This is a genomic window from Microbacterium sp. K24 (assembly GCF_004794465.1).
GTDB lineage: Bacteria > Actinomycetota > Actinomycetes > Actinomycetales > Microbacteriaceae > Microbacterium.
In genome coordinates this window covers 1-57296 of the sequence record NZ_SSDJ01000093.1, presented here as the reverse complement: position 1 = coordinate 57296, position 57296 = coordinate 1, and the positions used below count along the sequence as shown (strand labels likewise).

50 protein-coding genes are annotated in these 57296 nt (G+C 70.0%); 28 read left to right on the top strand and 22 right to left on the bottom strand.

Annotation, left to right across the window (positions count from 1 at the left end):
- Positions 1 to 109 precede the first annotated feature (109 nt).
- Genes DW306_RS08265 through DW306_RS08255 form a run of 3 tightly spaced genes read right to left on the bottom strand, consistent with a single transcriptional unit; the run spans position 110 to position 3566 of the window.
- The gene (locus tag DW306_RS08265) at positions 110 to 694 is read right to left on the bottom strand and encodes a hypothetical protein (protein WP_240747120.1); all 585 of its coding nucleotides are present in this window, start codon (positions 692 to 694) and stop codon (positions 110 to 112) included.
- A 2-nt stretch (positions 695 to 696) separates the two neighbouring features.
- Complete coding sequence (locus DW306_RS08260; protein ID WP_136055135.1) at positions 697 to 1659, bottom strand: glycosyltransferase; 963 nt, start codon at positions 1657 to 1659, stop codon at positions 697 to 699.
- Positions 1656 to 3566 (bottom strand): glycosyltransferase, encoded by a 1911-nt coding sequence (locus tag DW306_RS08255; protein ID WP_136055134.1) that lies wholly within the window; start codon positions 3564 to 3566, stop codon positions 1656 to 1658. The genes DW306_RS08260 and DW306_RS08255 overlap by 4 nt, the downstream gene beginning before the upstream one ends.
- A gap of 149 nt (positions 3567 to 3715) precedes the next feature.
- Here DW306_RS08255 and galE point away from each other — a divergent pair, with 149 nt between their 5' ends.
- A complete protein-coding gene (gene galE, locus DW306_RS08250) occupies positions 3716 to 4705 on the top strand; it encodes a UDP-glucose 4-epimerase GalE (RefSeq protein WP_136055133.1) in 990 nt (329 codons plus the stop codon).
- A 16-nt stretch (positions 4706 to 4721) separates the two neighbouring features.
- Here galE and DW306_RS08245 read toward each other — a convergent pair whose 3' ends face one another.
- Complete coding sequence (locus tag DW306_RS08245; protein WP_136055132.1) at positions 4722 to 6020, bottom strand: O-antigen ligase family protein; 1299 nt, start codon at positions 6018 to 6020, stop codon at positions 4722 to 4724.
- The gene (locus tag DW306_RS08240) at positions 6017 to 7432 is read right to left on the bottom strand and encodes an O-antigen ligase family protein (protein ID WP_136055131.1); all 1416 of its coding nucleotides are present in this window, start codon (positions 7430 to 7432) and stop codon (positions 6017 to 6019) included. The genes DW306_RS08245 and DW306_RS08240 overlap by 4 nt, the downstream gene beginning before the upstream one ends.
- Before the next feature lie 69 nt (positions 7433 to 7501).
- Between DW306_RS08240 and manA the strand changes: the two genes are divergently transcribed.
- The 4 genes from manA (at position 7502) to DW306_RS08220 (ending at position 13586) form a co-directional block, all read left to right on the top strand.
- On the top strand, positions 7502 to 8641 hold the full coding sequence (manA, locus tag DW306_RS08235; RefSeq protein WP_136055130.1) for a mannose-6-phosphate isomerase, class I: 1140 nt from the start codon (positions 7502 to 7504) through the stop codon (positions 8639 to 8641).
- Between the two features lie 126 nt (positions 8642 to 8767).
- Positions 8768 to 9085: a WhiB family transcriptional regulator gene (locus tag DW306_RS08230; protein ID WP_136055129.1), complete on the top strand. Its 318-nt coding sequence runs from the start codon at positions 8768 to 8770 to the stop codon at positions 9083 to 9085.
- Positions 9086 to 9174: 89 nt separating this feature from the next.
- The gene (locus tag DW306_RS08225) at positions 9175 to 12207 is read left to right on the top strand and encodes a glycosyltransferase (RefSeq protein WP_136055128.1); all 3033 of its coding nucleotides are present in this window, start codon (positions 9175 to 9177) and stop codon (positions 12205 to 12207) included.
- On the top strand, positions 12204 to 13586 hold the full coding sequence (locus DW306_RS08220) for a DUF5719 family protein (RefSeq protein WP_136055127.1): 1383 nt from the start codon (positions 12204 to 12206) through the stop codon (positions 13584 to 13586). The genes DW306_RS08225 and DW306_RS08220 overlap by 4 nt, the downstream gene beginning before the upstream one ends.
- A 9-nt stretch (positions 13587 to 13595) precedes the next feature.
- On the opposite strand, the gene DW306_RS08215 is transcribed toward DW306_RS08220, so the two are convergent.
- The gene (locus DW306_RS08215; protein WP_223625878.1) at positions 13596 to 14024 is read right to left on the bottom strand and encodes a hypothetical protein; all 429 of its coding nucleotides are present in this window, start codon (positions 14022 to 14024) and stop codon (positions 13596 to 13598) included.
- A gap of 77 nt (positions 14025 to 14101) precedes the next feature.
- Here DW306_RS08215 and DW306_RS08210 point away from each other — a divergent pair, with 77 nt between their 5' ends.
- From DW306_RS08210 to ahcY, 5 genes are all read left to right on the top strand, one after another.
- The gene (locus DW306_RS08210) at positions 14102 to 14308 is read left to right on the top strand and encodes a DUF3499 family protein (RefSeq protein ID WP_136055126.1); all 207 of its coding nucleotides are present in this window, start codon (positions 14102 to 14104) and stop codon (positions 14306 to 14308) included.
- Positions 14309 to 14416: 108 nt separating this feature from the next.
- A complete protein-coding gene (locus DW306_RS08205) occupies positions 14417 to 15343 on the top strand; it encodes a biotin/lipoyl-binding protein (RefSeq protein ID WP_136055125.1) in 927 nt (308 codons plus the stop codon).
- The gene (locus DW306_RS08200; RefSeq protein WP_136055124.1) at positions 15340 to 16092 is read left to right on the top strand and encodes an ABC transporter ATP-binding protein; all 753 of its coding nucleotides are present in this window, start codon (positions 15340 to 15342) and stop codon (positions 16090 to 16092) included. The genes DW306_RS08205 and DW306_RS08200 overlap by 4 nt, the downstream gene beginning before the upstream one ends.
- Positions 16089 to 17303, top strand: a complete 1215-nt coding sequence (locus DW306_RS08195; protein WP_136055123.1) for an ABC transporter permease — start codon at positions 16089 to 16091, stop codon at positions 17301 to 17303. Before DW306_RS08200 ends, DW306_RS08195 begins: the two co-directional genes overlap by 4 nt.
- Before the next feature lie 43 nt (positions 17304 to 17346).
- Positions 17347 to 18792, top strand: coding sequence for an adenosylhomocysteinase (ahcY, locus tag DW306_RS08190; protein ID WP_136055122.1), 1446 nt, complete (start codon positions 17347 to 17349; stop codon positions 18790 to 18792).
- A 30-nt stretch (positions 18793 to 18822) separates the two neighbouring features.
- Here the strand turns inward: ahcY and DW306_RS08185 are convergent, their stop codons facing one another.
- Positions 18823 to 19632 carry an RDD family protein gene (locus DW306_RS08185; protein ID WP_136055121.1) on the bottom strand — a complete coding sequence of 270 codons (810 nt, stop codon included), beginning with the start codon at positions 19630 to 19632 and terminating at the stop codon, positions 18823 to 18825.
- Between the two features lie 16 nt (positions 19633 to 19648).
- On the opposite strand from DW306_RS08185, the gene DW306_RS08180 reads away from it, so the two are divergent.
- Positions 19649 to 20641: a stage II sporulation protein M gene (locus tag DW306_RS08180; protein ID WP_136055174.1), complete on the top strand. Its 993-nt coding sequence runs from the start codon at positions 19649 to 19651 to the stop codon at positions 20639 to 20641.
- 28 nt (positions 20642 to 20669) lie between these two features.
- Here the strand turns inward: DW306_RS08180 and DW306_RS08175 are convergent, their stop codons facing one another.
- From DW306_RS08175 to DW306_RS21260, 5 genes are read right to left on the bottom strand one after another with little or no spacing between them, the layout of a single operon-like run.
- On the bottom strand, positions 20670 to 21977 hold the full coding sequence (locus DW306_RS08175; protein ID WP_136055120.1) for a DUF58 domain-containing protein: 1308 nt from the start codon (positions 21975 to 21977) through the stop codon (positions 20670 to 20672).
- Positions 21978 to 22901, bottom strand: coding sequence for a MoxR family ATPase (locus DW306_RS08170; protein ID WP_240747118.1), 924 nt, complete (start codon positions 22899 to 22901; stop codon positions 21978 to 21980).
- 44 nt (positions 22902 to 22945) lie between these two features.
- Positions 22946 to 24160, bottom strand: coding sequence for a DUF4350 domain-containing protein (locus DW306_RS08165; protein WP_136055118.1), 1215 nt, complete (start codon positions 24158 to 24160; stop codon positions 22946 to 22948).
- The gene (locus DW306_RS08160; RefSeq protein WP_136055117.1) at positions 24157 to 24798 is read right to left on the bottom strand and encodes a DUF4129 domain-containing protein; all 642 of its coding nucleotides are present in this window, start codon (positions 24796 to 24798) and stop codon (positions 24157 to 24159) included. Before DW306_RS08160 ends, DW306_RS08165 begins: the two co-directional genes overlap by 4 nt.
- Entirely contained in the window at positions 24795 to 26234 is a 1440-nt protein-coding gene (locus DW306_RS21260) for a glycerophosphoryl diester phosphodiesterase membrane domain-containing protein (protein WP_168429264.1), read from the bottom strand. Before DW306_RS21260 ends, DW306_RS08160 begins: the two co-directional genes overlap by 4 nt.
- Before the next feature lie 96 nt (positions 26235 to 26330).
- Between DW306_RS21260 and mtrA the strand changes: the two genes are divergently transcribed.
- From mtrA to raiA, 5 genes are all read left to right on the top strand, one after another.
- Positions 26331 to 27011 carry an MtrAB system response regulator MtrA gene (gene mtrA, locus DW306_RS08150; protein WP_136055116.1) on the top strand — a complete coding sequence of 227 codons (681 nt, stop codon included), beginning with the start codon at positions 26331 to 26333 and terminating at the stop codon, positions 27009 to 27011.
- A 7-nt stretch (positions 27012 to 27018) separates the two neighbouring features.
- Positions 27019 to 28701, top strand: a complete 1683-nt coding sequence (gene mtrB, locus DW306_RS08145) for an MtrAB system histidine kinase MtrB (RefSeq protein ID WP_136055115.1) — start codon at positions 27019 to 27021, stop codon at positions 28699 to 28701.
- A complete protein-coding gene (locus DW306_RS08140) occupies positions 28694 to 30412 on the top strand; it encodes an LpqB family beta-propeller domain-containing protein (protein ID WP_240747114.1) in 1719 nt (572 codons plus the stop codon). The genes mtrB and DW306_RS08140 overlap by 8 nt, the downstream gene beginning before the upstream one ends.
- A gap of 95 nt (positions 30413 to 30507) precedes the next feature.
- Entirely contained in the window at positions 30508 to 31152 is a 645-nt protein-coding gene (locus DW306_RS08135) for a phosphoribosyltransferase family protein (protein ID WP_136055114.1), read from the top strand.
- A gap of 135 nt (positions 31153 to 31287) precedes the next feature.
- Positions 31288 to 31944: a ribosome-associated translation inhibitor RaiA gene (gene raiA / locus DW306_RS08130; RefSeq protein WP_136055113.1), complete on the top strand. Its 657-nt coding sequence runs from the start codon at positions 31288 to 31290 to the stop codon at positions 31942 to 31944.
- A gap of 75 nt (positions 31945 to 32019) precedes the next feature.
- On the opposite strand, the gene DW306_RS08125 is transcribed toward raiA, so the two are convergent.
- A complete protein-coding gene (locus DW306_RS08125) occupies positions 32020 to 33357 on the bottom strand; it encodes a hypothetical protein (protein WP_136055112.1) in 1338 nt (445 codons plus the stop codon).
- A gap of 74 nt (positions 33358 to 33431) precedes the next feature.
- Positions 33432 to 34034, bottom strand: coding sequence for a PadR family transcriptional regulator (locus DW306_RS08120; RefSeq protein ID WP_136055111.1), 603 nt, complete (start codon positions 34032 to 34034; stop codon positions 33432 to 33434).
- A 188-nt stretch (positions 34035 to 34222) separates the two neighbouring features.
- Between DW306_RS08120 and secA the strand changes: the two genes are divergently transcribed.
- Together secA and DW306_RS08110 are read left to right on the top strand one after the other, a co-directional pair.
- Positions 34223 to 37033, top strand: coding sequence for a preprotein translocase subunit SecA (secA, locus tag DW306_RS08115; RefSeq protein ID WP_136055110.1), 2811 nt, complete (start codon positions 34223 to 34225; stop codon positions 37031 to 37033).
- Between the two features lie 70 nt (positions 37034 to 37103).
- Positions 37104 to 38330, top strand: coding sequence for a pyridoxal phosphate-dependent aminotransferase (locus DW306_RS08110; RefSeq protein ID WP_136055109.1), 1227 nt, complete (start codon positions 37104 to 37106; stop codon positions 38328 to 38330).
- Here DW306_RS08110 and DW306_RS08105 read toward each other — a convergent pair.
- Both DW306_RS08105 and DW306_RS08100 read right to left on the bottom strand, forming a co-directional pair.
- Positions 38254 to 39492, bottom strand: coding sequence for a P-loop NTPase (locus tag DW306_RS08105; protein WP_136055108.1), 1239 nt, complete (start codon positions 39490 to 39492; stop codon positions 38254 to 38256). The two genes, DW306_RS08110 and DW306_RS08105, sit on opposite strands and share 77 nt — an antisense overlap.
- Complete coding sequence (locus DW306_RS08100) at positions 39489 to 40109, bottom strand: SAF domain-containing protein (RefSeq protein ID WP_136055107.1); 621 nt, start codon at positions 40107 to 40109, stop codon at positions 39489 to 39491. Before DW306_RS08100 ends, DW306_RS08105 begins: the two co-directional genes overlap by 4 nt.
- A 97-nt stretch (positions 40110 to 40206) precedes the next feature.
- On the opposite strand from DW306_RS08100, the gene DW306_RS08095 reads away from it, so the two are divergent.
- Entirely contained in the window at positions 40207 to 40485 is a 279-nt protein-coding gene (locus DW306_RS08095) for a helix-turn-helix domain-containing protein (RefSeq protein ID WP_136055106.1), read from the top strand.
- On the opposite strand, the gene DW306_RS08090 is transcribed toward DW306_RS08095, so the two are convergent.
- A complete protein-coding gene (locus DW306_RS08090) occupies positions 40473 to 41084 on the bottom strand; it encodes a hypothetical protein (RefSeq protein ID WP_136055105.1) in 612 nt (203 codons plus the stop codon). The two genes, DW306_RS08095 and DW306_RS08090, sit on opposite strands and share 13 nt — an antisense overlap.
- Before the next feature lie 128 nt (positions 41085 to 41212).
- Between DW306_RS08090 and DW306_RS08085 the strand changes: the two genes are divergently transcribed.
- Together DW306_RS08085 and DW306_RS08080 are read left to right on the top strand one after the other, a co-directional pair.
- Complete coding sequence (locus DW306_RS08085) at positions 41213 to 41599, top strand: Rv3235 family protein (protein ID WP_136055172.1); 387 nt, start codon at positions 41213 to 41215, stop codon at positions 41597 to 41599.
- A gap of 24 nt (positions 41600 to 41623) precedes the next feature.
- The gene (locus DW306_RS08080) at positions 41624 to 43108 is read left to right on the top strand and encodes a PAS domain-containing sensor histidine kinase (protein WP_136055104.1); all 1485 of its coding nucleotides are present in this window, start codon (positions 41624 to 41626) and stop codon (positions 43106 to 43108) included.
- A gap of 62 nt (positions 43109 to 43170) precedes the next feature.
- On the opposite strand, the gene DW306_RS08075 is transcribed toward DW306_RS08080, so the two are convergent.
- Complete coding sequence (locus DW306_RS08075; protein WP_136055103.1) at positions 43171 to 43419, bottom strand: WhiB family transcriptional regulator; 249 nt, start codon at positions 43417 to 43419, stop codon at positions 43171 to 43173.
- Between the two features lie 235 nt (positions 43420 to 43654).
- Between DW306_RS08075 and DW306_RS08070 the strand changes: the two genes are divergently transcribed.
- Positions 43655 to 44041, top strand: coding sequence for a hypothetical protein (locus DW306_RS08070; protein WP_136055102.1), 387 nt, complete (start codon positions 43655 to 43657; stop codon positions 44039 to 44041).
- Positions 44042 to 44106: 65 nt separating this feature from the next.
- Here DW306_RS08070 and bcp read toward each other — a convergent pair whose 3' ends face one another.
- The 3 genes from bcp to aroA are packed head-to-tail and all read right to left on the bottom strand — an operon-like array spanning position 44107 to position 46980.
- Positions 44107 to 44580, bottom strand: coding sequence for a thioredoxin-dependent thiol peroxidase (gene bcp / locus DW306_RS08065; RefSeq protein ID WP_136055101.1), 474 nt, complete (start codon positions 44578 to 44580; stop codon positions 44107 to 44109).
- Positions 44581 to 44589: 9 nt separating this feature from the next.
- Positions 44590 to 45660: a ribosome small subunit-dependent GTPase A gene (rsgA, locus tag DW306_RS08060; RefSeq protein ID WP_136055100.1), complete on the bottom strand. Its 1071-nt coding sequence runs from the start codon at positions 45658 to 45660 to the stop codon at positions 44590 to 44592.
- Between the two features lie 3 nt (positions 45661 to 45663).
- The gene (aroA, locus tag DW306_RS08055) at positions 45664 to 46980 is read right to left on the bottom strand and encodes a 3-phosphoshikimate 1-carboxyvinyltransferase (protein WP_136055099.1); all 1317 of its coding nucleotides are present in this window, start codon (positions 46978 to 46980) and stop codon (positions 45664 to 45666) included.
- 126 nt (positions 46981 to 47106) lie between these two features.
- On the opposite strand from aroA, the gene DW306_RS08050 reads away from it, so the two are divergent.
- Genes DW306_RS08050 through DW306_RS08040 form a run of 3 tightly spaced genes read left to right on the top strand, consistent with a single transcriptional unit; the run spans position 47107 to position 49298 of the window.
- Positions 47107 to 47712, top strand: a complete 606-nt coding sequence (locus DW306_RS08050; protein ID WP_240747113.1) for a sigma-70 family RNA polymerase sigma factor — start codon at positions 47107 to 47109, stop codon at positions 47710 to 47712.
- On the top strand, positions 47709 to 47954 hold the full coding sequence (locus DW306_RS08045) for a zf-HC2 domain-containing protein (protein ID WP_136055097.1): 246 nt from the start codon (positions 47709 to 47711) through the stop codon (positions 47952 to 47954). The genes DW306_RS08050 and DW306_RS08045 overlap by 4 nt, the downstream gene beginning before the upstream one ends.
- A gap of 39 nt (positions 47955 to 47993) precedes the next feature.
- Positions 47994 to 49298, top strand: coding sequence for a GNAT family N-acetyltransferase (locus DW306_RS08040; RefSeq protein WP_136055096.1), 1305 nt, complete (start codon positions 47994 to 47996; stop codon positions 49296 to 49298).
- A 77-nt stretch (positions 49299 to 49375) separates the two neighbouring features.
- Here the strand turns inward: DW306_RS08040 and DW306_RS08035 are convergent, their stop codons facing one another.
- Positions 49376 to 53068 carry a multifunctional oxoglutarate decarboxylase/oxoglutarate dehydrogenase thiamine pyrophosphate-binding subunit/dihydrolipoyllysine-residue succinyltransferase subunit gene (locus tag DW306_RS08035; RefSeq protein WP_136055095.1) on the bottom strand — a complete coding sequence of 1231 codons (3693 nt, stop codon included), beginning with the start codon at positions 53066 to 53068 and terminating at the stop codon, positions 49376 to 49378.
- Positions 53069 to 53226: 158 nt separating this feature from the next.
- Here DW306_RS08035 and DW306_RS08030 point away from each other — a divergent pair, with 158 nt between their 5' ends.
- The 3 genes from DW306_RS08030 to DW306_RS08020 all read left to right on the top strand — a co-directional run bounded on the left by DW306_RS08030 (position 53227) and on the right by DW306_RS08020 (position 57169).
- Positions 53227 to 54681, top strand: coding sequence for a GuaB1 family IMP dehydrogenase-related protein (locus DW306_RS08030; RefSeq protein WP_136055094.1), 1455 nt, complete (start codon positions 53227 to 53229; stop codon positions 54679 to 54681).
- A gap of 113 nt (positions 54682 to 54794) precedes the next feature.
- Complete coding sequence (locus tag DW306_RS08025; protein WP_136055093.1) at positions 54795 to 56111, top strand: hemolysin family protein; 1317 nt, start codon at positions 54795 to 54797, stop codon at positions 56109 to 56111.
- On the top strand, positions 56108 to 57169 hold the full coding sequence (locus DW306_RS08020; protein ID WP_136055092.1) for a hemolysin family protein: 1062 nt from the start codon (positions 56108 to 56110) through the stop codon (positions 57167 to 57169). Before DW306_RS08025 ends, DW306_RS08020 begins: the two co-directional genes overlap by 4 nt.
- Positions 57170 to 57296: the final 127 nt, after the last annotated feature.

Below are 57296 nucleotides of genomic sequence, written 5' to 3'. Positions count from 1 at the left end.
TGCCTCGATGGTGCCTGGCTGCGGGATGCCGCGTGAGGAGAGCGACCGCGTTGGAGGGGCTGTCGCCGCAACGACGCCGGTCGACCGGCGTCGTGATCCCGGGCCGGCCTCAGAGCCCGATGAGGCTCCGCAGGTTCTCGGCAGCCGTCCGGGCGGCTCCCGCCGCACTGGCGGTCGAACCACCCGACGACACAGCGGAATCGAGCTCGGTCAGCCGCTGCGAGTAGGTCGAGAGCCCATCGCTCCACGCCTGCGCGATCGACGACGGCGCCGGCGAGTCGGACAGACGCTGCGCGTCCTGCTGCAGGCTGTCGACGACTGCGGCCGCATCCTCTCCGCTCATGTCGCCGACGAGGCCGAGAAGGCGGGTCGCATCATCGAGCGAAGGACCGACTTTGCCGCGGAAAGCCTCGATGGTCGGGTCGGTCGCCGGCGGGGGCGTGGTGATCGGCGTCTGCGTCGGCTCCGGCGTCGCCGTGGGTGTCGGTGTCGGTGTCGCGCTCGGCGACGCCGAGGGTGAAGGCGAGGGGGTCTCCTCGGGAGAGGCATCGCCCCGCGGCAGGAAGAGGAAGAGCAGCACGCCCACGATGGCGAGGGCCGCGACGGAGAGGCCGACGATCAGCCAGATGCGTCCGGTCCGCTTCGGCGCGGGTTCCAGCGGTGCCCATCGGAGTTCCGGCTGCTGCTCATCCATCGTCATGCCTCCAGGGGCTTCATCGGCTGCCAGGTGCGGTCGCGGCCGGCCTTCCCGCCGTCACGGATGCCGCGGAAGAGGTTGCTCGTGCCGCGCACCGTCCGCTCGACGAACACGAGCCGGATCAGTTCCTTCGCGAAGGTCGCCGCGGTGCCCAGCCCGAACAGGACCGGGTTGTACACGCCGTGCACGCGGTAGTACTGCTTGATGAAACCGCGGTTGCGCATGATGTAGTACCGGTATGCGTTGCTCGACGCGTTCATGTGGCGGATGCCCATGTCCCACTGCTTGATCTCGCGGGTGCGTCGCAGCACGAACTCGTCCACGATGACGGCCGTCGTCCGCCGCGAGGCGAGCCAGCCGTACATCTGGTCGTCCCAGTAGATGAAGAACCGCGGATCCGGGAGGCCGATCTGCGTCACGATCGAACGGTGGATGAACATGCCCTCGAAGCATCCGCTGTTCATCTCCTTGAATCCGGATCCGTCGAATCCGGACGGCGCGAACGGGATCGGGATGCCCATGCGCTCGGCGATGCGGTACTGCCAGTAGAACTCGCTGCCGTCGTAGTCGAAGCGGCGGCCCTGGATGCTCTTGAAGCGGGGCGCCCATTTGCCCATCTTCGCGAGGCCGTCGGTGAGGACCTCGACGTCGTCGTCCATCATCCAGATCCATTCGGATCCGAGCTCGTACGCGGTGCGCATGCCCTCGCTGAAACCGCCGGATCCGCCCGTGTTGGTCTCGAGGCGGCGATAGACGATCTCGGTGCCGATGCCCTCGCGGAACGATTCGACGACGTCGGTGGTGTCGTCGGCCGAGGCGTTGTCGATGATCACGACGTGACCGGGCTTCGGGTCCATCGCCGTGATGCTGGTCAGCAGTCCTGCGAGCAGGTGCGAGCGGTTGAAGGTGACGATGACGATCGTCGCGGCCGTGGGGTCGAATGCAGCGGGCGCCGCGGTCATGCCTTCTCCTCGAAGATCTGCTGCCAGGACTGGGGTGAGACGAGCTCCGGGAGCGCATCGCGGTACTGCTTCTGCAGCTGCGGCCACCGGCGGCGCAGCTCGGAGTGCAGTCGGATGCTCTCGCGGAGCATCCGACGGTACTGGCGGCGGTCGCGCGTGTAGATGTTCTTGCCGGACCCGTCCGCCGTGCTCACGAGCGCGCTGTCGAACGAGGGAACGCGCCACCACAGCGCATCCTCCTTGCCGAACTCGACCTCGGGCTGCGCGACGTTGGAGGGATGCGGACGGTGGAGCCAGTGCGAGACGAGGGTGCGCAGCGTGAACACGCGCAGCCTGATGCCCGTCGGGTTGTCCAGATCGTTCTTCGAGAGCTGCTGGAACACGCGGCGTCCGCGGCGGGAATGCAGCACGGTCGACGGGTCGCGGTGCACGACCGTCTCGGGGTACTCGGGCGCGAGCGCGCGAGCGGCGGGCATCGCCGTCGCGAGGTTGCGTTTCATATGGTCGGGGCCGGACAGCACATCGCGCAGTGCGCGGGCGCGGAGCGCCACAGGGTAGTACTGCATCATCATCAGATGCTTGAGGTCGACGCGCCTGCTGTGCTTCAGGAGGCGTCCGCCGCGCGGTGCGTTCGAGTGGAGGAGTCCCGCGACGATCCGGTTGCGCGCGTGGAAGTAGGCCTGCCAGTCGATCGTGTCGTCCTTGTTGACCCATGAGACGTGCCACAGCGCGACACCGGGCATCGACACCGTCGGGAACCCGGCCTCGCCGGCGCGCAGGCAGAACTCCGCATCGTCCCACTTGATGAAGGCCGGGAGGGCGAGACCCACCTCGCGGATCACGTCGAGCGGGATCAGGCACATCCACCAGCCGTTGTAATCGGCGTCCATCCGGATGTGGAGAAGGGTCGACTGGCGCAGGTTCGACACGCCGAAGTCGTGCGGCATCTTCTCCTGGTACAGGTTGCGCCACATGAACGGGCCCTCGTCGACCACCTCGGCCCAGCCGTGGAGCTTGGGCCGGTCGAGCAGGTCGAACATATGGCCGCCGACGAGCACCGGCGTGGTCGCGTACTGCCCGAACACGATCGAGCGACGTAGGGACTCCGGCTCGAGCCGCACGTCGTCGTCGAGCAGCTGCACGAAATCGCTCTCCGGACGCTGCAGGGTCTCGTGCATCGCGCGGGCGAATCCGCCGGAGCCGCCGAGGTTCTCCTGACGGATGAGCTGCAGCGTCTCTCCGAGGCTCTCGGAGACCTCGTCGAAGCCCTCCTGCTCGGAGACGAGCTGCGAGCCCTGGTCGACGAGGAAGATGCGGTCGACGAACTCGAGCGCGTCCGGCGAGGCCGCGAGGGCGCGCAGCGTCTCGACGCAGTAGTCCGGCTTGTTGTAGGTGGTGATGCCGAGCGACGCCTTGCCCTCCCGGGCCGGCTCCTGCTCGGTCGTCCACTCCGCACCCTCGAGCACGGCCGGCTTCTCGTCGGCGACGATGTCGAACCAGATCCAGCCGCCGTCGCTGTACTGGGTGAGCTCGAGGTCGAACGTCGTCGTCGCGTCGCCCGTCACCTCACGGGTCGCGACGCGCTGGCGGATGCCGGAGCCGTTGGAGCGGTAGACGAGGATCGTCGCGGGTCCGGTCGTGCGGACGGTGAGCCGGACGTCTCGGACGCTGGTCCAGTGCTGCCAGTAGGAGGCAGGGAAGGCGTTGAAGTACGTGCCGAGCGACACGCGTCGCCCGGCGACGATGCGCGCACGATGACGACCGAGGATGTTGCCCAGGTGCGCCCGGTTCGACACGCGGACGGGTTCGTTCTCGATGACCGACCACGTCTCGGGGTCGGCGTAGAGGGGAAGGAGATCGGGGTCGCGATCAAGTGGGAAGACGACGTTCTGAAGGACGTGGGCCACAGGGAAGTTCTCCGATGTTGGTGCCGCAGACCGCTGTCGCAGGACAGCGCGCGACTCGACGAGCAGTGAGTAGCCTACCGTCCGCCGCCTTCGAATCTGCGGAGAGCGCCCTCCAGGAAGCGCGCACCCGGCTGGCTAGACTGGGCGCGATGAAGGTATTGATCACCGGCGGCGCCGGCTACATCGGGTCCACTGTCGCGACGGCATGCATCGAGGCCGGCATCGAGGTCGTGATCCTCGATGACCTCTCCACGGGCCTGCGTGCTTTCGGCGAGGGTCGCAACCTCTACGAGGGCGACATCGCCGACGCGGCGCTGCTGGATCGCCTGCTGGCGGATCATCCCGACATCGATGCCGTCGTGCACTGCGCCGCTCGCGCGGTCGTGCCGGAGTCGGTCGCCGACCCGCTCGGCTACTACGACACCAACGTCGGCAAGACCGTGCTCCTGCTGCAGCGCCTCCGCGACGCCGGGATCGCCCGCATCGTGTTCAGCTCATCCGCGTCGGTGTACGAGGGGGAGAGCGGCGAGGGGGTCGACGAGAACGGCGTCCTGGCGCCGTCGAGCCCGTACGCGACGACCAAGGCGATGGTCGAGCAGATCCTGCACGACGCCGCGCTCGCGGGCGACTTCCGCGCGATCGCGCTCCGCTACTTCAACCCGATCGGCGCCGATCCGCAGCTGCGTACCGGCCAGCAGAACCCCGCGCCCTCGCACGCCCTCGGCAAGATCATGCAGGCGCGCGCTGCAGGCGAGCCCTTCACGATCACGGGCACGGACTGGGCGACCCGCGACGGCTCGGGTCTTCGGGACTACATCCACGTCTGGGATCTCGCGCTCGCGCACGTCGCAGCCGTCTTGAAGTTCGACGAAGTGGCCACCGAGGAGCAGCCCTACCAGGTGATCAACCTGGGCACCGGCGACGGCGTGACCGTCCGCGAGCTGGTCGCCGCTTTCGAGCGGGTGACCGGAGAGCCGCTGCCCGTTATCGAGGCCGGTCGCCGGCCCGGCGATCAGGCCGGAGCCTTCGCGATCGTGGATCACGCCGCCGACGTGCTGGACTGGCGCGCGGAGCGCTCGGTCGACGACGGTGTGCGCGACGCCATCGCCTGGGGCGAGAAGCTGAGCGCCCTGCGCTGACCTCGGCCCTGCCGGCTCAGAGCTGCGGACGCAGCGTCGGGATCGCGCCCGTGTGCGCGGCGTCGATGTTCTCGCGCCAGGAGCGGGACTGGCCGGCCCGCAACGCGCAGAGCACGAGCATGAACCAGCCGGCGCCGACGAGGGTGAAGCTCTCGAACATCGAGTCGACCGCGAGGGTGACCAGTGTGATCGGCGTCCACGCGTAGACGACCGATCGGCGGGCGCTCGCCACCAGCCAGGAGCGGATCAGGGCCACGCCGCCGAGGAGCAGGAACAGCACGAGACCGGCGGCGCCGAGCTGGAGCAGCACGTCGAAGAAGGCGTTCAGCGCGCTCTGGTGACGGTCGTCGAGCTGGAAGTTGATGTAGGTGAACGGGTACTCGCCGCGCGCCCAGTCCCCGAACCAGCCCCAGCCCTGGATCGGCTTGACGGCGACGAAGTCGAGGATCGTGTTCCAGAGCGTCGCACGAATCGAGAAGTCGGAGCCCGCGTCGAGCAGGGCGATGATCTGGTGACGCAGCGCGAACGCCACGGTGAGCGCGAGCGCGACGAGGATGCCGAGCGCCCACTGCACCAGACTCCGTCGCTGCGGGGAGGCGTGGCGCACGATCGTGAGCGCGACGGTCACGATGCCGACCGCGACCGCGAGCACGAGCACGGTCGGCGAGGACGACAGGAAGGCGAGCGAGCCGGCCAGGGCGACCGACGCGACGGCGAGCGGAGGATTCACCGACTGCGTGCGCCACTCGATCACGAACGTGATCAGCGCGATGACGGCGATGAAACCGAGCATGTTGCGGCTGCCGAACAACCCTTGGACGGGACCGCCGGCCGCGAGATTGCCCTGGATGCCGAGGAAGGCGAACGGCACGTCGAGCAGGATGCCCGACAGGATCTCCACGCCGAGTGAGACGGCGAGCAGCCCGCGCAGCGTGTCGCCGATCGCGCGCACGGTCTGCAGGGTGTCGCGGATATGGCCGACGGTGAGCGCCAGGAACGCGTAGCCGAACAGCGAGAGCCAGCCGAAGACCGTGTCGGAGCGGTCCGTGGTCCACACGAGACTCACCAGCGCCCAGCAGAGGAAGGCGAACAGCGACGTCGGTGCGATGCGCAACGGGGACAGCTCTTCCCGGCGCACCCAGAGGATCGCCCCGCCGAGCACGCACAGCACGGTGATGATGGCGGCGAGGGTGACGGCCGACGTCATCTGCTGGATCGCGAAGGACCCGAACACGGCCGTGAGCGCGGCGAGGGTGAACGCCCTGGCCATCTCGACGGACCCGAGGAGGCGCACCATCGGGCGGACCGGGGTCACGGCACCCGCCGCTGGCGTGCGCCGCGTTCGAACAGGAGGTCGCGCTCGCCCACGCCCACCAGGGGCACCGACTTGAGCTTGAACGACAGCAGGACGAGGAGCATCCATCCCCAGAGCATGATCGGCGTCGACTCGGACAGGCCCTGCACGAGCAGCACGACCGTGAACAGGATCGGCAGGAGGGTGAGCGGCGAGAAGGGACGCGCGGCCTCGAGGTCCCAGCGCGGTCGATCGACGGCGAAGAACCACGAGCGCCAGAGGAGGCTGATGTAGGCGAGGGCCATCAGGACGACACCCAGCACGCCGAGCTGCAGAAGCACGTCGAGCCACATGTTGTGCGCGTGGAAGACCGTGATGCCGTGGTCGGTGATCCAGCCGTCGAACGCGGGGTCGGTCGGGATCCACGGGCTCGAGAAGCCGTTGCCGAAGAGCGGATGCTCTCCGGCACGCTCGAGCACCTTGCTCCAGATCCGGTCGGAGCGGCCGGTGAGGTCGGAGCTGCGGCCGAGGATCGCGAGCAGCGGCTCGCGGAGCAGCCAGACCGCGACGACTCCGATCACCGTCGTCCCGATCGCGACCACGTAGATGCGGGTGCGAGCCCCCGGCGTCGACGCCCGGCGCATGAGCAGTGCGACGACGAGCACGACGGCGGCGGCCGCGGCGCAGACGAGGGCGGTCGCCGACGAGGTGCGGAAGAGGAAGTATGCCGCGAGCAGCGCCCAGAGGGCGAGCGTGGTGCGCCAGCGCGCACGCGCGGCGAAGAGCACTCCGAAGGTGATGATCGCGAAGAGCGAGATGATCGCCAGCAGGTTGGCGTTCCCGACGATGCCCTGGATCCGCCCGCCGTCGAACAGGTTGTCGCGCACCCAGTACCACTGCGGATCGATCTCGCCGTCCGGCAACGTCACGAAGTTGGGCAGCAGCGGCCCGTGGATCACGAGGGAGACCCAGAGTTCGAGCGCCAGCGAGAGCCCGAGGATCCACTTGAAGGCCGACGACAGGGCGCGGACGATCTCGTGCCAGGTGAGCACGTGGGCGATGAAGAGGCCGTTCACCGTGACCGCGGCGAGCAGCACCCAGGTGAGCACCGTCGGTCCTCGCCATTGCGACCAGGCGACCGAGATCAGGGCGAGGGTCGTGTAGCCGAGCGCCGCCCAGGGGAGGCGTCGCCAGCGGAACGCCTGCGGCCGGTTGCGCGCGAGCTGCGGGATGCCGATGGCGAGGGTCGCGAGCGTGAAGAGGCCGAGCAGCGCTCCGGCGCCGACGATGCCGAGCAGGTTGTAGACCGCCGAGTGCGCGAACGTGACGAACAGCACGAGGATGACGTAGGCGCGCAGCATCAGGTGCCCCGTCGCCTCGCGCTCCGGCGCGGTGGGCGGGGGCGCCACGGGATGCTTGGTGTACTGAGCCATCGCGTTCAGGCTACCGCGCCGCGCTTCCGGCGTCCCTGAGCGTCGCCGTGCGCCTCTACGCTGGGATTCATGCTGCTCAGCCTCACCAATGCGCCCCGCGATTACGCCTGGGGATCCGACACCCTGCTCGCCGAGCTGGAGGGCCGCACGCCCACCGGGGCTCCCGAGGCGGAGGTCTGGTTCGGAGACCATCCCGGTGATCCGGCGGACGTCGACGGCGGCGGCACCCTCGACCAGGTCACCGGCGGCGCGCTGCCCTACCTGCTGAAGCTTCTCGCGGCCGGCCGACCGCTCTCGATCCAGGTGCATCCGACGGTCGCACAGGCGCGCGACGGGTGGACGCGAGAGGGCGGCCTCTCGGTCGACGACCCCCAGCGCAACTATCGCGACGACAACCACAAGCCGGAGCTCATCGTCGCCCTGAGCGAGACGTTCGAGTCGCTCAGCGGTCTGCGTCCGGTGTCGGACACTCTCGATCTGCTCACCGCGCTCGGCGAGAGCGCGGGCGTGACCGCGCTGCGCGAACGGCTCGGCGTCGAGGGCGACGCCCTGCGCGACGTGATCGCCTGGCTGCTCGGCGGCGACGCGCAGACGGAGGTCGACGACATCATCGCGGCGGTCGAGGCCGCAGCGACGACGGCGGACGCGGGGGAGTGGGCTCCCGCGATCCGCGCGATCGCCGGCGTCGCGAAGCACTATCCGGGGGATCCCGGCGTCGTGGTCGCGCTGCTGATGAACCATGTGGTCCTGCGTCGCGGCGAGGGCGTGTTCCTGCGGGCGGGTCTGCTGCACGCCTACCTCGCGGGCCTCGGCGTCGAGATCATGGCGGCGAGCGACAACGTGCTCCGCGGCGGGCTGACCCCGAAGCGCATCGATGTGCCCGAACTGCTGTCGATCCTCGACACGACCCCGGGCGAGGTGCCGGTGCTCCGTCCGTCGGGTGACGGCGCGATCACGGCGTATCCGGTGCCGGTGCCGGACTTCTCCCTCGAGAGGATCGCGCTCGACGGCGTCGCCGTCACGCGGCCGGTCTCCGGGCCGACGATGGTGCTGGCGACCGCGGGCGAGGTCTCCGTCGCGGCTGCGGGCGGAGAGCCACGGCCGGTCGCCGTGGGCGCCGTGGCGTTCGTCACGCCCGACGAGGAGACGATCACGCTGTCCGGCACGGGCGAGGCCTTCGTCGCCGCGCCGGGCGCGACACGCCGATGAGCCGCCAAGAACTTTAAACAGCGGCTTGAGGGTTTACGATCCGCGACTTGACCGGAGCGAATGACACGGGTGTAATTAGTCATGAGCACGGCCCGCCGGGGGGCGGAGACAGGGTTGGAGATCGAGATGAGCGGATACCGTTCCGACGTACCGGAGAACTGGTTCGTCGATCCGATCAACCTCGGGGTCCCCGGGGTTCGGAAGCCGAACGCCGATGACGACAACGCCCTCGCATGGCAGAGCGATGCGCTCTGCTCGCAGACCGATCCCGAGGCCTTCTTCCCGGAGAAGGGCGGCTCGACCCGAGACGCGAAGCGCATCTGCACCACGTGCGATGTCCGGGGCGAATGCCTCGAGTACGCGCTCAACAACGACGAGCGCTTCGGAATCTGGGGCGGCCTCTCCGAGCGCGAGCGCCGCAAGCTCAAGCGCCGCGCGAGCTGACGCTCTCCTCGCGCCGAGCGGCCCGCTTCGCGGGCGCGCCGCGTCCACTGCTCCAGCGCCGATGATCGCGCGCTTAGGCTGACGACGTCATGCCAGCCCGAGTTCACGCCATCATCGTCGCGCGCCCCGGATCTTCTTCCCGCGCGCAGCTCCTCCGCACTCTCGACGCCGTGCGATCCCAGACGGCCCCGCCGTCCGCCGTGACGCTCGTGATGTGCGGTGACGCGACCACGGCCCGTGAGAGCGAGACGGTCTCCAACACCGTCGAAGGCATCATCGAAGCGCGCTCGACCACGTCGTTCGCCGAGGCGGTCGAGCTGGCGCGTCCTCGCGTCGCCGACGGATCGGCCATCTGGCTCCTCGCCCAGGACACCGCGCCTCATCCGCGCGCGCTGGAGCGGTTGACCGGGATGCTGGAGCGCTCGCCGTCCGCGGCGATCATCGCACCCAAGCTCGTCGCGACCGACAACGAGCGGGAGATCGTCTCCCTCGGCATGAGCATGACGACTCTCGGCCGGTCGGTCGAGCTCGCAGCCGGGGAACTCGACCAGGGACAGCACGACGGCATGGACGATGCCCTCGGCGCGGACATCCGCGGAATGCTCATCCGCGGCGAGGTCCGCGACGCCCTCCGTCCCGATCCCGCTCTGGCCGGCGCCGATGAAGGACTCGACCTGGGCGTGCGCGCACGGCTCGGCGGCGGTCGCGTCGTGCTCGCTCCGAGCGCGCGGATCTCCGTGTCGCCGGACGGCCCGGCCGCGCTCCCGGCCGGCGCCTCTCGTCGCGCCTATGTGCGCCGGCTCGCCCAGCTGCATCGGCGCCTGGCCTACGCCCCGGCGCCGGTGGTGCCGCTGCACTGGCTCGCCCTCCTTCCGCTCGCGCTCTGGCGATCGATCACCGACCTGATCGGCAAGCGTCCGGAATCGGTGATCCCCGAGTGGGCGGCGGCACTCACGGCGATGCTCCGCTTCGGAGCGATCGCGCGCTCGCGCGCCAGCATCCGCTCCTTCCGTTCTTCCGGCTGGGCGAGCATCGCGCCGCTGCGGGTGACCTCATCGCAGCTGCGCCGTCGGCTCGACGACGGGCATGGCAGCGAGGGCGGTGCCGTCAGCGAGCTGCGCTTCTTCTCCGGAGGCGGGGCATGGGCCGTACTGGCGGCCCTGGTCGTGAGCATCGCGTCGTTCACCACGGTGCTGGCCTGGCCGGCCCTCGGCGGCGGTGCCCTGCTCCCGTTGCGCGAGACGGTGGCTGCGCTGTGGAGCGACGCGGCGTGGGGGCTACGCAGCATCGGCGTCGATCTCGTCGGCCCTGCCGATCCCTTCGCGGCGGTCGTCGCCGTGGTCGGCACGCTCTGGCCGGCCGCTCCTTCCTTCTCTCTGGTGCTGCTGTGGATCCTCGCCCTCCCGCTCGCCGTGCTCGGCGGCTGGTTCGCCGCGACCCGCGTCACCGACCGCCCGGGCCTCCGGATCTTCGCCGGTGTGGCGTGGGCGGTGGCGCCGACCTTCCTGACCGCTCTCGTCGACGGACGGCCCAGCGCCGTGCTCGTGCATCTTCTGCTGCCGTGGCTCTTCCACTCCGCCGTCGTGGCGCACCGGTCCTGGGGTGCTGCCGGTGCGGCATCCCTCCTCCTCGCCGGCGTCGTCGCCTGTGCGCCCTCGCTGGCGCCCGCCCTCGCGCTGCTGCTGGTCGTCGCGATCGGCATCACCCTGGGGACCGCGCAGTTCCGCGGGGCCGGACGACTGCTCTGGCTCCCGCTTCCCACCGCTATGCTGTTCGCCCCGCTCGTGTTCTGGCAGCTCGCGCACGGCACACCTCTGGCTCTTCTCGGCGATCCGGGCATGATCTGGGCGGGCCCGCAGGCATCCGCCGATGCCGCGGGCAGGCTCGCGATCGCGACCGGATTCCCCACGGTCGACTTCGCTGGCTGGACGGTGCTGATGCCCGGTGGGATCGGCGCCTGGGCGCCCCTGCTGTGCGCGCCGATAGCGCTGCTCGCGCTCGCATCGGCCGTCGCACCGCGTTGGCGCGCGGGGATCACGCTCCTTGTGGTGGCCGTGGCCGGCATGGCGACAGCCTTCCTGGCTGTCGGCATCACCGTCAGCTTCACGCAGGGCACCCCGGTCGCGATCTGGCCCGGCGCCGGTCTGAGCCTCGCCTGGATCGGCGTGGTGGGAGCCGCGCTGGTCACCCTCGACACCGCCCTCACCCTGCCGCGACTGCGCCTGCTCGCGACCGCCGTCGCCGCGGTGGCGCTCGTCGTGTGCGCCGTGCCGGCCCTCACGGCCTTCCACACGGGACGCTCCGCCCTGACCAACGGCCCGGTGTCGACGCTGCCCGCCTACGTCGCCGCGCAGGCCGCGGGGGATCGGCCGATCGCGACGCTCGTGCTCACGCCGCAGAACGACGGCGGTCTCGCCGTCGACGTCGCGTGGGGGGCCAGCGAGACGCTGGGAGCACAGTCGACCATGCTGACCACGGCCGTCGAGCCCCAGGGCGCCGACATCAGCTCTCTCGCCGTCGACCTCCTCTCCGCCCGCGACTTCGACGCACCGGGAGAGCTCGCCGCGCACGGGATCAGCTACGTCCTCCTCGCGCAGCTCCCCGGAGGCGAAGGCGACCAGGCGCGTGCTCTGCGGACCACGGCGGTCACCTCGATCGACCAGCGTCCGGGGTTCGTGCACGCCGGCACCACCGATCGCGGCGTGCTCTGGCGGCTGGAGGCCGATGTCGCCGAGCCGGAGTCCCTGACCTCGACCCAGCAGGGCACTGCCCGCCTGGTGATCACCCTGCAGCTCCTCTTCGTCTTCGCAGCCCTGCTGCTGTCCGTTCCGACGCGCTCGTCGCGTCGCGCGGCGCGCGCCCAGTCGCGCATCGTCGGGCGTGTCCCGGAGGAGCCGCTCGTGCTCCCGCGGCATGCCGAGGATCGCGACGACGAGGTCGCGGGCGTCGCCGAGGCGACGGTGCCGACGGTCGCGACGGGGGAAGCCGAGGACGCGATCTCCGACGATCCTCTCGTCGGCGTCGAACCGATCGAGGAACCTCCGACCGACGAACCGGCGATCGATGAACCGCCGACCGACGAGACCGCCGCCGACGACCCGGCCGAGGAGGACAACCGATGAACGGCACCCGCGCGTTCCGAGTCGCCGCCACGGGCGCACGCGTCGTCACCGGCGTGGCTGTCGCCGTGGCGTGCGTGGTCGGCGTCGTCGCCGCGATCCATGCACCGTGGCCGAGTGTCCGGCACGATCCGGCACAGGTCGAGGTGACGCCTCTCCCGGGCGACACCGTGCTGGTGTGCAACGGCGACCTGCGCGCGCTCGGTCGCGATTCCTCCGCGCCCCTGGACATGCGCTCCGCCGCGTCGCCGCGTCTCACGCAGGCAGGCACGTCCGGCACCCCCGCCACGCGGACGCTCGAGGCTCCCGATCTCATCGACGCCGGAGACGTGCGCGTGCTGACCGGAACCGTCGACGGGCGCAGTGCCCCGATGCTCGCGGCTGCGGAATCGGTGTCGATCGCCGAGGAGGACCTCGCCGGGTTCGCTGCTCTCGCCTGCGGCGAGCCGCGACTGGAGTCCTGGCTCGTGGGCGGGAGCGTCGGCACGGGCACCGAGGACATCGTGATCCTCACGAACGCCGGCGAAGTGCCGACGACGGTCACCCTTTCCGTCTTCGGCACGACCCGCAGCTCCCGCACGGTCGTGGTCCCGGCCGGCACGCAGACCGCGCTCCCGCTGACCTCCATCGCCGCCGGCAACGAGGCGCCCGTCGTCAAGGTGGACGCCGTCGGCGCCCCCGTGCGCGCCGTGCTGCAGTCCTCGGTCGTGCAGGTGCTCGACCCCGCCGGCATCGATCTGCAGGATGCCGTCGCCGGCGCACAGCAGAACGTCGTGCTCGTCGGGGTGCAGGCCTTCCCCGTCGAGGGCGACGAAGCGGACATGACCGTCGTGCGCCTGCTCGCACCCGACGCCGACGCGCAGGCCCGCATCGTCGCGCGCGCGTCCGGATCCGGCACGACGGCGACCGAGTTCACAGTTCCGCTCACCGCCGGCGCCCCGGCGGATGTCTCGCTCAGCGGACTCGAACCGGGCACCTACACGGTCGAGGTGGACGCCGACGCCCCGGTGGTGGCCGCGGTGCGTCAGCAGGATGGATCGGGTCTGGATTCCGACTTCGCGTGGGTGACCCCGGCGCCCGAGATCGACGCCGACGTGCTCATCGCCGTGCCCGATGGTCCGACCCCACAGCTGCAGATCGCGAACACCGCGGACGAGGAGTCGACCGTGAGCCTCGAACCGGTCGACGGCGGCGAGTCGCAGCAGATCGTCGTCCCCGCAGGAGAATCGGTGAGCGTCGACCTCGAGTCCGACACGACCTACCGGATGCGCCCGACCGGCACCGTGCATGCAGCGGTCACGATGACGGCGGCCGCCGCGCTCGCGGTGCTGCCCGTCCTCCCCGGGGCCGGCGCGGAGCAGGCGATCACCGTCTACCCCTGATCGTCCTGCTCAGTGGTCGTGGCCGAGGTCCCACGGCTCGCGTCCGACGTACTCCGCGGCAGCGCGGAAAACGGCGCTCTCGATCGCCATCCGGCGGTGCGCCGCGTCATCGTGCCCCGGCGGGAGGAGCCTCTCGATCGGCAGTCGGAACAACACGATCCGGCGGTTCTCCCGGTCGAGATACCAGCGGGGCACCTCATCCGTGGCCTCGAAGGCCGGGATGGCCCCGATCTCGAAGCGGACCTCCTGCAGCTCTGGCCAGGTGCCTCGCAGGAATTCGACGGCTGTCCCCACGGTCAGGTCGAACCTGTCGAGTCGACCGTCGAGCGGAGCGAGTGGCGGACGCACGACCTCGCTGCGGCCGAGGCGTCCGTGTCTTCCGTGCCGCGCTCCGCGCCGAGGTGCTGCGGAAGCGCGAGCGGTACGGCGACGGGGCATGACGAAAGTCTAGGCCGTGCGGGTGCGCGCGGCGCGGCATCCGCCCGCCCGCGTCGCGGGGTCGTACTGTTGCGGTGATGGACGGACGACTCTGCTCGAAGGTCGGCTGCGCGCGAGAAGCGGTGGCCACGCTCACCTACGATTACGGCGACCAGATGGCCGCGCTGGGACCGCTCGGTGCGCCCAACGATCCCCAGGCGCACGACCTGTGCTCGCCGCATGCCGACCGGATGTCGGTGCCGTCCGGCTGGATCGTCGTGCGACACGAGGCGCTCCGCGCCTGAGGCCATTCCGGCATACCGCCGACACGCGGCGGATGACCCGATATCCGGAATTCGCGACTGGCATCCTGTCTGCGGGCGTGTCAAGGCGGCGGGTCCGGAAAGGCAGCCGTGATCGTCTGGCGACGCTGGATCTTCCCTCTCCTTCTCGTTCTGGTCTTCGGAGCCTGCGCCGCGGCGCTGGTCAAGATCGCCTTCTTCCCGGACCGTGCAGAGAGCATCGTCAGCCCCGAATCGGGGATTTCCGACCCCGTCGTGGCCGTGGAACGCGGCTCGGTCGTCAACGCTCTGAGCCTCACGGGAAACGTGGCGCGGGATGACAGCTACAGCGTGCGGAGCGAGCTGAACGGCACGGTCCTCGCGGTGCATGTCGGGGAGGGCGCGACGGTCGCGGCCGGACAGAAGCTCTTCACCATCCGCCAGGACGATCCGCGCAAGGACATCGACGTGCTCGCCCCGGAGGCCGGCGACGTCTCCGAGATCGCTCTGGTGAAGGGGCAGGTGGCGACCGTCGGCACAGAGTCGTACAAGCTGACACCGGCGCGATATCACCTGCTGGCGACGGTCGAGCCCGTACAGCTCTACCGGCTGGTGAACGCGCCGACCGAGGGCACCGTGACGATCGCGGGCGGTCCCGCACCGTTCGTCTGCACCGGCGTCGGCGTGCAGGTGAGCGACGAGGGGACGGCCAGCGTGCGCTGCGCCATCCCCACCGATCAGACGGTGTTCGCCGGGCTTCCCGCGACCATGGACCTCGCCCTCGGCCAGGTCGACGACGCCCTCGTCGTGCCCGTCACGGCCGTGCAGGGCGGGGCGGGGTCGGGAAACGTGTGGGTCGATGCCGGCGACGGGTCCGACCCCGAGGAGCGCGCGGTGAAGCTCGGCGTCAACGACGGCGAGATGGTCGAGGTCACCGAGGGCCTCGAGGAGGGCGAGAGCATCCGCCAGTTCGTGCCGGGCTTCGTGGCTCCCGTCGAGGAGTTCTGCTACGAGGTCTCGCCCGGTGTCGAGCAGTGCGACAGCGGGATGAGCTGGTGACGCTCGTCGCGCTGGAGGCCGTCGCCAAGAGCGTGCTGCTGGCCGACGACTCCCGCCTCGAGATCCTGCGCGGCATCGACCTCGAGGTCGGCGCCGGCGACCACGTCTCCATCGTCGGACGCTCGGGCTCGGGCAAGTCCACGCTGCTCAACATCCTCGGGATGCTCGATGCGCCCACCTCCGGCACGGTCTCCTTCGAGGGCAAGGAGGTGCGGCGCATGCGGTCGGGCCGGCTCGACCGCCTGCGCGGCGACAACGTGGGCTTCGTGTTCCAGCAGTTCAACCTGCTTCCGGGGCGCACGGCGATCGACAACGTCATGATGCCGCTCGGCCACGCGAAGGGCCGGATGTTCTGGAACCGTCGGCAGATCGCGGCCGACATGCTGGAGCGCGTCGGCCTCGGACACCGGGTCGACCAGGTGGCCGACCGGCTGTCCGGGGGTGAGCAGCAGCGCGTCGCCATCGCCCGTGCCCTGGTGCGCCGCCCGGTGCTGATCCTCGCCGATGAGCCGACCGGCGCGCTCGACATCGATACGGGTGCCTCCGTCATGTCGCTGCTCGACGAGGTGGCGACCGAGACGGATGCCGCACTCGTCACGATCACCCACGACCTGCACGTCGCCGCGCGTGCCCGCCGCCACTATCGGCTGGACGCGGGGATCCTCGCGCCGGCCGACCTCAGCCGGGCCTTCGAGGCGTCGACGCTCGCGGCGCCGGTGCCGAGCCCGGTGAACGGTGCGAGCGCGTGACCGGGTTCCTCGGGGCATTGGCCGACGCCTGGGCGGAGATCCGCGTCCACAAGCTCCGTGTGCTCCTGAGTCTCATCGGCATCGCCGTCTCGGTCGGCGCGCTCACGGCGGTCGTGGCGATCTCGGAGTATCAGCGCCAGTACCAGGCCGAGCAGTCCGACCGGTGGGGAGGGCGAGCGGCGACGATCGTCGTCGGGATCACCAGCGAGGACGGCAACCCCGTCGACATCGACGACTTCGACGAACGCTTCGCGCGCGTGACCGAGCGCTTCGACTTCAGCCACACCGCGCGCGTCGCGCAGGGGATGATGGTCGGCGTGCAGCTCCCCGAGGGCATCACCGACGTGAACGCCCGGCTGATCGACCCGATGTACACGCAGATCCATCGCGAGCAGCTCCTCGAGGGGCGCTGGCTCCGCGACGCAGACAGCGAGGCGCTGGCGCCCGCGGCCGTGGTCTCCGAGCCGCTCTGGGAGCGGATCGGACGGGTGCCGCTCGGGGACCATCCGACGGTCACGCTCACCGGCGCGGGCGGCGGCACCTATCAGGTCGTCGGGGTGGTGCCGCGTGCGGGCTTCGGCGATGAGGAACTGCGCATCGATCTGCTGTACGACGCGTATCGTGCCCGCGTCGACGCCCTCCCGAAGGACGCCTGGTCGCAGTACGAGATCTGGGTCGGTCCCGATCAGGCGAACGAGATCGGGCCGGTGCTGGCCATGGATCTCCGCGCCGGCCTCCCCGAGGGACAGACCGTGTCGGTGAACCGCTCCGACTGGGGCGCGCAACCCGGGGCCATGGACGCCCAGGCGACGTTCGAGATGGTGACGGGCGGCATCGCCGCGCTGATCCTGGCCCTCGGTGCGTTGAGCCTGATCAACATCCAGCTCGTCGCGATGCGGCAGCGCGTGCGCGAGATCGGCGTCCGACGCGCCTTCGGTGCGAGCTCCGGCCGGGTCTTCTTCTCCGTGCTCCTCGAGAGCATGGTGGCCACCACCGTCGCGGGAGTCATCGGGATCGCGATCGTCGTCGCAGTGCTCCGCTCGGACTGGCTGGTCACGACGATGTTCGTCGGGATGCAGGACGTCCCGCCGTTCCCCATGAGGGCGGCGCTCATCGGACTCGTGGCGTCCGTGATCGTGGGCGCGGTGTCCGGGTTCGTCCCCGCGCTCGTCGCCCTGCGCGTGAAGGTGATCGACGCGATCCGCTTCTGACACATCCTGCGGCGCGCAAACCGCAGGATGGAACAATGGGGGGATGGCCGAGCTCGAGTACCGCGTCGCAGACCTGTCCCTCGCCGAAGCCGGGCGTCATCAACTCCGACTCGCCGAGAACGAGATGCCCGGGCTCATGGCGCTCCGGGAGGAGTTCGGTGCGGCGCAGCCGCTGAAGGGCGCCCGCATCGCCGGTTCGCTGCACATGACCGTGCAGACGGCCGTGCTGATCGAGACGCTGGTCGCCCTCGGCGCCGAGGTGCGGTGGGCCAGCTGCAACATCTTCTCCACGCAGGACGAGGCCGCAGCCGCCGTCGTGGTCGGCCCGGAGGGCACGGTCGACTCTCCCGCCGGCGTTCCCGTGTTCGCCTGGAAGGGCGAGACCCTCGACGAGTACTGGGCCTGCACCGAGCGCATCTTCGACTGGTCGGCGGCGGGGGTCGACGGGCCGAACCTCATCCTGGACGACGGCGGCGACGCCACGCTGCTCGTGCACAAGGGCGCGGAGTTCGAGAAGGCCGGGGCCGTTCCCGACGCCGCAGCGGATGCCTCGCACGAGTACTCGATCATCCTCGATCTGCTGCGCCGGTCCGTCGCGGCAGCTCCCGATCGGTGGACGAAGGTCGCCGCGGGTCTCATCGGCGTCACGGAGGAGACCACGACGGGCGTGCATCGGCTGTACGAGCTCGCCGCCGCCGACGATCTGCTCTTCCCGGCCATCAACGTCAACGACTCGGTCACCAAGAGCAAGTTCGACAACAAGTACGGCATCCGGCACTCCCTCCCTGACGGGCTGAACCGCGCCACCGACGTGCTCATCGGCGGCAAGGTCGCGTTCGTCTGCGGCTACGGCGACGTCGGCAAGGGCGCCGCCGAGGCGCTGCGCGGTCAGGGCGCTCGCGTCATCGTCAGCGAGGTCGATCCGATCTGCGCGCTGCAGGCCGCGATGGACGGCTTCCAGGTCGCCCGCCTGCTCGATGTGGCGGGCGAGGTCGACATCGTGGTGACCGGCACGGGCAACCGCGACGTGGTCACCACGGAGCACCTGCAGGCGCTCAAGCACCTCGCGATCGTCGCGAACGTCGGCCACTTCGACAACGAGATCGACATGGCGGGCCTCGAGGCGCTGCCGGGTGCCGAGAAGGTCGAGATCAAGCCGCAGGTGCATGAATGGCGGATGCCGAGCGGCCGCAGCGTGCTGATCCTCAGCGAGGGGCGCCTGATGAATCTCGGCAACGCGACCGGTCACCCCTCGTTCGTGATGAGCGCATCCTTCACCAACCAGGTGCTCGCGCAGCTGGAGCTCTTCACGAACATCGATGCCTACCCGATCGGCGTCCACACCCTGCCGAAGGCGCTCGACGAGAAGGTCGCCCGACTGCACCTCGACGCTCTGGGCGTGCAGCTCACCACCCTGACGGACGAGCAGGCCGCGTACATCGGAGTGCCCGTCGACGGCCCCTACAAGCTCGATCACTACCGCTACTGAGCGGTGACCGCGTCGGCGGAAGAGACGGCGTCAGACGCCCACGCGGCGACCGGTGAGCTTCTCGGCCCGTCGGTCGGAGTTCTCCAGCGCGCGGCGTTCGCGCTCTCGGCGCAGCACGGTGATGCCGATCAGCACCGCCTCGGGGTGGGCGGGAGGCATCGGCGACACGAAGGGCGTGGCCTCGGTCAGCAGGTCGTGCGCGACTCTGGCCCGCGCGGAGGGCACCATGCGCGGGGCGCTCTGCAGGAACTGCGAGATGCGCCGCGCCAGTCTGTCCGGCAGGCGAGCGACGTCGGCGATCTGCGCCCAGCCGGCGAGCTCCGGCGGAAGGATCGGCACGATCGGGACGAGCCGCGGCGTGCGCACACGCTGGCTGTAGGTGCCGGCGACGAGGTCGCCCAGGCGCTGGGAGCGGGCGTTGAACGCCCCGGTGAGCACCGCGATGCCGCCCAGGGTCCCGTAGATCTCCAGCACGCCGAGGAGCGCGCGGATGAACGCGTGCCGGAATCCGGCTGCACCGCCGTCGACGCGCACGATACGACCGCCGACCGCGAGCTTGCCGAGGCTGCGGCCCTTCATCGCGACCTCGACGGTGATCGGCAGCACCACGAAGCTGACCACGAGGGCGGCGACCGTCGCGATGCGGTCGGTGGCCTCGTCGAGCACACCCGCGTCGAGCAGCCAGATGCGCAGGAACAGCCACAGGATGAAGACCGCGAACCCGAGCAGCATGTCGATCAGGGCGCCCAGGGCCCGCAGCAGGAAGCCGACCGGCTGCACGTCGATGGCGACGGCCTCGCCGGAGAGCACCTCATCGGACGCATCGATCGGGACGGACATGAGTACAGTAAATCAGGTGGATGCCGATGCGCTGTCTGATGCACGCCGCGCCGAATGGGAGCGGCTGGACGAACTCAGTCGCGCCCGGCTCGATGGGGCGGGCGTCGACGAACTGATCGTCCGCTACCGCGCGGCATCCGCCGATCTCGCCGAGCTGAAGACGTCGGTGGGGGAGTCTCCGCAGGGCGCGTATCTCTCGACGATCCTGGTGCGCGCGCGGCTGCGCCTCACCGGGGCGTCCGACAGCATACTGACGCAGACCGCGCGGTTCTTCAGCCTGCAGCTGCCCGCGGCCCTTTATCGGCTGCGCTGGACGACCCTGATCATCGCCGTCGCGTTCATCGCGATCGGCGTCGGCACGGCGGCATGGATCGCGAACGATCCCGCCCTCATCGCGACGCTCGGTCCGCCCGACGCGCTCGAGCAGTACGCCGACGAGAGCTTCACGGGGTATTACACCGAGAACCCCGCCGCCGAGTTCATGGGGATGGTCTGGACCAACAACGCCTGGATCGCGATGCAGTGCGTGCTCTTCGGCGTGACCGGGATCTGGCCGATCGCGATGCTCGTGCAGAACGCCATGGGCCTCGGTCTGTCGGGAGCCGTGATGGCCGCCCACGACAAGGCCGACATCATGCTGCTCTACATCCTCCCGCACGGCATGCTCGAGCTCACCTGCATCTTCGTGGCCGCGGCCGCCGGTCTGCACATCTTCTGGGCGTGGGTCGCCCCGGGGCCCCGTTCCCGCGGCGAGGCGCTCGCGGAGGAGGGCAGGTCGCTCGCGACGGTCGCGCTGGGCCTGGTCTTCGCCCTGTTCCTCGCCGGTCTCGTCGAGGGCTTCGTCACCGGCTGGTCGCTGCCCTGGCCGGTGAAGATCGGCATCGGCGCGGCCGCGCTCGCGGTGTTCCTCATCTACATGCTCGTCATCGGCGGTCGGGCGCACCGCCGAGGCGCGACCGGAGACCTGGTCGAGTACGAGGCCGGCACACCCCGCCTCGTCGCCGGCTGATCACGCCTCGCCGACCACGCCGGACGGATCAGAGCCGGCCGGCCGCCTTCAGCTCGAGGTAGCGGTCGGCGATGCGCGGCGGCAGCTCCTCGGGGTCGGCCGCGATCGCCTCGCCTCCGGCCCTGCGGATCGCATCCGCGACGTTCTCGGCATCCCGCAGGGTGCGCTCGGCTGCGGCCGCCAGATAGATCTCCTCGCGGGACCCGCGCTGCCGGGCGAGGTTCGCGATGTCGTCGTCGGTCACCGATCCCACGAGCACCGTCGTCGCGCGGGAGGCGTTCGGGAAGGCGCCGAGGAAGGCTCTCGCCGACTCCGCCGCGTCCTGCGCGGTCAGGACCACGATGAGGGACGGGCGGGTGGTGAGGGTGCGGACGGCGGCGAAGGCGCCATGCCAGTCGGTGTCGACCAGGCGCGCGTGCACGGGAGCCATGGCGTCCGTCAGTGCCGGAAGAAGGGCGTTGCCGTCGACGCCGGTCACCCGACCGCGCACGACCCGGTCGTACATCAGCAGGTGGACATGGTCCCCGGCACGAGAGGCCAGAGCAGCGAGCAGCAGGGCGGCCTCGAGCGAGGCGTCGACCCGCGTGCCGTCGCCGACTCGCGCAGCGGCGGTGCGTCCGGTGTCGATGATGATGACGACGTGACGGTCGCGCTCCGGCCGCCAGGTGCGCAGCATCGTCGTGCCGGCGCGCGCGGTCGCGCGCCAGTCGATCGAGCGCACGTCGTCGCCGCGGACGTACTCGCGGAGGGAGTCGAACTCCGTCCCCTGACCGCGTACCTGGATGCTGGTGTTGCCGTCGAGCTCGCGGAGTCGCGCCAGGCGCGAGGGGAGGTGCTTGCGGGAGGAGAACGCCGGCAGCACGCGGATCGCTCCGCGCACCCGGTGCCGGGCCTGCCGTCCGGCGAGACCGAGCGGGCCGCGCGACCGGATGATCACGAATTCGCTCACCAGCTCGCCGCGGCGCCGGGGAAGCAGCGGTATGGCCACACGGGCGCGTTCTCCCGGAGGGACTTCGAGCTGCGGGCGCGCCGGTGACGCCCCGGCGGTCGGCTGCCAGGCGTCGCGGATCACGGCGTGCAGCGTTCGCGTGCCGTGGTTCTGCACGGCGACGCTCACGGGAACCGGCTCGCCGATCCGCGTGCGCTTCGGCACCCGACGCGTGACCGTCACGGCCCGCGGGCTCGCCGCGAGAGCGATGTCGATCCCCGTGAGCAGAGCGCACAGCGCGATCCACCCGCCGAACAGCGCGTACGCCGGGTACCCCGCGAGTCCTCCGAGGACGAGCGGGATCACGCCCACGGCGAGGGCGACGGCGAGACGGCCGGTGACGAACACCTAGATCGGCACCCTGGTCTGCTGCACCACCGAGGTGAGCACGGCATCCGCCGACACGCCCTCCATCTGCGCATCCGGCCGCAGCTGCAGGCGGTGGCGCCACACGGGCACCAGCATCGTCTGCACATGGTCGGGAGTGACGGCCGTCGAGGCGTTCAGCCAGGCCCAGGCCTTCGCCGCGGCGAGCAGGCCGGTCGACGCGCGCGGGCTCGCCCCGAGCTCGACGGAGGGGGACTGACGAGTGGCCCTGGCCAGGTCGACGACGTAGCCGAGCACATCGTCGGTGACCTCGACGCGCCCAGCGGCATCCTGCGCCGCGCGGATCTCGTCGGCCGTGACGACCGCCTCGACGCCGGTCAGCTCCCGTGGGGAGAAACCCTCCGCGTGGCGGCGCAGGACCGATACCTCGGCATCGCGTTCCGGCATCCCGACGACGAGCTTCATCAGGAAGCGGTCGAGCTGCGCCTCGGGCAGCGAGTACGTGCCCTCGTGCTCGATGGGGTTCTGGGTCGCGGCGACGAGGAACGGGTCTGGCAGCGGGCGGCTCACGCCGTCGGCCGAGACCTGGCGCTCCTCCATGGCCTCGAGCAGAGCGGCCTGCGTCTTCGGCGGCGTGCGGTTGATCTCGTCGGCGAGCAGGATGTTCGTGAACACCGGCCCCGCACGGAAGTCGAACTCGCCGGTGCGCGCGTCGTACACGAGTGACCCGGTGACATCGCCGGGCATCAGGTCGGGCGTGAACTGCACGCGCTTCGTGTCGAGGCCGAGCGCCCGCGCGAACGAGCGCACGATGAGGGTCTTCGCGACGCCCGGCACGCCCTCGAGGAGCACATGGCCTCGGGCGAGGAGCGAGACCAGCAGGCCCGTGACGGTGCCGGCCTGCCCGACGACGGCTTTGTCGACCTCGGTGCGGACGCGATGCATGGCCTGACGCAGCGCGGCGTCGTCGGCGGGATGGTTCTGGGCGGTCACGTTGTGCCCTCGGCTTCCGTGTGGGGTGAATGGCGGGTGGTGCGCGTGGTCGCCTCGACGGCGGTCTCCAGCTCGTCGAGTCGTCGCGCGAGCTCGACGAGCGCGGCGTCGTCGTCCGGGAGCGGCCCGGCGAGCAGCGCCTGCAGGGTTCCTCGGGGAATGCGCAGTCGATCGGATGCCGCGTCGGCGACCTCGTCCGCTCCGGCGTGCACCGCGAGACCGAGACGACGGGCCAGTCGACGCTGCGCACCGTCGCGGAGCGCCTGGCCGGCGTGGGGCGCATCGGCCGCCTTCGCCGTCAGCCGTGCCCGGCCGTGCATGGTCTCCGACGCGCGCACCATGACGGGGAGGGTCTCGGCGACGAGCGGGCCGAAGCGCTGACCGCGCCAGACGGCTGTAGCGATCCCGGCCACGATGAGGAGCAGGATGGCGGGTGTGACCCACGGCGGCGTCAGGCTCCCGAGCGTGTCGGGCGACTGTCCCTCGATGTCGGTGTCGCCGAAGGACGGCACGTACCAGACGACGCGATCCGTCTGTCCGAGGAGCGCGAGAGCGAGCGCGGCATTGCCGTTCTCGGCGAGGTAGGCGTTGCTGAAGAGCCTCGTGCCCTCGACGACCGACGTGCGGCGGCCGTCTCCGGCATCGTCGACGAGCACGGCGGCGCCGTCGCCGTCGCCGAAGCAGGCCTCGACGCCGTCCTCGGGGGAGAAGAACCGGTCGGCGCGGATCGTTCCGACGTCGGCGAACTCCGGGACGTCGCAGTCCGCGGCGGCGGGGTTCGAGCTGCCCGGAGCGTTCTCGCCGATGTCCAGCACGCCCAGCAGGTGCGTACCGGTCGAGAGGAAGACGACCCGATAGGCGGGATCGAGCAGCTCGGAGAGGGCGTCATCGGTCAGGGTGTACGGGTTCGTCATCACGAGGGTGGTGTCGTCGTCGACCGCTGCGCGCGCCTCGGCACGGGACCGGTACACCGACACCTCGACACCCTGGTCGCGCAGGATCTCGGCGAGGGCCAGAGCCCCGGAGTCGTCGCGACCCTCCGGATCGAGCGTGCCCCGAGCACCGGGGCCGCTCGCGCTGACCTGAAGGGCGACGAACGCCACGAGCACGACGAGGGCCACGACGATCGCCCACCCCGCGATGGCGCGCACCCTTCGCGGTCGGGCCTCGGCGGTCGACGCCTCCGGGATCGCCTGGTCGATCACGGTCACGCGGGCACCGCCTCGGGGCGCCGCGTGCGCAACCGGTCGTCCGTCGCTGCCAGCTCGCGGTAGCTCTCCTCGGTGGCCGGATGCCGCAGGTAGCGCACGTCGTCGAACGACACGGCCGCGCGGCGCATCGCCGTCGCCTCATCCGCGAAGACCGCGCTGGCCTCCCGCGCGATCGACTGCGCGGTCGCACCCGGGGCGGGGTCGATGAGGTCCCTCTCCAGCAGCCCGCGCGCGATCGCGCGGTAGCGAAGGATCGTCGCGGTGTCCCAGTCGCCGTCGCGAGCGCTGCGCTCGGCATCCGCTCGGAGCTGTGCGGCACTCCGATCGTCGCTCTCGCCGAGCAGATCGGTCCGCGCGCGGCGCACGGCGCGCGAGCTGCGCGGCCGACCCCAGATGATGAGCGCGGTGATGAGAGCCGCGACGATGATCACGCTCACGACGATGAGGGCCCACGGTCCGATGTTCGCGCCGTTGTCCGAGCTGAAGAGGTCGGCGATGAATCGTCCGATGTCGCGCGCGACGAGATCGAACCAGGTCGGCTTGGCGTCCGCATAGCGCGGATTGGAGAGCTCCTCCTCCGCCCAGCGCTGTGCCTCATCCCCATCGGGGACGAACAGGTCGTCGAACGGTCGGATCATGCCGTGCCGTCACCGCTGCCCGGAGCGGCCCAGCCTCCGTCGGTGGGCGCGGACCACGGGCTGTCGGTCGGAGGCGCGGGATTCGCGATGGGCGGAGGGGGCGCCGCAGCGGGCGGTGCGGGCGGCGGTGCGGGTGCGAAGGCGGGCGCCGGTGCCGACGGCTGTGCACCGTACGGCTGTCGCGCCGGGGCCGGATTCTGATGCGGCTGAGGCGCGTACGGCTGCGGGGCGTAGGGCTGAGGCGCGTACGGCTGAGCCGGGTATGACTGCGGTGGGTAACCGGGCGCCGCCGGGGCTCCGTACTGCGGGTAGCCGTAGCCCTGCGTCATCGCGACGTGGTCCGGCGCCTGCCGAGGCGGCGGGGCGCTGCTCACGGCACGGGTCGGATCCACGGCGAACGGGTCGTCGAGCTGATCCTCGGTCCACCCGAGCTCCCGGCGCTCGACGTGCGAGATCAGCGTCTGGTCGAGGCCCTCGTAGCGCATCCGGCAGTCGAGGTAGACGAGCGCCGAGCCGGTGCTCTGCACGACGAGGGTGATCGCCTGGAGCACGAGCAGCAGGATCTGCGGGGCCACGAGCGTGAAGACGAAGGTGATCACCGCGCCGGCATCGTAATCCCCGGTGGGGGCGATCACCGATCCGAGCAGAGAGCTGAGCAGTCCCACGGGAATGCTCACCACCTGCATGGCGAGGCCCATGATCGCGCCGATGAGGAACATGACGCCGAACGCGACCCAGAATCGGCCCCGGGTGAGGCGCCAGGATCGCACGAAAGCCTCCCGGAACCGGGCGCGCTCGAGCACGAGGATCGACGGCACGAGCAGCAGCTTCGTGCTCAACCAGACGAACAGCGGGATCGAGGCCAACCCGATGAGGATGCTCACCAGGATGATGATGCCGATGAGCTCGGCGGTGCCGCCCAGCCCGCCGGCGACGAGTGCTCCGATGATGAGCGCGATGATCGCGAAGAAGCCGAAGACGGCGACGACGGACAGCGACGCGAAACCGGCGAGACGCCAGAACGACGGCGCCATCTTGCGCCACAGCATCCCGAGCGTCGCCTTCACGCCGATCGCCGCGTACCCGACCTCGGCGGCGACCACGCCCTGCATCATCGCCGTGAAGGCGATGGAGGTCAGGCCGACCGCGAGCCCCGCGATGATGTTGATGGCGATCGTGCCCGCGAGCACGGCCTCGAAGTCCGGGGAGGAGGGCGGCACCGTCTCGAGCCGGGAGAACGTGCTGAACAGCACGACCCCCATGACACCGGCGGTCACGATCACCACGATCAGCTGGATCACCACGGCGAAGCCGAAGAGCACCTTGGGATTGTGCCGGAGAGCGGCGAACGCCTTGCCGAGCAGCATGCCGAACGTCAGCGGATGAAGCGGGATGATGCCCTTCTTCGGGGCAGGGGTCCATGTCTGACCGCTCACAGCACTCCCTCCATCGTGCGCTCCCATCGTGTCATATCCCTGTCGGTGGTGCGCAGACCTGGGGACGGCGGTACTCGGTGCCATAAGGTAACAGTTATGACCTCACGCATTCTTGTGGTCGACGACGACACCGCGCTCGCCGAGATGATCGGCATCGTGCTGCGCACGGAGGGTTTCGAGCCGGTGTTCTGCGCCGATGGCGCCCGTGCGGTCGACGAATGGCGCACGCAGCGCCCCGACCTGGTGCTCCTCGACCTCATGCTCCCCGGCATGGACGGCATCGAGATCTGCACGCGCATCCGCGCCGAGTCCGGCGTGCCGATCCTCATGCTGACCGCGCGTGGCGACACCGCCGACGTGGTCCGCGGCCTCGAGGTCGGCGCGGACGACTACATGGTGAAGCCCTTCAACCCGAAGGAGCTGGTCGCTCGCATCCGCACCCGCCTGCGCCCGACGCCGCAGACGACGAGCGAGCAGCTGAAGGTCGGCGACCTCACGGTCGACGTCGACGCCCATGAGGTGCGTCGCGGCACGACCCCGATCGCCCTGACTCCGCTCGAGTTCCAGCTGCTCGTCGCGCTCGCCTCCAAGCCGCAGCAGGTGTTCTCCCGCGAGATGCTGCTGGAGCAGGTCTGGGGCTACCACTACAAGGCCGACACGCGACTCGTGAACGTGCACGTGCAGCGGCTCCGGGCGAAGGTCGAACTCGACCCGGACAACCCCAAGATCGTGATGACGGTGCGCGGCGTGGGCTATCGCGCCGGGAGCGTCGGCTAGGAGCACGATGGCCGCGACGACAGCGACCACCACGGCCGTCGCTGTCCTGCGCGACTGGCGGGGCTGGCCGACCGTGCTCTCGGCGCTGTGGCGCCGCTCGCTGCGGTTCCGCACCCTCACCATCACCCTGCTCGCGACGTCGCTGGCGATCTTCATCACCTGCGTCACGATGGCGCTCGTGATCCAGAACGACCTGTTCGTATCGCGCAAGAACGTCGCTCTCGAAGACGCGCGCCGCGCCGTCGATCAGGCGCAGGACATCCTCGACGTCGCCGAGGTGAGCGACGACCCGGCCGCTCTCGCCGACCTGTGGAGCAGCATCCAGGCGAACCTGGCGCGAACGTCGAGCACCGATCAGCTCGCCGGCTTCCGGATCGACACGGAGTCGGACGGCGTGCGCCTGAACGGCTTCACCGCGGGGCTGAGCAGGAACCGACTCAGCCCGGAGATCGAGACGCGCGTCGAGGAGTTCGCCGATCGTCAGGCGTGGCAGTCCGTCGCGCTCCCTGTCGCGGACGGGGGCGAGGTGCCGGGGATCGTCGTCGGGCAGCAGCTGAACGTGCCGGAGGCCGGGGCCTTCGCGATCTACTTCGCCTACGACCTGCAGGATGCGAATCAGACGCTCGTGTTCGTGCAGCGCACCCTGTGGATCGCCGGCATCGGTCTGGTCGCGATCGTCGCCGCGATCTCCTGGATCGTGCTGCGCGCGGTCGCGACGCCGATCGTGCAGGCCGCCGAGACGAGCGCCCGGCTGGCGGCGGGCGACCTCGGCGTGCGCCTGGAGGTTCACGGAGAAGATGAGCTCGCCACGCTCGGTCGCTCCTTCAACGCGATGGCCGACAGCATCGAGGCGCAGATCAAGGAGCTCGGCGAGCTCTCGATGGTGCAGCAGCGCTTCGTGTCCGACGTGTCGCACGAGCTGCGCACGCCGCTGACGACGATCCGGCTCGCCGCGGACATGCTGAACGACCAGCGCGAGGAGTTCGATCCCACCACCGCTCGCACCACCGAGCTGCTGCACACGCAGGTGCAGCGCTTCGAGACCCTCCTCGCCGATCTGCTCGAGATCAGTCGCTACGACGCGGGTTCCGTGCAGCTCGAGCTCGAGGCGACGAGCCTGGCGCACCTCGCCGAGGACATCATCGACCAGATGCATCCGCTCGCCGAGGGACGCGGGTCCGAACTGCGGCTCGTCGCGCCGGGCGGGTACTCGCCGGTGGACATGGACCCACGACGGGTCCGCCGGGTGCTGCGCAATCTCATCGGCAACGCGATCGAGCACGGCGAGGGCCGGCCGATCGTCGTCACCGTCGACAGCAATCAGCACGCGGTGGCGGCGGGCGTGCGCGACTTCGGTCTCGGGATGGAGCCCGCCGACGCCGAACGCGTCTTCGACCGCTTCTGGCGCGCCGACCCGTCGCGCCAGCGCACCATCGGCGGCACCGGGCTCGGACTCTCGATCTCGCTCGGCGATGCGACCCTGCACGGCGGCACCCTCGGCGTGTGGTCGGAGCTCGGCGTCGGCACGAACTTCGTCCTCACGATCCCGCGGCACGGCGCCGCGCTGGAGGGACCGAGCCCGATCCCGATCGAGCCCCAGGAGCCGCTTGCGGAACTCGGCGATGCGACGCAGCCCATCTCGTGGGCGGAGCTTCCCGGACTGTTGAAGGAGCCGGACGATCATGACTGAGCGCCGAGCGTCCCGGATGCTGCGCGGCGTCGCGCTGGTCGTCGCCGCCCTGCTGCTGCCTGCGTGCGCGGGCCTGCCGACCACCGGCGACGTCGCGGTGGGCCTGGTGCTCGGCGAGTCGACCCAGGACGTCGACTTCCTGCCGGTCGCGTCGGGACCTATCCAGGGGGCGGGGCCACAGGAGATCGTCGAGGGATTCCTCGAGGCGGGGATCACGACCTCCGACAACTGGGCGACCGCTCGCGAGTTCCTCGCTCCCTCGCTGCAGCGGTCATGGCGTCCCGCGGCCGGCGTGTCGATCGACGTCGGCACCGAGACACGCGTCCTCACCTCCTCCGTGGCATCGGACGCGGTCGAGGACGCGGACAGCGCCGACGTGCAGGTGCGGCTGGACCTCGTCGCGATCGTCGACGAGGCCGGTGCCTACGCGGAGGCGCCCGGCGCATCGCCGACGATGTTCGCCCTGGAGCGGATGGATGACGGCGAGTGGCGCATCACGCAGGCGCCCGACGGCATCGTCATCGACGAGCCCCGGTTCGCGAACGTCTTCGACGGCTATCCGCTGCAGTACTTCGACGGCGGGTGGTCCCGACTCGTGCCGGACGTCCGGTGGTTCCCGCGACGCCAGAGTCCCGCGACCACCGTCACCCAGGCGCTCATCGACGGCGCGCCCAGTCCGTGGCTCGATCCTGCGGTGCAGACCGCCTTCCCCGCCGACGTGCAGCTCGCTCAGGATGCCGTGCTGATCACGGATCAGGTCGCCGAGGTCGCTCTCACGCGCCCCGCCGTCGGCCTCGACCAGCTGACGCTGTCCCGCATGCGCACGCAGCTGCAGGAGACGCTGAAGGCCGCCGGAGTCTCTGTGACGCAGGTGCGCTTCGCGGTGGACGGGCGGACTCTGGATGCCGGGGTGGTCGAACTCGTCGACACTCCGCCCGACGTCGGAACCATCGTCGTGCAGAACGGCGTCTTCGGGCGGATCGTCGGCGACGAGGTCACCGAGATCCCCGGGATCACCCCCGGCGTCGCCGCGATCGATCAGCCGATCGTGTCGATCGACGTCGCAGCGGACGACTCCCTGGCCGCTGCGCAGCTCGCCGACGGCCATGTGTACCTGATCGGCGACGGGACCTTCGACGAGCTGGACTCCCGGCCGGGCCTGATCGAACCCTCGCTCGATCCCTACGGCTACACCTGGACCGTCCCGGCAGGCGAGCCCGGTGCGCTGCAGGCACGGGGGAGTGACGTCGTGGAGCACGACGTGGCGAATGCCTGGCCGAACGCCTCGTCGATCTCCGACCTGCGGGTCTCCTCCGACGGCGCCAGGGTGGCGGCCGTCGTGACGGTGGGCCAGCAGCGGTGGGTGGTGGTCGCCGCCATCGTTCGCGATCCCGCGGGGATCCCGCTCGAGCTCGGCGACATGAAGCAGGTCTCGCTGATCTCCGCACCGGCCACAGGGCTGGCGTGGCTCGGCACCGAGCGCCTGGCCGTTCTCGTCGACCCGCTGGGGCCGCAGGTCGTCACCCAGATGGTGGGCGGACCCGGGACCGCGGAGGCCGCCCCCGAGGATGCGGTCTCGATCGCGGGCGCCCGGACCGTCGGCGGGCTGCGGGTCGTCGGGGTGGGCGGACAGCTCTTCGCGCACGCCGGTTCGACCTGGCGGGAGATCGCGACGGACATCTCGGTCCTCGCGACGCGTGCCGGCGAGTGATCCACCTCTCCTGCACAGAACACTGATCGATCCGCTCTCCCTGTCGGCGATGCCGCAGAGCCCCATCGGCTGGTTGCGTCCGTCAGGATCGTCGGATGAACAGTACCTCGGTTCTCCGAGCCGTCGGCGGCGAGATCGCCGCCTTCCTCCTCGCCGCGTCCTGCGCCGGCTGCGACGCCCCCGGTCAGTTGCTGTGCCCGTCGTGCCGCGCGGTGCTCGTGCCGGAGCCCCGTGAGCATGTCACGCCCGCAGGTCTGCGCGTAGAAGCGGCCCTCGCATACGACGGGGTGGCTGCTCGGTGCATCCGGCGGCTCAAGAGCGATGGAGAGACCTACCTGGCGCGTCCCCTCGGTGCGGCGCTCGCCGCGGTCCTGGCGCCCACCGTGTCGCCGTCGACCTGGATCGTGCCGGTCCCCACTTCGCGCAGCGCCTTCCGCCGCCGGGGCTACCGCGTGCCCGAGCTGCTCGTCCGTCGAGCGGGATACACTCCCCAGCGTGTGCTCTCGCTGGTCGCGCGGCCGGTCGATCAGCGTGGCCTCGGCATCCACGAGCGCGCCGCCAACGTCCACGCGACGATGCGCGCGCGTCGGCCCGGCGGAGGGGCGCACGCCGTCCTCGTCGACGACGTGGTGACGACCGGCGCGACGCTCGATGAAGCGGCCCGCGCCCTTCGTGCGGCAGGTTTCCGAGTGGCCTCGGCGGTGACGCTCGCCGCCACGCCGAGGCGCGCCCGATTCTGAGGAGACTCATCGGGAACTCACCGACGACACGACGAAAGTCACCAGTGACATCGACTCGCATGCGGACTACGGTTGGGGACCACAAGGCGACAACGGTCCGCCCTTGGCCGGGAGGACCGGGACAAGGAGACAGCAATGGAAACGAGCATCGTCGGCGTCGGAGTGGGAATCACCGATCGCTTCCGAACCGTTGTCGAGGAGAAGATCGCCAGGGTCGAGACGCTCGCGAGTCGAGCGCAACGGCTGGATGTGAAGGTCACTCACCGCGTGTTCCGCAACGGTCACGTCCCCGAGGAGACCGTCGAGCTGACGCTCGTCGGGAAGGGCCCGGTCGTTCGCGCAGAGGCGACGGACGGTGACAAGTTCGTCGCTCTCGATCTCGCGGTCGACAAGATGTCCGAGCAGCTGCGACGCGCCAAGGAGAAGCGGGTCGACGGACGACAGCATCCTCGCGGCGCCCACTTCGAGAAGGGCACCGGAGAGCTCGAGGGCATCGACGTGCAGCCGGCCTCGGCCGACGTGCTGCACGCGGTGGCGACGGGGAGCATCCCGGTGCAGAACGACGACGACGAGTCGTACTCGCCGGTCGTCATCCGCACCAAGAGCTTCGACGCCGAGTGGATGACGGTGGAGGAGGCGGTCGACCGCATGGAGCTGGTCGGACACGACTTCTTCCTGTTCGTCGATGTGCGCACCGACCACCCCAGCGTCGTGTACCGCCGCAAGGGCTGGGACTACGGCGTGATCGCGCTGAGCACCCAGGCTCCGCCCGCGGAGGCGCTGGCTTCCTGAGCTGATACGCAGAACGGCCCGTCCCGAGAGGGGCGGGCCGTTCTGTCGTGGAGAGGGTTCCGGTGAGCAGGCTGCTCAGTCGAAGATGCCGTCGAGGAGGCTGCCGATCACGAGTCCGCCCAGGATGCCGGACGCGATGTCACCGCCGCCGCCGCCGCGGGGGCGTCCGCCCCAGCCGCCGCCGCCGTAGCCGCCTCCGCCGCCCCAGCCCTGATCGTCGGGGCGCGAGGAATCGATGTCGCGCTGTGCGAGCTGCAGAGCCTCCGAGGCCAGATGAGCCACGCGCCGGGCCTGCACGAGGGCCTCCTCGCGCGTGTCCTCGGCGGGCAGGAGATCGGAGAGGTCGACACGCAGCCGCTCGGCTTCGGCGAGACGCGTGCGCGCGTCGGCGCCGATCCAGCCGCGATGCCCGGAGATGAGTCCGCGGGCCACGCCGAGCTGTCGGTCGGCGTCGTCGATCGCATGCTGCACCTGCGGAATGCTCGGCAGGGGGTGCTCTGCGCGGTGCCGCGCCTTCGCGATGGCGTCATCCAGGGCGGAATTCGCGGTGCGCAGTTGCGACAGCTCCGCGAAGGGATCGTTCGGCGTACCCGACGGGGTGAGGGCGCTCAGGGCGGCCTGCAGGGCCGTGACGGCCTCAGCGACGGCGGGCGCCGGGGGAGCGTTGCGCGCGGCGATCAGATCGCCCCGCGAGTCGGCGACGACCTCGGCGAGCGTGGACTCCGCGCGCAGCGCCTCGATCTCGAAGTCCTCGACCGCGTCGAGCAGGGCGGACGCGCGGCGGGTGGCCTCGGTGGCGGTCTCGAGGGCGAGGTTGGCCTCCTCGTTCTGCTTGGCGGCACGCCGTCGCTCGGAGATGTCGGCGCTGTGCGTCGCGAAGGCGATGAGCTGCTCGGCTTCGGCGGCGCTGGCGGTGATCTGGTGCATCGCGGACTCGGCGTAGCGGGCGGACAGCCGCGAGACCGATTCCTTGGTCTGAGGGATGCGAGCGCTCAGTGCTGCGGCGTCCGCTCGCACCTGGGCGATGACCTCGGGCGCGCGGCGCACCTTGGCGACGGACGCGGCGAGCACCGACGTCTTCTCGTCGAGCAGGTCCTGAGCCCAGTCGCACAGCTGCAGGATGCGCGCGTTGCGGGTGCGCAGCTCTTCGGCCGTATCGGGGATCTCGTCGTGGTTCAGCTGGTGCAGCTGGAAGGCCTCGCGCAGATGCGTGCGCACGGCAGCCAGAGCCTTGCGCAGGTCGGCGGTCAGGGACTCGCCGAGCTCGGCCTCGGCGAACGCGAGCTCATCCGACGTCGTGCGGATCCTCTCATCGGCACTGACCAGAGCCTGCTCGGCGCGACGCGCCAGATCGGCGTCCTGTGCGGCGAGTTCTTCCTGTTCGCGTTTACGTCTGCCCCAAATTCCAGCCATGATCCGATCCTAGTTTCCTGCGCGCTCACGGTGGCTGAGCATCCGCTCGGGGTGAGCCGGGTTCGCTCAGGGCGTCACGCGACCACCGCGACCCGCGTGGTCGGGCGTCCTCGTTTGGGCCGCTCCGTGGCGAGTTCGAGAGCCATCGCGTGCTGCGGATGCTGCGCGAGACGCTGTGCGGCGAAGTCGAGCCAGCGCACCTCCGCCTCGGCTGCGAAGATCATCGACTCCAGCACCAGCGACCGCGCCAGCGCCTCAGGGCCGTCGTCGGCGCCTCCGGGACGGCGAGAGTCCTCGAGCGTCTTCAGCTTGCGAGCGGAGGCCTCGCGCTGCGTTCGGATGGCGGCGTCGGCATCGTTGCCGGGCAGCGTCGCGGCCACGGCGAGCTTGATCGCCAGCTCATCACGCGCCGCCTGGGCGCGCACGACGGGAGAGGAGAGCCACTGCGCCACCTCGGCCGATCCGGCATCGGTGATCTCCCAGTAGACGTGTCCGTGCTCGTCCGCGTCGCCGCGGCGGACCAGGCCGTCGCGCTCGAGCCGCTCAAGGGTGTTGTAGATCTGCCCCACGTTGAGCGGCCAGGTCGAGCCGGTGCGCCGCTCGAACTCGTGTCGCAGCTGATAGCCGTAGCAGGGGCCCTGATCGAGGATGGCGAGCAGGCTCTGACGAACCGACATGATGATCTCCCGATGGCGTGTTGTCGAACGCGATACCGAGTATATGGATACCGGGCAACCATCGGGGCCGCCGCGCGGAGCATGCTTGCAGGCGACGTGCAGGTCACAGCCCGGTAACATGGCAAAGTATGCCTGGCGACCGCCTTATGGTCGCCGGCGATTTACCCACTGACAGGGAGATGACATCCGTGGCCAATCCTCTTGAGAAGCTGCTGCGTGCTGGTGAGGGGCGGGTCATCCGCCGCCTGAACCAGGTGGTCAAGGCAGTGGGGGCGCTGGAAGAGGACATCTCCAAGCTCACCGACGACGAGCTGCGGAACGAGACGACCGAGCTCCGCACCCGCTTCGAGAAGGGCGAGACGCTCGATCAGCTGATGCCCGAGGCGTTCGCGGCGGTGCGTGAAGCGGCCAAGCGCACGCTCGGCATGCGGGCCTACGACGTGCAGATCATGGGCGGCGCGGCCCTGCACCTCGGCAACATCGCCGAGATGAAGACCGGTGAGGGAAAGACGCTCGTCGCGACCTTCCCGGCCTACCTCAACGCGATCGCCGGCAAGGGCGTCCACATCATCACGGTGAACGACTTCCTCGCGAGCTACCAGGCGGAGCTCATGGGCCGCGTGTTCCGCGCCCTCGGAATGACCACCGGAATCATCGTCTCGGGACAGACCCCGGCCGTGCGTCGCGAGCAGTACGCCGCGGACATCACGTACGGCACGAACAACGAGTTCGGCTTCGACTACCTGCGCGACAACATGGCCTGGCGCAAGGAAGATCTCGTGCAGCGCGAGCACTTCTTCGCGATCGTCGACGAGGTCGACTCGATCCTCATCGACGAGGCCCGCACACCGCTCATCATCTCCGGTCCCTCGTCGGGCGAGGCCAACCGCTGGTTCGCCGAGTTCGCCAAGATCGCCCGCACCCTCGTGGCCGGTGAGGACTACGAGGTCGACGAGAAGAAGCGGACCGTCGGCGTGCTCGAGCCGGGCATCGAGAAGGTCGAGGACTACCTCGGCATCGAGAACCTGTACGAGTCGGCGAACACCCCGCTGATCTCGTTCCTCAACAACTCGATCAAGGCGCTCGCCCTCTTCAAGAAGGACACCGACTACGTCGTCATGAACGACGAGGTCATGATCGTCGACGAGCACACCGGTCGCATCCTGGTCGGTCGTCGCTACAACGAGGGAATCCACCAGGCCATCGAGGCCAAGGAGGGCGTCCCGGTCAAGGCCGAGAACCAGACCCTCGCCACGGTCACCCTGCAGAACTACTTCCGTCTCTACGAGAAGCTCGCGGGCATGACCGGTACCGCCGAGACCGAGGCGGCCGAGTTCATGTCGACCTACAAGCTCGGCGTCATCCCGATCCCGACGAACCGGCCGATGATCCGCAAGGACCAGTCCGACCTCGTGTACAAGAACGAGACGGCGAAGTTCACCCAGGTCGTCGAAGACATCGCGGAACGCCACAACAGCGGCCAGCCTGTGCTCGTGGGCACGGTGAGCGTCGAGAAGAGCGAATACCTCTCGCGCCTGCTCGCCAAGAAGGGCATCAAGCACGAGGTGCTCAACGCGAAGAACCACGCACGCGAGGCCGAGATCGTCGCCCGCGCCGGTCGCCTCGGCGCGGTCACCGTCGCGACGAACATGGCGGGTCGTGGAACCGACATCATGCTCGGCGGAAACGCCGAGTTCCTCGCCGTGCAGGAGCTCAAGAGCAGAGGACTCGACCCGGTCGAGACTCCCGAGGAGTACGAGATCGCCTGGGACGAGACGTACCAGGCGATGAAGGACGTGGTCGCCGAGGAGTCCGGCAAGGTCATCGAGGCCGGCGGACTCTACGTCCTCGGCACCGAGCGCCACGAGTCCCGCCGCATCGACAACCAGCTGCGCGGTCGCTCGGGTCGTCAGGGAGACCCGGGCGAGAGCCGGTTCTACCTGAGCCTCACCGACGACCTCATGCGCCTGTTCCAGTCGGGCGCGGCCGAGGCCATCCTGTCGCGCACGAACTTCCCCGACGATGTGCCGATCGAATCGGGTCTCGTCTCGCGGGCGATCCGCAGCGCGCAGTCCCAGGTCGAGTCGCGCAACGCGGAGATGCGCAAGAACGTGCTCAAGTACGACGACGTGCTGAACCGCCAGCGCGAGGCGATCTACGCCGACCGCCGTCACATCCTGCAGGGCGACGACATCGCCGGCCGGGTGCAGCACTTCATCGAAGACGCGATCAGCGGCGTCGTGGGCGACCACACCGGGGAGGGACACAACGAGAGCTGGGACTTCGACGCTCTGTGGACCGAGCTGAAGACGCTCTACCCCGTCGGCGTCACGATCGACGAGGTCGTGTCCGAGGCCGCAGGCCGCAAGGGCGGCATCACGGCGGAGGGGCTCACGCGCGAACTGCTCTCCGACGCGAAGATCGCGTACGAGACCCGAGAGCAGACCCTCGGCGAGGCGGCGACGCGCGAGCTCGAGCGCCGGGTCGTGCTGCAGGTGCTGGACCGTCGTTGGCGCGACCACCTCTACGAGATGGACTACCTCAAAGACGGCATCGGCCTCCGTGCGATGGCGCAGCGCGACCCGCTCATCGAGTACCAGCGCGAGGGTTACGCGATGTTCCAGTCGATGATGGGGCAGATCAAGGAGGAGTCGGTCGGCTACCTCTACAACCTCGAGGTCGAGGTGCGCCGCGCGGACGCGCAGACGGCGGAGGTCGAGGCCAAGGGGCTGGCGACCGACGGCGGCGAGCAGCGGCTGGAGTACTCCGCCGCGAACGACGCCGGCGAGGTCGAGGTGCGCAACGATCGCGGTCAGGTGCAGCAGGCGGCGACCGAGCGTCTTCGCCAGGCTGCCGCCGCCCGGACCCAGGCTCCGCAGGAGGAGCCCGAGGAGGCCCCGCGGGGTGCCTTCGGTCAGCGGACGGATGGCGCGGCAGCTGCGCCGGCCGCCGGGAACCGTGAGCAGCGCCGTGCGCAGGAGAAGAAGAAGAAGAAGTAGCCGCGCAGCGGTGGAAGAGAGGGCCAATCGGTGTCGATTGGCCCTCTCTTCGTCGCTGTAGGCTTGGTCGATGACCCCCATGCGCAACTTCGACCAGTCGTCGAAGCTCAAGAACGTCCTGTACGAGATCCGCGGAAACGCCCTCGTCGAGGCGGCGCGGCTGGAGGCCGAGGGCCATAAGATCCTCAAGCTGAACACCGGGAATCCGGCGATCTTCGGCTTCGACGCCCCTCATCAGATCGTGCACGACATGCTCGCGGCCCTTCCGACGGCGCACGGGTACAGCGACAGCAAGGGCATCATCTCCGCCCGCCGTGCGGTCGTGAGCCGCTACGAGCAGATCGAGGGCTTCCCGCGCTTCGATCCCGACGACGTCTACCTCGGCAACGGCGTCTCCGAGCTGATCACGATGACGATGCAGGCGCTGCTCGACGAGGGGGACGAGGTTCTCATCCCCGCGCCGGACTATCCGCTGTGGACCGCGATGACGAGCCTCGCCGGCGGCACCCCCGTGCACTACCTCTGCGATGAGGATGACGGGTGGCAGCCCGATCTCGAGGACATCCGCTCGAAGATCACGCCGCGCACCAAGGCGATGGTGATCATCAACCCGAACAACCCCACGGGTGTCGTCTACTCGCGCGAGATCCTCGAGGGGCTCGTGCAGATCGCGCGGGAGCATCAGCTGCTCCTGCTCTCGGATGAGATCTACGACCGCATCCTCTTCGACGGGGCGGTGCACATCCCGACCGCGACGCTCGCACCCGACCTGCTCTGCCTCACCTTCAACGGCCTGTCCAAGACCTATCGCGTCGCCGGCTACCGCTCGGGGTGGATGGTCATCACCGGACCCCAGGACCATGCGAAGGGGTTCCTCGAGGGGATCACCCTGCTCGCCTCCACGAGGCTCTGCCCGAACGTCCCTGCGCAGCACGCGGTGCAGGCCGCGCTCTCCGGGGTGCAGTCGATCGATGCGCTGATCTCGTCGACGGGTCGACTGCATGAGCAGCGCGACATCGCGTGGGAGGGACTCGAGGCGATCCCCGGCGTGTCCTGTGTCAAGCCGCAGGGGGCGCTCTACGCGTTCCCCCGACTCGACCCGAACGTGCACGAGATCCGCGACGACTCGAAACTCGTGTACGACCTGTTGGTCTCGGAGCACATCCTCCTCGTGCAGGGCACCGGCTTCAACTGGCCGACGCCCGACCATCTGCGCCTGGTCACACTTCCCGAGCCGCGAGTGCTGAGCGAAGCCGTCGAACGACTGGGGAACTTCCTCGCGAGCTATCGCCAGTAGCCACGTCGACGCCGTCGGGGGAGAGCGACGCGGCGAGTCGGCGCACGGCGGCGACGAGCGACGAGCGCGGCGCGACGTCGGCGATGGGCCGCGCGTGGAGCAGCGCGGCGTCGGCAGCGCGCTGATCGAACGGGACGAAAGCGACGTCGGTGATGCCGGCGAAGCGCTCGAGCGTGCGGCGCACCTGGCCGCGCGCGTCGAGCCCCAGAGAGCCGGGCCGCACCTGGTTCACGACGACGAGCACCGGGCTGGGAGTGGCGAGCCGTCGCAGCTCCGCGTGGTCGCGCAGGAACCTGCTGATACCGACGGGGTCGGCGGACGCGACCGCGATGACGGCATCGGCCTCCTGCAGCGTCGCCGACGTCGCCGCGTGCCGTCGTGGTCCTGCCAGGTCGCTCGTCACCTCCTCATCGGCGTCGAAGGCGGCACCGACATCGACCACGGTGTCGTCGATCCACTCGCGACAGGCACGGAGGGTCTCGCGCATGCGCATCGAGGACAGCTCCGGCCACCGGCTGGGCCGGTTGAGGCCCGGGAGGACCTCGAGGTCTCCCGCGCTGGTGGAGATCGTCGTGGCCAGTCGCGTGAGCTCCGCCGCATCGAGGCCCCCGAGTTCGGCGCGTCGGCAGGCGGCGGCGAGACCGGGGGAGTCGTCGCCGAGTCCGAGCAGCAGCGCGAGCGAAGGAGCGACCGAATCCGCGTCCACGAGAGCGGTGCCCCGGCCGGCTCGAGAAAGCTCGACGGCGAGCTGGATCGCGATGGTGGATCGACCCGGTGCTCCCTGCGGACCCCAGACCGCGATGACGCGATGCCGTTCGGTCGAACGCGCGACGGGGATCGGGGATTCGGCCGTCAGGGCAGCGACGACCTCCCATCCGGCGGCGTCGGCGGGGAGGGCCGCCGCGAGCCCGAGCCGACCGAGCAGGCGGGTCTCCGCGCCGCCGAGCGTGACGATGCGCACGCCGGCGCGGTCGCATGCCGCGATCAGGGCCGAGGTGAGCACGGAGCGCGCCGCAGGGACCACGATCGCCTCGATCCCCGGCACGAGTTCGATCGGAGCGTCCGGACGGACGACGGCCACGACTCGCACGTCTTCCGCCTCGAGCTCGGCCGCGAGCTCACCGGCGCGAGGTGCGGGGAGCGCCACGATCACAGAGGTCACGAGCCTGACCGCACGGGTACGACGGAGAGAGACGAGCCTCCCGTGACGGCGGCGAGGACGTCGGCGACGTCGGCGCGGTCGATCACGAGCTCGATCCCGGTGCCCTCGTCGGCCAGCATCCCGTCGGCTTCGACCACCGAGCGCACGGTCACCTCGGCGACGAGGATGCGCGGCACGTCGTATGAGCGCCCGTCGTCGAGCGGCGGTGCGTGCCAGACCTCGACCACGGTGCCCGTCGTGACGTCTTCGGGGATGCCGGTGCTGCTCTCGACCACGATCGTGGTGCTGCGATTCTCGGTCGCGGCGGCGATCGCCGAAGCCGGCACGATCTCGCCCTTCTCGAGCGTGCGCGCGGCGACCTGACCCGGTTCGAGCTGCTGCGGACCCAGATAGTCGTCGGCGAGTGCGCCCAGTCCGACCTCGACGACCTGGAAGTCACCCGAGGAGAGAGCCTCGCCCTCGGTGATCGTGCGGTTCGCCTGCAGAACCGGCACGGCGTCGTCGGAGGCGGAGACGATGAGCCAGACGCCGGTGATGGACGCGATCACGAGAGCGATGCCGACGAGGAAGCGGACATCGCCCCAGAACGCGCGCCGGGAGCGGGAGAGGACAGCCATGGCGACATCGTCACAGAAATCACGCCCCGGCCCGTCGAGTTATCCACAGGGCGCGATCGTCCCTTGCCCGCGGGCGCACCTGGGGGAGAATGGGGCCATGGCCGAATCGCCCGCGTCCGCTCCGCGTTTCCTCGCTCCGGCGCAGGTCGCCGAGCTGCTGAGCATCGGCGTCGACGAGGTGATCTCTCTCGTGCACGACGGGCGACTCCGCGGATCGCAGCTCGGCTCACCCGCGCGGTGGCGCGTCGAGGAATCGAGCCTGCAGGGCTATCTCGCCGAGCAGTCGGAGACCGCGCGGCGCATGGCGCTCTGGCGGCAGTCCCAGACCGCGAGCTTTCCCGAGGTCTGGGGAACCTCGTCGGCTCACGGCGCCTGAGCACCGGGCGTCCGCACCGCGATCAGCCACGGGAACGGGATGATCCGGAATCCCTGCACCGCGGAAGCGCGTCGGGCGTCCCCGGCATCGTGCACCGCCAGGTCGAGATGATCCGCCGCGGCGCGGTCGATGGTGCCGTGGATGTCCTCCCCTGTGAGCGTGCTCACGTGCACGGCGACGCGACGCCGCGCGAGGTCGCGCAGCACGAAGCCGAGCGTCATCCGCTCGCGGAGCGCATGCGCTGAGGGCTGGGTGTCGTCGAGGCTCGCGAGGACCATGCCGTGATCGAGCGTGATGCCGGCGATGGCGTGCTCGGGAATCAGCAGGGTCGACGGGGCGCCGTGGGCTCCGGCGGCGACCCTCGACACGGCGGCGATCCAATCGGCTCCGAGGGCCTGCAGGGTCACCGGGAGGCGTCGGCCGTTCGCGAGGTCGATCGTGGCCACGGCGCCGGCCGTGCACAGCACGCGGAGACGCGAGCGCAGCTCCAGGCGCGCGATCCGCAGACGCTCGGACTCGGCGTCGAGCGCGGCGCGCTCGGCCTCCCACTCCGAGGCGAGCTGGCCTTCGAGGTCTTCGAACAGGCGATCCCAGTGCATCCGACAGAGCGTAGGGGAGGCCCGGATGCCACGTACGAGTTATCCACATTCCTGTTGCACAGGCCCCTGCGGGGTCTCCTCCGCGTGCTGAACTGACTCGCCGTTCTCCACGATCGAGGGTTCCCATGATGACGCTTCACGAGTACTTCGCACCGCAACCGACCCCGACCGTCGAGCTCCCCGACCCGCTGCCGCTGCTGCGAAGTCTGACCCAGGGAGCGCTCGAGGTGCTCGCCGGAGTCAGAGAGGTCGATCAGCTGGCCCGATGGTTCAGTGAGGATGCGTTCCGCAGCCTGGTGACCAGGGCGAACCTGTCGGCGAGGGCGCGGAGCGCGAGGGGCGTGCCGCCTGCCCGTCCGACGTTCGAGATCCTGTCGATCCGCGTCTGCGAACCGGTCGACGGAGTCATCGAGGCGGTCGTCGTCGTGGCAGGTCCCGGGCGCACGCGTGCCGTCGCCGTGCGTCTGGAAGGCCTCGACCGCCGTTGGCGCGCGAGCTCCCTGGCGATCCTCTGACCGATGTCGGCCTAGGCTGGTGAGGTGTCAACCCTCAGTGATCTCGCCCACGCCCAGGGTCGCCTGACCGACAGCGACGTCGAGTGGCTCCATCGACTCGCCGGCGACGGCCAGCTGCTCGCCGACCTCGCCTCGGCGGACATCGTGATCTGGATCCAGACCGAGGACGGGTCCTTCATCGCGGTGGCGCACGCGAGGCCCAGCGGTGCGGCCACGCTCTTCTACCGCGACATCGTCGGAGAGCGCGTGCGGCCGCAGTGGCGCACCCAGGTGCAGGGGGCATTCGAGTCGGCGAAGATCGTGGACTCGTCCTCGCCCGACTGGTTCGAGGAGACGCCGACCCGGGTGCGGGCCGTGCCGATCGTCCGGGATCGCGGGAACGCCGACAACGGCCCGACGGTCATCGGCGTCGTGACCCGGCACACGAACCTCGGCGAGGCGAGGACGCCGTCCCGCCAGCAGATCACCTTCGACGAGTGCGCGAACGACCTCTTCCGGATGATCGCCGACGGCAGTTTCCCGGATCTCGCGGCTCCGACGTCACCGCGCCGTGGTGCTCCTCGCGCATCGGACGGGCTCATCCGCATCGATGTCGACGGCATCACGACCTTCGCCAGCCCGAACGCCCTCTCGGCGTTCAACCGCATGGGGTTCGACGACGAGCTGGAGGGGGAGTCCCTGGCAGAGGTGACCACGCGGCTCGTTCCGCCGTCGCGGCAGGTCGACGAGTCCCTCCCCGTCGTCGTCACCGGACGCGCTCCGTGGCGCACCGACATCGAGGCGCGCGGCGTGACCGTGTCGCTGCGCGCGATCCCGCTCAAGGATCACGGCACCCGGATCGGTGCGATCGTGCTGTGCCGCGATGTCTCGGAGCTGCGGCACCAGGAGCAGGAGCTCATCACCAAGGACGCGACCATCCGCGAGATCCACCACCGGGTGAAGAACAACCTGCAGACCGTCGCGTCGCTGCTGCGCATCCAGGCGCGTCGTACCCACTCCGACGAGGCGCGCGACGCCCTCACCCAGGCGATGCGCCGGGTCGACTCCATCGCCGTCGTGCATGACACCCTCGCGCAGGGGCTGACGCAGAAGGTCGACTTCGACGAGGTGTTCCACCGCGTGCTGAAGCTCGTCGCCGAAGTCGCGTCCGCGCCGAACACGCGGGCACGCACGCAGTCGACCGGTCGATTCGGCGTGCTGCCCAGCGAGTATGCGACCCCGCTCGCGCTCGCCCTGACGGAGGTCGTCACCAACGCCGTCGAGCACGGGCTGGCCGGCCGCGAGGGCCTGGTGACGATCGACGCGAAGCGCACCGAGGACAACCTCCGCGTGACCGTGCACGACACGGGCCTCGGGCTGCCGGAGGGGCGGATCGGTCAGGGACTCGGCACGCAGATCATCCGCACCCTCATCCAGGGCGAGCTCGGCGGCACGATCGAATGGCGCGGCGCCGACGGCGAGGGCACCGAAGTGGTCATCGACATCCCGCTGCGCTGGCTCGAGCCCTGAGGGCGGGCCGCACGCAGACGAAAGCGGCCTGAGACCGGGGTCTCAGGCCGCTTTCGAGAAGTTCAGGAGGCGCGGCGGGCGCGTGCGGCGCGGCGCTTCAGGGCACGGCGCTCGTCCTCGGAGAGGCCACCCCAGACGCCCGAGTCCTGGCTGCTCTCGAGTGCGTACTGCAGGCAGATCTCGGTCACCGTGCAGGTGGCGCAGACGGCCTTCGCCTTCTCGATCTGGTCGACGGCCGGACCGGTGTTCCCGACGGGGAAGAACAGCTCGGGATCGACAGTCAAACAGGCGGCTTTGTCGCGCCAGTCCATGGGGGCTCCTCGGTGTGGATTTCCAGAGAGGTCGTGACGCGACCGCTCTGATTTCGGGCGACTGTTCGGGTTCAGTTACCCTGGTGATATGCGGACGGATGCCCGCGAATTGTGATGCGAGCGAAACGCCCGCCCCACGCCGCTGTGGGAGCACATGACGCTGTCCATTCTGTTACATGAAACCTGCGAAATCAAGGGTTTTCCGCCTTCTCACTCGATTCTCAGGAGACACATCGTGCGCGCACCCGGACTGGCTCTCGCGGCGGCGGCCGTGCTCGCTGCAGAGGGCGCGGCGCTGCTGGTTTTCGCCGTCATCGAGCTCGCGGGCCTGGGTGCCGGCGACGCCGCGTCGCTTCCGACGGCACTGGCCCTGATCGTGCTCACGCTCATCGGCGCGGCCGCCCTGATCGCCTTCGCGATCGGCACCCGCACGGGTCGGTCGTCGGCGCGATCCGGGGGAGTGGTCTTCCAGGTGCTGGCGGTCGCCCTGGCGCTCGCCTCGCTCACGCTGCAGCCGATCTCGTGGCTCTTCACGTTCGCCGTGGGTCTGCCCGGGCTGCTCGGATTCGCCCTGCTCATCGCCAGCGCGCGCCGCGAAGGCGAACAGCGCGCAGCCGAGTGACCGCCTGCTGAGACGGTCACTCGTCAGGCGTCAGGCGTCAGGCGTCAGGCGTCAGGCTTCAGGCGTCAGGCGTCGATGCCGAGCAGCTTGCGGATTCGTGCGACGTGGCCGGTGGCCTTGACGTTGTACAGCGCGAGCTCGACGGTGCCCTTCTCGTCGAGCACGAACGTCGAGCGGAGGACGCCCTCGACGACCTTGCCGTAGTTCATCTTCTCGCCCCACGCCCCGTACGCCGCGTGGACCGCATGGTCGGGGTCGCTGAGCAGGGTGAAGGTGAGTCCATCGCGCTCGCGGAACGCGGCGAGCTTCGAGGGCTCGTCGCGGGAGATCCCGATGACACGGTAGCCGGCGCCCTGGAGCGAGCCGAGGCTGTCGCGGAAGTCGCACGCCTGCGTTGTGCACCCCGGCGTCATCGCCGCCGGGTAGAAGTACAGGACGACCTTCTCGCCGCGCAGGTCGGCGAGGGAGAGGCGTGAGCCGTCCTGGTCGAGGAGGCTGAAGTCGGGGGCTGCGGATCCGGGTTCGAGGCGCTGAGTCACCCGTCCAGCCTATCGGCCGGGGCTCTGCTCGGCCTTGTCGGAGAAGGTCTGCAGCAGTCGCTGGAGCGAATCGAGGCGCGCCCGTCCGGTCTCGCTGAGCTCGCCCCGCTCGGCAGCTTCGATGAGCGCGCAGTCCGGGGCATCGGCGAGGTGCGTGCACCCCCGAGGGCAGTTCTCGGCGATCTCCGCCAGCTCGGTGAACGCCGCCAGGATGTTCGCCGGGTCCACGTGGCCGAGGCCGAATGAGCGCACGCCGGGGGTGTCGATGACCCACCCGGTCCCGAGCTCCCCGTGATAGCGCAGCGAGACGGTCGACGAAGAGGTGTGGCGGCCGCGGCCGGTGACCTGGTTGACGTGCCCGGTCGCGCGCTCGGCCGTCGGCACGAGCGCGTTCACGAGGGTCGACTTCCCGACGCCGGAGTGTCCGACGAACACGGTGGAGTGGCCGACCAGCGCCGCGCCGATCTCCTCCACCGGCATCTCATCGAGTGCGCTGGTGAACACGCGCAGGTCGAGGCCGTCGAAGTGCGCGAGGAACTCGGCCGGATCGGCGATGTCGGTCTTCGTCACGACGAGCAGCGGACGGATGCCGGCATCCAGCGCCGCCACGAGGTAGCGATCGACGAGCCGGGCGCGCGGTTCGGGGTCGGCGGCCGCCACGACGATGAGCATCTGGTCGGCGTTCGCGACGATGACCCGCTCGACCTGGTCGGTGTCGTCGGCGCTGCGCCTCAGCAGCGAGGTGCGGTCGGCGATGCCGATGATGCGGCTGAGCGTGCCCTCGTCTCCCGAGGTGTCGCCGACCACGCGTGCCTGGTCGCCGGTGACGATCGGCATCCGGCGGAGTTCCCGTGCGCGGACCGAGCTGATGACGTGCTCGTCTTCGGTGTCCTCGTCGAGGAGCACGGTGTAGCGGCCTCGGTCGACGCCGAGCACGCGACCGGTCTGCGCATCGTCGTGCGCGGGCCGGCGCTTCGTGCGCGGCCGGTTCGCCTTCGGGTTCGGACGGGTGCGGATGCTGCTCTCGTCATAGTCCTCGAAGTCGTCATCGAGGTCGTCGTCGTCATCGAGCCAGCTCATAAGTCAGCCCCGGAGCATCCGCTCCCAGAGCATCGTGAACTCCGGGAGGGTCTTCGCGGTGGTGCCGATGTCGTCGACCTCGACACCGGGGACGCGCAGGCCGATGAGCGCTCCGGTCGTGGCCATCCGGTGGTCATGGTGGGCGGCCCAGCCGCCACCGTGCAGCGCGGCGGGGATGATGCGCAGACCGTCGGTCAGCTCCTCGGCCTCACCGCCGAGGGCCCGGAGATTGCCGATCAGCGCGGCGATGCGGTCGGTCTCGTGCAGCCGGATGTGGCCGATGCCGCGGATCGTCGTCGGCGAGTCGGCGAAGGCGGCGAGACCCACGAGCGTGGGGGTGAGCTCGCTCGCCGCGGACAGGTCCATGTCGAGCCCGCGGATGCCGGAACCGGCACGCACGGTGAGCGTGCCGCCGTGTCGGCCGACATGGGCGCCCATCGCCTGCAGGATCTCGGGCAGCAACGCGCCCGGCTGCGTCGAGTGCGCCGGCCAGCCCGTGATCGACACCGAGCCGCCGGTGACCAGAGCGGCGGCGAGGAACGGAGCGGCGTTCGAGAGGTCGGGCTCGATCGCGATCTCCTTGGCGCGGGGGACGCCCGCCTCGACCAGCCACTCGCCGACGGCGGGACGCTCGATGCGGATGCCGCGGCGGCTGAGCGCTTCGATCGTCATGTCGATGTGGGGCAGGCTCGGGAGGTGCTCGCCGATGTGGACGAGGTGCAGCCCGACATCGAAGCGGGGAGCGGCGAGCAGGAGCCCGGAGACGAACTGGCTCGACGCGGAGGCGTCGATCTCGACGCGGCCGCCGCGGATGCGTCCGTGGCCGCGGATGGTGAACGGGAGCGCCCAGGTGCCCTCGTCGTCGATGTCGACGCCGAGGTCGCGGAGCGCGCTGATCAGTCCGCCCATCGGGCGATGCAGCGCGGTCTCATGGGCCGTGAGGTTCACGTCGTGCGCGGCGAGACCGGCGAGCGGGGCGATGAAGCGCATCACGGTGCCGGCCTGACCGCAGTCCACGGTCTTGCCGCCCTCGAGCTTCGCGGGCGTCACCACGAGGTCGGGGCCGAACTCGTGCCCGGCATCCACCTCTTCGATGCCGACGCCGAGGGCGCGCAGCGCGTCGACCATGCGCGCCGAGTCGTCGGAGTGCAGCGGCGCGATCAGGCGGCCGGGTCCGTCGGCGATCGCCGCGATGATGAGCTCGCGATTCGTGAGCGATTTGGAGCCCGGGACGGTGAGCTCGGCGTGGATCGGCGCATCCACGGAGGGCGCGGCATAGGCGCCCTGGACTCGGGCCGGGGAATACCTGTTCGCGCTCATCGGTTCTCACTTTAGTGAACAGGATGCCCACGGCGTGAAGGCGCGGGTGTCCATCGAGGAGGAGAGTGCATGCTGGGCACCCTGGAACGCGGGACGCTGGACCTCAGCGGCCTAGACTGGCCGGTGATGGATGACACCGCAACCGCAGAGACCGTCGGCGACCCTCGGCGCGAGTTCGAGGAGCAGGCGATCCCTTTCATGGATCAGCTCTACGCCGCCGCGATGCGTATGACGCGCAACCCGGCGGACGCCGCCGACCTCGTGCAGGAGACCTTCGTGAAAGCGTACGGTTCCTGGTCGACGTTCACGCAGGGCACGAACCTCAAGGCCTGGCTCTACCGCATTCTCACGAACACCTACATCAACATCTACCGCAAGCGGCAGCGCGAGCCCTACCAGGGCACGATCGACGAGCTCGAGGACTGGCAGCTCGGCGGCGCCGAGTCGACCACCGCGACGCACGGCCGCTCGGCCGAGGCGGAGGCGATCGACCGGATGCCGGCCTCGGTCGTCAAGGACGCTCTCCAGGCGGTTCCCGAGGACTTCCGGCTCGCGGTGTACTTCGCCGACGTCGAGGGCTTCGCGTACCAGGAGATCGCCGACATCATGAAGACCCCCATCGGCACCGTGATGAGCCGCCTGCACCGTGGCAGGCGGATGCTGCGGGAGCTGCTGGCAGATTACGCCGCGGAGCGGGGCATCGCCGCGGCTGACACGAGGAGCACGAAATGAGCGACTGCGGCTGCGACAAGGCCCGTCAGGATCTGGAGGAGTACCTCCGCAACGAGGTGTGCAAGACGGAGCACACCGAGATCCGCGAGCATCTGGAGAACTGCGCGTCCTGTCGGGACGAGGCGCTCGTCGCGACGACTCTCACCGAGGTGGTCGCCCGTGCCTGCAAGGAGACCGCTCCCGAGGAGCTGCGCGACCAGGTGTTCGCCCGGCTCCGCGAGGTCCAGGCCGCTCAGCACTAGCACCGAGGCTCTGTCGGAGGGCGTCGGTAGTGTGGAACGATGACCACCCTCGACGCACGTGACGTACCCGCCGACCCCGGATCCACGGAACGGCTGCGCTCAGCCGGCCTGGAGTACCGGGTCGTCGATCTGACGGACGACGACACCTCCGTCGCGTTCCAGCGCGCCGCCGATCGCGGCTTCCTGGGCGCGGAGCCGAATGCCGACTCTCTCTCGTCGGCGCGCACGACCTTCCGGTCCCGCCGCAACATCGGCGTCTACGAAGAGGGTGCCGACGCCGGCGCGTTCCCGGTGGCGACCACCAACGCCTGGGTCACCCCGCTCACGCTGCCGGGCGGCGGCGAGATCGGGATGTGGGCGATCAGCATGGTGACCGTCGCAGCGACCCACCGACGACGCGGCATCGCACGAGCCCTGCTCGAGGGCGAGCTGCGCGCTGCGGCATCCGCCGGCGTGCCCATCGCCGGCCTCACGGCATCCGAGGCGACGATCTACGGTCGCTACGGCTTCGGCTCCGCGATCCCCGTCGCGCGCTACGCCGTCGACGCCCGTCGCGCCGGATGGAACGGCCCCACCGCTCCGGGACGCGTCGAGTACATCGACCGTGAGACGCTCTCGACCGACATCGGGCGCGTGCACGACCGCACACGCCGCGAGGTGCCGGGGCGCATCGAGGGCTGGCAGGGGCGCTGGGACGGACTCTCGGGCGCCTCCGCGTCGGTCACAGAGCGCGACAAGGTGCGCGGCGTGCGCTACCTCGACGAGTCCGGCGAGGTGCGCGGCGTCGTCGCCTACACGGTGAACGAGAAGGGCGATTCGTTCCGCTTCGCACTCGACGTGCGGCTGCTCGTCGCCGAGACTCCCGACGCTCTCTCGGCGCTGTGGGGATTCCTGCTGCAGCACGACCTGGTCGACGAGATCACCGCAGACCTGCGGCCCGTCGACGACGCGCTGCCCTGGCTGGTCGCCGATCAGCGGGCCGTACAGCAGGTCGTGCACGACCACGGCTGGTTGCGGATCCTCGATGTTCCCGCCGCGCTGTCCGGGCGCACGTATTCCGCGCCTCTCGACGTCGTGCTCCGCATCGAAGATCCTCTCGGGTTCACGGCGGGGGACTGGCGGGTGCGCGCGGATGCCGATGGCACGGCGACGGTCGGAGACGCCGCGGGCCTCCCTGTCGACGCCACGATCGGCGTCTCGGCCCTGTCATCCCTGTTCGTCGGCGGCGTGCGTGCGGGCTCGCTTCACGGTGCCGGCCTCATCGATGCCGACGATGCCACCGTCCGCACACTCGACCGCGCGTTCTCGTCGTATCCCGCACCGTCGCTCGACATCTGGTACTGAGCACGGCATCGACTCCGCTGCGCATACGCGAAGGAGCCCCGACCTGTCGGTCGGGGCTCCTTCGCGTCTGCGGCGGATCAGCCCAGCGTCAGCGCCTCGCGCAGCAGCTTCGCCTGCTCGGCAGCGTGCACCTTCGAGGATCCTGTCGCCGGAGACGCCGAAGCGGCGCGAGCCACGGGGCGGAAGGATCGATCGCCCGGAACGTCGGCGAACGCGAGGGCGAGGAACGGCCAGGCGCCCTGGTTCTCCGGCTCCTCCTGCACCCACACCAGTTCGGCGTTCGGGTACGAGTCGGTGATGGCCTTGAGCTCGGCGATCGGCGTCGGGTAGAGCTGCTCGAGCCGGACGAGAGCGATCTCGGGGTTCGGGTTCTTCTCGAGCTCGGCCCGGAGGTCCCAGTGCACCTTGCCCGAGTGCACGAGCACGCGCGTGACGGCGTTGCGGTCGAGACCGCGGTGGTCGTCGATCACGGGCTCGAAGCGGCCCTGCGTGAAGTCCTCGACAGGGCTGGTCGCCCCGCGCAGTCGCAGCATCGCCTTCGGGGTGAAGACGATCAGCGGCTTGCGCGGGCGGGCATAGGCCTGTCGGCGCAGCAGATGGAAGTACGACGCCGGGGTCGACGGGCGGGACACGATCATGTTGTCCTGCGCGCACAGCTGAAGGAAGCGCTCGATGCGCGCCGACGAGTGGTCCGGTCCCTGGCCCTCATAGCCGTGGGGGAGCAGAAGCGTGACGCTGGACTGCTGTCCCCACTTCTGCTCTGCGGCGGAGATGTACTCGTCGATGACCGACTGGGCGCCGTTGACGAAGTCGCCGAACTGCGCCTCCCACAGCACGAGGGCCTCAGGCGCCTCGACCGAGTAGCCGTACTCGAACCCGAGGGCCGCGTACTCGCTGAGGAGGGAGTCGTAGATGAAGAAGCGGCCCTGCGCGTCGGAGAGGTTCGACAGCGGCAGCCACTCCTGGCCGTTCGCCCGGTCATGCAGCGTCGCATGGCGCTGCACGAACGTGCCGCGCCGGGCATCCTGACCGGCGAAGCGCACCGGAGTGCCCTCGACGAGCAGCGAGCCGAACGCGAGCAGTTCGCCGAAGCCCCAGTCGATGCCGCCGTTGCGGCTCATGTCGAGACGCTTGTCGAGCAGCTGCTGGATCTTCGGGTGCACCGTGAAGCCCTCGGGCTTGTTCACGAACGCGTCGCCGATGAGCTGGATGACCTCGCCGGGAACGCCGGTGATGTCCGGGGCTCCGACCTGCTCCTCGACCGGGAGCAGATCGTCGGGAGCGATCGGGGTGGCGCCGGTCTCGGCGGCATGCGTCTCGGCGAAGGCGATCTCGAGGCGGTTCTGGAAGTCTGCCTTCGCGTCGTCGTACTCCTGCTCGGTGATGTCACCGCGACCGACGAGCGATTCGGTGTAGAGCTTGCGCACCGAGCGCTTCGCCTGGATCAGGTCGGTCATCAGCGGCTGCGTCATCGAAGGGTCGTCGCCCTCGTTGTGGCCGCGTCGGCGGTAGCAGACGAGGTCGATGACGACATCGCGGTGGAAGCGTTCGCGGTACTCGAACGCGAGCTGCGCGACGTGGATGACGCCCTCGGGGTCGTCGCCGTTCACGTGGAACACCGGCGCCTGGATGGTCTTGGCGACGTCGGTGGCGTAGACCGAGGTGCGTCCGTCGTTCGTCGAGGTGGTGAAGCCGACCTGGTTGTTGACGACGACGTGGATCGTTCCGCCCGTGCGGTAGCCGCGCAGCTGCGACATCTGCAGGGTCTCGACCACGACGCCCTGCCCGGCGAAGGCCGCGTCGCCGTGCACGAGGATCGGCAGCCAGGCGAAGGTGCCGATGGGCTTGCGGTCCTGCTTGGCGCGGACGATGCCCTCGAGCACTCCGTCGACCGTCTCGAGGTGCGAGGGGTTCGCGGCGAGGTACACGGGGAGTTCGGAGCCGTCGTCGGCGACGAACGTGCCCTCGGTGCCGAGGTGGTACTTCACGTCGCCGGACCCGCGCTGGTTGCCCGGCGTCTGGGTGCCCTCGAACTCGCGGAACACCTGGCCGTAGGTCTTGCCGGCGATGTTCGTCAGCACGTTCAGGCGGCCACGGTGGGCCATGCCGATCGCGGCGCCCTCGAGTCCGGCGGTCGCCGCACCCTGCAGGATCTCGTCGAGCAGCGGGATGAGCGATTCGCCGCCCTCGAGCGAGAAGCGCTTCTGACCGACGAACTTGGTCTGGAGGAAGGTCTCGAAGGCCTCGGCCTCGTTGAGCTTGCGCAGGACGCGCAGCTGCTCGTCGTGGCCGGGCTTCTGGTACTTGACCTCGACCTTCTCCTGGAACCAGCGACGCTGCTCCGGGTCCTGGATGTGCATGTACTCGATGCCGAGCGTGCGGCAGTACGAGTCGCGGAGCACGCCGAGGATGTCGCGCAGCTTCGCCACGCGTCGCCCGCCGAAGCCGCCGGTGACGAACTCCCGGTCCAGGTCCCAGAAGGTGAGTCCGTGGCTCTCGATCTCGAGGTCGGGGTGCGAGCGCTGCACGTACTCGAGCGGGTCGATGTCGGCCATGAGGTGGCCGCGCACGCGGAACGAGTTGATGAGCTCCTGCACGCGGGACTGCTTGTCGACGCGCTCGGCGAGGTCGACCGCGATGTCGGGGTTCCAGCGGATCGGCGCGTAGGGGATGCGGAGCGCTGCGAAGAGGTCGTCGTAGAAGCCGCGCTGCCCGATGAGCAGCTCGTGCACCTTCTTGAGGAACTCGCCCGAGCCGGCACCCTGGATGACGCGGTGGTCGTAGGTGCTGGTCAGCGTGATGGTCTTGCCGATGGCGAGCTCGTTGAGCGTCTTGTCGCTCGCGCCCTGGAACTCCGCCGGGTACTCGAGGGCGCCGGCGCCGATGATGCAGCCCTGGCCCTTCATCAGACGCGGCACCGAGTGCACGGTGCCGATGCCGCCCGGGTTGGTCAGAGAGACCGTGGTGCCCTGGAAGTCGGCAGCGGTGAGCTTGTTGTTGCGGGCGCGGGTGACGAGGTCCTCGTACGCGACCAGGTACTCGCTGAAGCTCATCGTGTCGGCGCGCTTGATGCTGGGCACCATGAGCGCACGCGTGCCGTCGGGCTTGGGAAGGTCGATCGCGATGCCGAGGTTCACGTGGGCCGGGGCGACGACGGACGGCTTGCCGTCGATCTCGGCGTAGAACACGTTCTGGCTGCGGAACTCGTCGAGCGTGCGGATCAGCGCCCAGCCGATGAGGTGGGTGAAGCTGACCTTGCCGCCGCGGGTGCGGGCCATGTGGTTGTTGATGACGATGCGGTTGTCGATCAGCAGCTTCGCCGGGATCGTGCGCACGCTGGTCGCGGTCGGGACGGTCAGGGACTCGTCCATGTTCGCCGCGAGGGTCTTCGGCAGACCGCGGAGGGGAGTGATCTTGTCTTCTTCGGCCGCGGCCTCGGCTTCCTTCGCCGTCGGCTTGGGGGCCTGGGCCGGGATGGGTGCCGCGGTGGCCGGCTTGGCGGTCGTGCGAGCGACGGGCTGCGAACCGATCACCGGGATCGGCGCCGTGACCGGATGCGCGGGCTGTGCGGCGGGATCGGGGGATGCCGTCGGTGCTGCTGCCGGTGCGGCGGTTCCGGAGGTATCTGCGTGATACTTCTCGAGGACCGGCCACCATTCCTTGTCGACGGAGTCGCGGTTCTCCTTGAACTGCTCGTAGAGCTCTTCGACGAGCCAGGAATTGGCTCCGAACCCCCCGTCGCCCCCGACGCCGGTCACCTGGTTCGACACGCTGTATCGCCCTCTTTCATCGCTGAAGCACTCTGTGCAGCCGACGGCGCAGGATGCGCCCGGGTCCGCACACTCTCGACATCAAGCCTAACGTGTTTCGTCCCGGCAATCGTCGAAGCGGTGTGCCCTGCGCGCGGCGATCTGGGTACCGTGGAGACATGGACTTCTCAGGAGCGCAGCCGACAGTCGATCTGACCTACTCGGACGTGTTCCTCGTCCCGCGCAGATCCGCGGTCACCAGTCGGCTCCAGGTCGACCTCGCGCCGCAGGACGGCACGCCGGCCACGCTTCCGCTCGTCGCATCGAACATGAACTCCGTGACGGGCCCGCGCCTCGCGGCGGTGCTCGCCCGGCGCGGCGGTCTCGGCGTGCTCCCGCAGGATCTGCCGCTGCAGGACCTGGATGCCGCGATCCGCGACGTCAAGGCCCAGCCGGTGCTCTGGGACACCCCGATCGTCCTCCCGCCCGAGGCATCCGTGGCCGATGCTCTCCGACTCCTGCCGCCGACGGCGGGGCACGGGATCGTGGTCGCCCGCGGCGGCGCGCCGATCGAGGTGGGGGATGTGCTCGGCATCCTTCCGGCGACGAGGCTGGCGACGGCCCTCCCCGACGCGCAGCTGGGCGACCTCGTGCACAGCGGGGTGCCGTCGATCGACGCCGACGACATCGGATCGGAGCGGCACGCGTTCGATGTCATCACCGACGCGGGCGTCGAGATGGTCACGGTCATCCATCACGGACATCTGGTCGGCACCCTGAGTGCGCGCACCGCGCTGCGCTCGACGCTGTACCGTCCGGCGCTCGACGCCGACGGCCGCCTGGTGGTCGCCGCCGCCGTCGGCATCAACGGCGACGTCGCCGCCAAGGCGAAGGCGCTCGCCGGTGCCGGCGTCGACGTGCTCGTCGTCGACACCGCCCACGGGCACCAGGAGGGGATGCTCCGCGCCCTTCGTGCCGTCGCCGACCTCGACCTCGGCCTGCCGATCGTCGCGGGCAACATCGTCACGGCCGACGGGGTGCGCGATCTCGTCGAGGCGGGAGCGTCGATCCTCAAGGTCGGCGTGGGGCCGGGCGCGATGTGCACGACCCGCATGATGACCGCGGTCGGCCGGCCGCAGTTCTCCGCCGTCCTCGAGACGGCACAGGCGGCGCGAGAGCTCGGAGCGCACGTCTGGGCCGACGGCGGCGTGCGGTACCCCCGCGACGTGGCCCTCGCGCTCGCCGCGGGTGCGGCATCCGTCATGGTCGGCTCCTGGTTCGCCGGCACGATCGAGGCGCCGGGAGAACTGCAGCGCGATGCCGAGGGCCGCATCTTCAAGGAATCCTGGGGCATGGCGTCGACCAAGGCGGTCCAGGCGCGGTTCGGGCGCCTCGACGCGTACGAGCGCGCACGCAAGGAGCTCTTCGCCGAGGGCATCTCGTCGTCCAAGATCTACCTCGATCCGCTGCGTCCGGGCCTGGAAGACCTGCTCGACATGATCACGTCGGGCGTCCGCTCGTCCTTCACGTACGCGGGCGCGTCGTCCGTGCCGGAGTTCCACGATCGGGCTCTCGTCGGGCTGCAGTCCGCGGCCGGGTATGAAGAGGGCAAAGCGCTGCCGGTCAGCTGGTAGCCGCGAGTCGCACTCACGGACAGGTTCTGTAGAATCGTCCGCATAATGGACGACCCTCCCAGTTGCAGAACATCGCCCCACTGTCCGCCTCTCTCACCGGAGAGGAACCGCTGATGGACTTCATCATGTTGGGCGTGGGGCTCCTGCTCACGGTCGGCACCGGCCTCTTCGTGGCGAGCGAGTTCGCGCTGGTCAATCTCGACCGCGCCGACCTCGAGGCCCGTCAGGCGAAAGGCGAATCCCGCCTCTCTCTGACGATCAGCGCCCTCCGGCACACGTCGACCCATCTGTCGTCCGCGCAGCTCGGCATCACGCTGACGACGCTGCTCACCGGTTACACGATGGAGCCGGCGCTGTCGAACCTGCTGCGGCCGACGTTCGTGGCCTGGAACATCCCCGAAGCAGCCGTCGCGCCGATCGCCACGGTCATCGCGATGCTGGTGGCCACGGTCGTGTCGATGATCCTCGGTGAACTCGTCCCGAAGAACTTCGCCCTCGCGCTGCCGCGACAGACCGCCAAGCTCGTCATCCCCTTCCAGGTCGCGTTCACCACGGTCTTCAAGCCGGCGATCATCGTGCTCAACGGCAGCGCGAACGGCGTGCTCCGCAGCATGGGCATCGAGCCGAAGGAAGAGCTCTCCGGCGCGCGAAGCGCCGAGGAGCTCTCGTCGCTGGTCCGTCGATCCGCGAGCGCCGGGCTGCTCGAAGCCGACACAGCGAGTCTGCTGGACCGCACGCTGACGTTCTCGCGACTCAGCGCCGCCGACGTGATGACGGCCCGTCCGAGCATGCATGCGCTCGCCGCCGGGGACTCCGCCGACGACGTGATCCAGCTCGCGCGCCGCACCGGTCACAGCAGGTTCCCGGTGTACGACGACGACCTCGACGACATCTCGGGCGTCGTGCACCTCAAGGCCGCGATCTCGGTGCCGCGCGAGCGGCGCTCCGAGGTTCCCGTCGGCGCTCTCGCGACCGATGCGCTCCGTGTTCCGGAGACCGTGCACGTCGACGGTCTCATCTCCGAGCTCCGCGCCCGCGGCTACCAGCTCGCCATCGTCGTCGACGAGTACGGCGGCACGGCAGGTCTCGTGACTCTGGAAGACCTCGTGGAGGAGCTCGTCGGTGAGGTGTCCGACGAGCACGACCGCACGAGGGCCGGCATCGTCCGGGGGCGCGACGGCATCATGTTCCCGGGTGAGCTGCGGCCGGACGAGCTGCGCAGCCGCGCCGGAGTCGTCGTTCCCGAAGGGGACGTCTACGACACGGTCGGCGGGTACGTGATGAGCGTGCTCGAGCGGGTGCCGTCGGTCGGCGACGAGGTCTCGGTGGACAGCGGCAAGCTACAGGTGGTCCGGATGGACGGGCGCCGCGTCGACCGGGTGCGCTACGTCCCGAGACCGCACGAACCAGGAGAGGAGGACACCCGATGAACGATTGGGGAGGACTCGCCTGGCTGGTCGTGCTGCTCGTCGCGAACGCGTTCTTCGTCGGCGCCGAGTTCGCGGTGATCTCCGCCCGGCGCTCGCAGATCGAACCGCGTGCCGAAGAAGGATCCCGCGCCGCCAAGACCGCGCTGTACGCGATGGAGCACGCGACGCTGATGCTCGCGACCTCGCAGCTCGGCATCACGATCTGCTCGCTGCTGATCCTGAACGTCTCGGAGCCTGCGATCCACCATCTGCTCGCCGTGCCCATGCACGCGGTCGGCTGGTCGGACGGCGTGGTCGACGTGGTGTCGTTCACGATCGCCCTGCTGATCGTCTCGTTCCTGCACGTCGTGTTCGGTGAGATGGTGCCGAAGAACCTCGCGTTCTCGGTTCCGGACCGGGCCGTGCTGCTCCTCGCGACTCCGCTCGTGTGGGTGTCGAAGATCTTCATGCCGGTGATCTGGCTCTTGAACGCGTCCGCGAACGCGGTGCTGCGCCTGTTCCGGGTGGAGCCGAAGAACGAGGCGGCGTCGACCTTCACGCTCGAGGAGGTCGCGACCATCGTCGACCAGTCACGGCGTGAGGGAGTGCTGTCCGACACCGCCGGAACCGTCGCGGCCGCCGTCGAATTCACCGACAAGAAGGCGCGCGACGTCGCCGTTCCGCTCAGCGATCTCATCACGCTGCCGCAGTCGACGACGCCCGACGACATCGAGAAGGCGGTCGCGCGATACGGCTTCTCGCGGTATGTGATCGTCGACGCGGATGGCGTCCCGATCGGCTATGTCCATCTCAAGGACATCCTGCGGGCGTCGGACGGCCCGGACGCCGCCGAGAAGCTGGTGGAGCCCCTTCCGTCGAAGCGGATCCATCACATGGTGCCCGTGCAGGAGGACACCGACCTCGAGGACGCGCTCGCGCTCATGCGCCGGGCCGGTCGCCACCTGGCCAAGGTGCGTGACGCCGAGGGGAACACCACCGCGGTGCTCTTCCTCGAGGACATCCTGGAGGAGCTGGTCGGCGAGGTGCAGGACGCCACGCGTCGCATCCGCGGTCGCTGACCTCCGGCTCGCAGGACGAAGGCCGCCGCCCCGAGCGGGACGGCGGCCTTCGTCGCGTCGGTCGGATCAGCGCCAGCGGGCGCGGTCGTACTGCGGAGGCCACGCGACGTCGGCGCCCAGCTCGTGC

What these genes read in the sequence shown, in the direction of transcription:
- DW306_RS08265 (WP_240747120.1), bottom strand. Translation starts at nt 694, where the DNA reads ATGGATGAGCAGCAGCCGGAACTCCGATGGGCACCGCTGGAACCCGCG.
- DW306_RS08260 (WP_136055135.1), bottom strand. Translation starts at nt 1,659, where the DNA reads ATGACCGCGGCGCCCGCTGCATTCGACCCCACGGCCGCGACGATCGTC.
- galE (WP_136055133.1), top strand. Translation starts at nt 3,716, where the DNA reads ATGAAGGTATTGATCACCGGCGGCGCCGGCTACATCGGGTCCACTGTC.
- DW306_RS08240 (WP_136055131.1), bottom strand. Translation starts at nt 7,432, where the DNA reads ATGGCTCAGTACACCAAGCATCCCGTGGCGCCCCCGCCCACCGCGCCG.
- manA (WP_136055130.1), top strand. Translation starts at nt 7,502, where the DNA reads ATGCTGCTCAGCCTCACCAATGCGCCCCGCGATTACGCCTGGGGATCC.
- DW306_RS08230 (WP_136055129.1), top strand. Translation starts at nt 8,768, where the DNA reads ATGAGCGGATACCGTTCCGACGTACCGGAGAACTGGTTCGTCGATCCG.
- DW306_RS08225 (WP_136055128.1), top strand. Translation starts at nt 9,175, where the DNA reads ATGCCAGCCCGAGTTCACGCCATCATCGTCGCGCGCCCCGGATCTTCT.
- DW306_RS08220 (WP_136055127.1), top strand. Translation starts at nt 12,204, where the DNA reads ATGAACGGCACCCGCGCGTTCCGAGTCGCCGCCACGGGCGCACGCGTC.
- DW306_RS08215 (WP_223625878.1), bottom strand. Translation starts at nt 14,024, where the DNA reads ATGCCCCGTCGCCGTACCGCTCGCGCTTCCGCAGCACCTCGGCGCGGA.
- DW306_RS08210 (WP_136055126.1), top strand. Translation starts at nt 14,102, where the DNA reads ATGGACGGACGACTCTGCTCGAAGGTCGGCTGCGCGCGAGAAGCGGTG.
- ahcY (WP_136055122.1), top strand. Translation starts at nt 17,347, where the DNA reads ATGGCCGAGCTCGAGTACCGCGTCGCAGACCTGTCCCTCGCCGAAGCC.
- DW306_RS08185 (WP_136055121.1), bottom strand. Translation starts at nt 19,632, where the DNA reads ATGTCCGTCCCGATCGATGCGTCCGATGAGGTGCTCTCCGGCGAGGCC.
- DW306_RS08170 (WP_240747118.1), bottom strand. Translation starts at nt 22,901, where the DNA reads ATGCATCGCGTCCGCACCGAGGTCGACAAAGCCGTCGTCGGGCAGGCC.
- DW306_RS08160 (WP_136055117.1), bottom strand. Translation starts at nt 24,798, where the DNA reads ATGATCCGACCGTTCGACGACCTGTTCGTCCCCGATGGGGATGAGGCA.
- mtrA (WP_136055116.1), top strand. Translation starts at nt 26,331, where the DNA reads ATGACCTCACGCATTCTTGTGGTCGACGACGACACCGCGCTCGCCGAG.
- mtrB (WP_136055115.1), top strand. Translation starts at nt 27,019, where the DNA reads ATGGCCGCGACGACAGCGACCACCACGGCCGTCGCTGTCCTGCGCGAC.
- DW306_RS08140 (WP_240747114.1), top strand. Translation starts at nt 28,694, where the DNA reads ATGACTGAGCGCCGAGCGTCCCGGATGCTGCGCGGCGTCGCGCTGGTC.
- DW306_RS08135 (WP_136055114.1), top strand. Translation starts at nt 30,508, where the DNA reads ATGAACAGTACCTCGGTTCTCCGAGCCGTCGGCGGCGAGATCGCCGCC.
- raiA (WP_136055113.1), top strand. Translation starts at nt 31,288, where the DNA reads ATGGAAACGAGCATCGTCGGCGTCGGAGTGGGAATCACCGATCGCTTC.
- DW306_RS08125 (WP_136055112.1), bottom strand. Translation starts at nt 33,357, where the DNA reads ATGGCTGGAATTTGGGGCAGACGTAAACGCGAACAGGAAGAACTCGCC.
- DW306_RS08120 (WP_136055111.1), bottom strand. Translation starts at nt 34,034, where the DNA reads ATGTCGGTTCGTCAGAGCCTGCTCGCCATCCTCGATCAGGGCCCCTGC.
- DW306_RS08110 (WP_136055109.1), top strand. Translation starts at nt 37,104, where the DNA reads ATGACCCCCATGCGCAACTTCGACCAGTCGTCGAAGCTCAAGAACGTC.
- DW306_RS08100 (WP_136055107.1), bottom strand. Translation starts at nt 40,109, where the DNA reads ATGGCTGTCCTCTCCCGCTCCCGGCGCGCGTTCTGGGGCGATGTCCGC.
- DW306_RS08095 (WP_136055106.1), top strand. Translation starts at nt 40,207, where the DNA reads ATGGCCGAATCGCCCGCGTCCGCTCCGCGTTTCCTCGCTCCGGCGCAG.
- DW306_RS08090 (WP_136055105.1), bottom strand. Translation starts at nt 41,084, where the DNA reads ATGCACTGGGATCGCCTGTTCGAAGACCTCGAAGGCCAGCTCGCCTCG.
- DW306_RS08085 (WP_136055172.1), top strand. Translation starts at nt 41,213, where the DNA reads ATGACGCTTCACGAGTACTTCGCACCGCAACCGACCCCGACCGTCGAG.
- DW306_RS08075 (WP_136055103.1), bottom strand. Translation starts at nt 43,419, where the DNA reads ATGGACTGGCGCGACAAAGCCGCCTGTTTGACTGTCGATCCCGAGCTG.
- rsgA (WP_136055100.1), bottom strand. Translation starts at nt 45,660, where the DNA reads ATGAGCTGGCTCGATGACGACGACGACCTCGATGACGACTTCGAGGAC.
- aroA (WP_136055099.1), bottom strand. Translation starts at nt 46,980, where the DNA reads ATGAGCGCGAACAGGTATTCCCCGGCCCGAGTCCAGGGCGCCTATGCC.
- DW306_RS08050 (WP_240747113.1), top strand. Translation starts at nt 47,107, where the DNA reads ATGGATGACACCGCAACCGCAGAGACCGTCGGCGACCCTCGGCGCGAG.
- DW306_RS08045 (WP_136055097.1), top strand. Translation starts at nt 47,709, where the DNA reads ATGAGCGACTGCGGCTGCGACAAGGCCCGTCAGGATCTGGAGGAGTAC.
- DW306_RS08040 (WP_136055096.1), top strand. Translation starts at nt 47,994, where the DNA reads ATGACCACCCTCGACGCACGTGACGTACCCGCCGACCCCGGATCCACG.
- DW306_RS08030 (WP_136055094.1), top strand. Translation starts at nt 53,227, where the DNA reads ATGGACTTCTCAGGAGCGCAGCCGACAGTCGATCTGACCTACTCGGAC.
- DW306_RS08025 (WP_136055093.1), top strand. Translation starts at nt 54,795, where the DNA reads ATGGACTTCATCATGTTGGGCGTGGGGCTCCTGCTCACGGTCGGCACC.
- DW306_RS08020 (WP_136055092.1), top strand. Translation starts at nt 56,108, where the DNA reads ATGAACGATTGGGGAGGACTCGCCTGGCTGGTCGTGCTGCTCGTCGCG.